This is a genomic window from Gardnerella phocaeensis (assembly GCF_048545075.1).
In the GTDB taxonomy this organism is placed as follows: Bacteria; Actinomycetota; Actinomycetes; order Actinomycetales; family Bifidobacteriaceae; genus Bifidobacterium; species Bifidobacterium vaginale_J.
In genome coordinates, this window is the sequence record NZ_JBKQXS010000002.1 from 75,795 (window position 1) to 133,465 (window position 57,671).

Below are 57,671 nucleotides of genomic sequence, written 5' to 3' on the forward strand. Positions count from 1 at the left end.
CGTAACCGGCATAACGCGTTGCGCGCGCTTATTATTTGCTGCCATAATGCTCCTTAAACCAACCAACTCTTAACAATCATAATATTGCATTCGAATATGCGTGCGTGTTTGCTACTCTTCGAAAATTTTCTCTGCTTCTCGTAACGTTCGCTTTGCCGAAGCAGACCACAGTTGACCAATTATGCTAGCTCTTTGAACATAATACTTATTGCGAAAAGCTCGCAAAGTTAGCATAAACAAAGCCAATATCACAAATTCTGCGCACAACATTGCCCACGCTCCTGCAACACCTTTTATCCATGGAAACACGCCAAAAGATACTTCATCGCACCAACACGCGCACTTTTGCATAAAGCTTGTTCCAATTGATGAAGCTCTCGCGAAAATAAGCGATAATCCATCGTTAAAGCTCGCACAAACTAGCGAAATTAAGCCGCACACTGTTGCCCAATCCATAAGAGGTGCAACTATTAGATTAGCTGGCACAGACATAAAAGACACTTCCGGTTGCATAAGAATTTGCACTGGCATAGTCCAAAATTGTGCAGAAAGCGTTATAGCTAGCGCAGAAGCAACACAAGATGGCATATATTTTGCAAACGTTTTAGAAATCGGCACTCCCATAACAACAATTCCCAAAGTTGCTGCGGAAGAAAGAGCAAAAGCATAATCCCAAGCGTACGAAGGGTTTACTAGCAGCACGACTATAACAGTCCAACTTAAAGCACTAGCTGACTGGTATGGGCGTTTGCAACACCATGCAACTGCGGATATTATTCCCATAATTAACGCTCGAAGCACAGATGCAGAAGGGTAAACTATTGCAGCCAAAGCAATTTGAAACATCATTTGTATTAAAGATGTAGACCAACGAGGCAACAGTAATCGTGCGCAAAACTTGCGAATAATCATACTAAGTAGCAAAAAGTGTCCACCTGAAACTGCCATAACGTGCATGATTCCAGCATGTTGAAAATGTTGACGCGTCATATTCGCATAAGTTTCATCGACCGGCTCAAACGAACTTACATCCTCTACTGGCACATATTCTTGCCCAAGCATGCCAACAGTTACTCCAGGGACCAACATTCTGCCTTGCATATCGAGCTTATTTGTTACGTCATAAAACGATTTCCACAAATTACTAACAGCTTTATGCCAAAAGTCTGAGTCTTGTAAAACATGCAAGTTTCGTTGAGTTTTTTCTACGTGCAATTCAGGCTTACTACTATCAAATCTAGAAGATTTCACGCTAACCGGAACGCTTAGGCTCGAACCATAGCTAAGTTGCTTGCATATTGGCGAATACGCATACAGTCGCGCTTGAACGTAACTTTTTTGCGCATCAAACTTATGCACTTGAACATTCGCTTGGCAATCTCCTTTAAAACTTCTAGACGAGCGCACAGGAGTAACTACTGTAAATTCTGCAAAATGCGCGCTCTCGGCATTATTTCCTTGAGAATACAGTGCTTTAGTAGGATTATTGCCGCGTATTTCTCGCATAATAACGTCACCAGATATCACATATTGAGTTATGTACGAAAGCATGCACGCAGCTACAAAAACGTTTATTATTACTAAAACTGTTCTGCGCCATATAAAAAACTTAAATTTTTTGCAAAATATAAAAATCGAAACTATAGTTGCATTGAATAAAACTATTGAAATGCAATAAATTATAGTAAAATCGTATAAGAATTTTCCAATTAAGCACCCAGCCCAGCACGCTGCAGCGACAGGAATCATACGAAAGTCACGACTTCCAGAAACGTTTTCTACTTTTTCTACGTTTTCTACTATCTCTACGTTTTCTCGCATAATTCACCTATTTGACGTCAACATTCCCACGGAATTTATTCAAGGTTTTAGGCCCGATTCCTTTAATTTGCATCAAATCTTCTAAACTGCGAAAATAACCAACTCTTTTACGCTGAGCAATAATGCGCGCAGCAGTTTTGGGACCGATTCCTTTTAAGGTTTGTAGCTGATCAAGCGTTGCAGTGTTTATATTGATTCTTCCAGTGTTACTTTGGTTAGAAGTAGTATCTTCGTTGATTCTGTCGCTTTTATTGCTACTGTCGCTTTTATTGCTTCCGCTGTCGCCTTTACTGCCGTTGTTGCCTTTACTTACATCACCTCCGTCGCTTCCGCTGTTTCCGTCGCTTTCATTACTTTCATTACTTACACTTTTTTCTTCATCATCATTTTTATTCTTATCTTTTACATTATTAAAAGAAGGCTTTTCGCGACTAGTATCGTCGTTTTCTATTGCAAACGCGCCTGCTTTTTCGTTCTGAACTCGTTGATATGTTAAAGATTGAGAAATGAGCATTGTCAGGCTTGCGCAAAGAGCCGCAACTAGTATCAGCATTAAAGCAAGCGTATGCACAGGCTTCATGTGAAATCTAGGAGAAGTTTTGCTACTTATAATTTCTTCATCAAAAGAATTACAAGCTTTTTCGCAATAGTCGTCACTAAAATTTTTATCAAAATTGCTGTTAGAAAATTCTTCTAAAGACGTTGCAATTCGTCTCCGAGGCAAATCAGACGCAGGCTTATTAAACCTAAAATTATGCGCATAATTCTGCCCAAAATTCTGCTCAAAGTCTTCCATAAATCCCCCAACTCTTAAAGTTCTTAACTTAACTATTGGGCAACTTATAGCACTTCGCAACAAAAATCCGCGCCTGTGGTTAAAACCCTTAACATTCTCAACAGCCCAAGAACACTAGCATCAATGCTGCCGCGCACACCACACCAAACAAAAAACCACAAACTACCACGCAGCTTAATTAAGCGACTTTAGTGTACGAATACCAACGTGGTGAGATTTGAGATTTTTCGCACTGAGCGCGGCGAACGTCAGAGCCGCAGGCTGCTGATTCGCCAAGCGAAGAAGAAAAATCGAAAAATCTCTGCGATAAAACGAGGTTATTAACGATTGGTAAGCAGAGTTTGGGGGATTTCTCTACGAGCACTAAAAGAGGACTGAGAAGCTACATTCTTTAAAGAAAGGCGAACACACTAAACTCTTTTAGCAGCCAGAGCGCACGAAGGACGGGACGTGCGAGGAGAGAAATCCCCCAAAACTCGCGCCACATTGAGGAGGATTCCGAGAAACTCATAGACGATACGCAAAAACCTCGAAAAAAAATGCTGTGAAGCGCGAAAAATCGCGCAACACAGCATTAATTAAACAGCATCAATTAAGCCGACTTTTACCTCTCGTCAGGCACAATAGACACAATCTTCGGAGCCTTCACAATCACCTTGCGCGGAGCCTTACCGCCCAAGCGATCGGCAACAGCTTCTAGCGCAAGCTTTTCAAGCTCAGAAGCGTCAATATTTGGATCAACTTCAAGCTTTGCACGAACCTTGCCCTTTATTTGCACAACGGCAGTAACAGTATCCTCACCAACGTAGCGAGCATCTGCAACAGGCCAATCTGCGTGAGCAATAGACTTATCATGCCCAAGCTTGCTCCACATTTCTTCGCAAATATGCGGAGCAATTGGAGACAACATAAGAACCAGCGGCTCAACAGCTGCGCGAGGCACGTGAGGAAGAGAAGTCAAGTGGTTGTTAAGCACAATCAGCTTAGCAATTGCAGTATTTGGACGCATTGCTTCCATTTCCACAGTCACTTCTGCAATTGTGTTGTTAAGAATCTTCAGCGTCTTATCATCCAAAGCGTCGTCGGTTACTACGCAAGCTCCGGTTTCTTCGTTAACAACGTTACGCCACAAGCGCTGCAAGAATCGCATTCCACCAACAACGTTACGCGTATTCCACGGACGAGATTCAGAAAGCGGACCCATGCTCATTTCGTACAAGCGGAACGTATCTGCACCGTAGTTTTCATACATGTAGTCTGGTGTCACAATATTCTTTAAGCTCTTGCCCATTTTGCCGAACTCGCGGTTCACGCTCTCGCCATGCCACGTAAAGGTTGGCTCACCAGCACCGTTTGAAGCACCTTCTTCAACCTCGTCAGCAGGAACGTACTGTCCACGCTCATCCGTGTAAGCGTAAGCCTGAATCATGCCTTGGTTAAACAGGCGATGGAATGGCTCAGCAGAATCCACGTAACCCAAGTCGTAAAGCGCCTTATGCCAGAATCTGGAGTAAAGCAAGTGCAAAACTGCGTGCTCTACACCGCCAACATAAAGGTCAACGCCGCCAGAAACATGCTCTTTGCCTGGACGGTTTGTGCCCATCCAGTAGTCGTATTCATCGCTGTCAACCATATGCTCAGCATCGTTTGGATCCAAGTAGCGCATGTAATACCAGCAAGAACCAGCCCAGTTTGGCATAGTGTTGGTGTCGCGATAGTAGGTTTTTACGCCTTCGCCAAGGTCGAGCTGAACTTTTACCCAATCTTCGTTTCGACTCAAAGGTGCTTCAGGCTCAGAATTTGCGTCGTCTGGAGCGTAAGTTTTTGGCTGATAGTCAGGAACATCCGGCAATGCAATTGGAAGCTCGCTATCTGGCACTAAGTGAGCAACACCGTCCTCATCGTAAACGATTGGGAATGGCTCACCCCAGTAGCGCTGGCGAGAGAACAGCCAGTCGCGAAGTCGGTAAGAAACTCTACCTTTTCCTACGCCTGCAGCTTCAAGCCAAGTCGTCACCTTTTTAATAGCTTCGTCTACGCGCAAACCGTTAATAGACAAAGCATCGCCAAGCTTATGCGTATGCTCTACTGCTGAATTAATAACAATTCCGTCGTGAGAAACAAATGGAGCTTTACCTTCGTAATCCGCCAACTTTTCTTCGGAATCAGGCAAAGGCTCAACAGTGTAAATTACTGGCAAACCGAATGCTTTTGCGAAATCGTAATCGCGCTGGTCGCCGCCAGGAACTGCCATAATTGCGCCTGTGCCGTAGCCCATAAGCACGTAGTCTGCAGCAAACAGTGGAAGCTTTGCCCCAGTTACAGGATTAATTGCATAAAGACCCGTAAACAAGCCGGTTTTTACCCCTGCGTCTTCCGTGCGATCTTTAGCAGTCTTCGCGCGAGCTTGAGCTTGATACTCTGCCAAGCCTTCTTTAAGACTTGCATAACCGCCCTTCCAGCTTTCTGGAACGTCCGCACACCAAGCTTCTGGAACATGCTCAAGAATTGGGTGATCAACAGAAACAACTGCAAAAGTTGTGCCAAAAAGCGTGTCTGGACGAGTAGTGTACACTTCCAAATCGCGAGTTTCGCCGTCAGCACATGGCACTTCAAAATGCACGGATGCGCCGTGAGATTCGCCGATCCAGTTGCGCTGCATAAGCTTAACTTTTTCAGGCCAATCAATAGTATTCAAATCTTCTACCAAGCGGTGTCCGTAAGCGGTAATTCGCATGGACCACTGGCGAAGGTTGCGCTGGAATACTGGGAAGTTTCCGCGCTCAGACTTACCTTCTGCAGTAACTTCCTCGTTTGCGAGTACGGTTCCCAAGCCTGGGCACCAATTTACAGGAGATTTAGAAATATAAGCAATGCGGAAATCATTCAACACATCTGCTTGCTCTACTTTATTAAGCTCTTCCCACTTTTTGCCTGCAAAACCAGGAATTTCGCGCTTGCCACTCTTAAACTCATCAACAAGTTCAGCAATCGGACGAGCAGAACCCTTTCCGCCGTCTTTGCGCACAAAATCAGTGTCATACCAAGCGTCATAAAGCTTCGAGAAAATCCATTGCGTCCAACGCACATAATTCGTGTCAATAGTCGCAAAAGACCTACGATCGTCAAAGCTCAAGCCCATGCGGTGCAACTGCCTGCGCATATTAGCAATATTCGCCTCAGTGGTGATGCGCGGATGCTGACCAGTTTGAACAGCATACTGTTCTGCTGGCAAACCAAAAGCGTCATAACCCATTGCGTGAAGCACGTTTTCGCCCTTCATGCGATGGTAGCGGCTTACAACATCCGTTGCCAAGTATCCAAGAGGATGTCCAACGTGCAAGCCTTTGCCGGAAGGATACGGGAACATGTCCATTGCAAAGAAAGAAGGACGACCGTCAGCATTCCTGCCTTCGCCATCCTTCAAATTGCCCTTAACATTAGCAGCCCAGAATGTGCCCTGCTCGTCCCAGGTTTTTTGCCAGCGCTGCTCAATATCTTGTGCGAGCTGCGCGTTATAACGAAAAGCTGGCTCAGCAATAGTAGCTTTGTTGTCAGCTGTTGCATACTGTTGATCGTTGTCGTTCATACCCTAGGACTATAGCGTCTAATATCGTCATTACGCAACACTTTTTACAAGTTTTGTTAAGAAAAATATGCTTTTTACGAAAGTTTTACTGTTTAATGCAATAAATTTACGCAAACAAGCTTTTTCATAAAATCAATTATTACAATAGTAAACAAATTATTATTAAATAACTTTTTGATACAAGAGGTTAAGAATTGAAAGTACCGAAGAATACACTACTACTTATTGCTTGTTTAGTTTGGGCAGCAGCAGGCTTTAATATTCTCAATATTGGGTTGCTAGCATACCAAAATTATTTGCAACCACTTAATTATGCTTTGTCTATTCTTGTTTTTGGCATATTCCAATTCCTAATTTTTGGCAAGCTTGTAAAAAAGCATACTCAAAGAATTAACGGCTATGTTGAAGAAAAGCAGTTTTTCCTAAAATTCTTTGACGTAAAGTCCTTCATAATTATGGCTTTTATGATGACAGGCGGAATTGCTTTGCGCGCAACTAACGCAGCTCCAGAACAGTTTATTGCAGTGTTCTACACAGGCTTAGGAACTGCACTCTTTTTAGCAGGATTACTTTTTGGTTATCAATTTGCAAAAACGCTCTGCCCTGCACTTAAACACAAAGCATCTGATTGTGCTAATACTTCAGTAAAATAGTGAGTTTGGGAATAATTTAATTTATTAATAAATATTTTATTAAGTATGTAGCGCATGTTTCGTATGCGCTACTACATTAAGAAGGCTTCTATGAACAACGCTGTATATAAGAAAAGTAGATTATACGCTCCTGAGCGTTTCTTTGAATGCGAAGGTAAGGGCTTAAAATGGCTTTCTGAAGCTCATAAATATGGCGGCCCTAGAGTGGCTGAAGTATTTGATTGGGGAAACGGTTACCTTAATATTGAGCGCATTGACACTCACTCAGCAACACCAATTGCTGCATTTGAGTTTGGTGCAGCGCTTGCCCATATGCACGATTACGGTGCAAAATATTTTGGTGAAGCACCAGCAGACTACGATGGCAAATGCTATTTTGGACCTTTAAGCGATCCAGTTGAAATGCCAACTGGCACTTGGAGTAACGTTATTGACTATCTTGCGGACGGACGATTGCGTCCTATGGTTGAGCTTGGTATTGCTCGCGGAGAGCTTACTAAAGGCGATTTAGATCTTACAAACGAAGTTATTGATGCGCTGCCTGATTTATTAGGAAAAGCTGCAGAAGATAAGCCTGCTCGAGTTCACGGAGACTTGTGGAGTGGAAACGTGTTATGGACTAAAAGTTCAGACGGCGAACACACTGAAGCTGTTCTAATCGACCCTGCAGCACATGGTGGGCACCGCGAAGAAGACTTAGCAATGCTTCATCTATTTGGAATCAGCTATTTTAAGCAGATTTTAGACGGCTATCAGTCTGTTCACCCACTTAAAGCAGGTTTTGAGCAGCGCATGATTATTTGGCAGCTCTACCCTATTGCAGGACATTGCGTGTTCTTTGGTGGAGGTTACGTGAGCGAATACCGTAATATGTGCGAAAGTCTTATAAAAAGTTCTATAAGATAATTTTGCTCACTAAAATAGCAACGTAAGTATTTAGCACACAGCTATATACAATGTTAGAAGATAGTTACAAGTAGAACACATATAGACAGCAACAGATAGACCACGAAACGAGAGGTCACTACTATGATTCGTTTGTGCAACAGAACTATGCATCGTTCTTTAGTTATGCTGGCAGCATTAGTTACGATGCTTTTTGTTGTTAGCTCGTGCGCAAGTTCAACAAAAACTTCTTTAAAATCTGAAAATAAAGAACAGGCGAGTCACGGTAACGTTATTGTTTTTACTCCAGCAGATGGATTATCAATAACACGCAATAAACCTTTAAGCACGTGGGACATATTGGTTCCAGAATTAATAAAATCGTTAAAAGATAAGGGATTTGACGATAATTCTATTACTACTAAAACTTCTTCTAGCCTTTCAGAACAAAGCCGCGATGTTCAAGATTATGTAGTAAATTTGCTAAGCTCATTGAACAATGCAAAACAGAATAATTCAGGAAAGCACAATTCTGTTTCTGAAAATTCAAAAATCAAAAAACAATTAAGCAAAACGACAATTGTTATAGCTCCATGGACTAGCAAAAACGGCAATAATAACTATGGAGATTATGCAACATTACCTGCATCTAATTCTGAAAATACGCAAAAATCAGATACTCAAGGCTTAAATTTACAAAATAACGACAATTCTCAATCATCCAAAGATGAGCTTAATGCAGAAAAACGATTGGCATCATCACTTAGCCTAGCAAAAAAGGCAGGAATCCACGTTGTTATGCTCTCACGGAGTGTTAGCGGTTTCAAACCTGATGTGATGTTCCATTTATCTGACGCAAGAACCATTGGCGAAATTCAAGCAACGACTCTGGTACAAAAAATAGCTCTAGATCGTGCAACTAAAGAAAATCCACGCTATATTGAAGTTCTTTTGCCATGCCACAATCAAAAAAATATTAATGCAAACAATCACAACCAACAAAATGGCAGCGACGAAACAAGCGAGGATGATGACTCTAAAAACAATACACATGCAAATAGCGAAACAGAATTCAATGATGATTTTGCTGAAGAAGCATTCGATGGAATTTGGAAAGTTTTGAGACCATATTTTGCTTCTGGAACATTAATAAGTACTTCTGGAAGATTGAATGTGAATAGTAGCGAAAAAGACTGGACAAATGTTGCTTTCGACGCAGATGCAGCTGACTCTGTGAAAAATGAGTTAACAAAACGAATTACGAGAAGCACGAGTCTTTTTACGCATTCAAGGCATCGCGTTGATGGAATTATTGCGCTCGATGATCAAATTGCTTTACAAGCTGTACAAGCACTAAACGATCTTGGTTATGAAGGAAGCGCAGCAGACATAAACCCATCTTTCAATTTGCCGGACGTTATTGGAAACTTTATAGGAAAACGAGATCTTAATAAAAGACCAGTTCCTGCTCCAAAAGATTCTGCAAAGAAATCCGAAAAAGAATTAAAACAAAAGCAGAAAAAAGATGAGGAAGAAGAATCAGAAGCAAAGAAATGGCCAGTAATAACTGGTTATGGCGCGTACAAAAATATTATGCCAAACATTGTGAACGGAAAGCAATGGATGACATCTATAGAAAATCATAAGAAGATTGTTCAGGATCTTACTGCTACTTGTTATTCTTTAAACAAAAACGGTAAGCTTGACAAAAAAATCGCTACAGTGCAAACAAAAATTGAGCATGGGGAAACTGTCCCTACTGTTAATGAGCAACTAGTGGCAGTAAGCGCAACAAATCTGAAGTCGCTTTTAATTGACCCAGGCTACATATCATTAGCAGACGCAGGCTTGTAAATACAATTTTTGAATACGAGTTACGTAACGCAAGTTGCGTAATACAAGTTGCGTTACGCGAGTTGCGTTACGCAAACTATGTAACGCAAACTATATTCCAAGACTTTACACGAAGCTAACGTTTGCGCGGAGCATAAATAACGTGTTCGATAAGGTCGTTATAACGCTCTACAACAACTTGACGACGCGCCTTTAAACTTGGAGTAATCAAACCGTTTGCTTGAGTAAACTCATCTGGAACTATTTCGAACTTGCGAATAGATTCAGCTCTAGAAACTAGCTCATTTGCTTTGCTAACAGCACGCTCAACTTCTGCTCGCACAATACCGTTACGTGAAGCCTCTTTTAAAGATCGCACAGGACATGCACCACGCGAAGAAAGCCAAGTATTTACTTCTGATAAATCGAGCGCAATAATTGCTGAAACGAACGGCTTCCTGTCTCCAATAACAACAGCTTGAGAAATAATAGGCGAAGACATTAATGAAGCTTCTAACGCATTTGGAGATAAGTTCTTACCGCCAGCAGTAATAATAAGATCTTTCTTTCTGCCTGTAATACGCACAAAACCGTCATCGTCTAAAGAACCAAAGTCGCCCGTATGCAACCAGCCGTTTACAATTTGTTGTTTGGTAAGCTCAGGATTATTATGGTAGCCTTTGCACACTGCAGGACTCTTAATACACAATTCGCCATCGTCAGCAATAGCAACAGATACACCCTTTACAGGCAAACCAACGGTACCAATGCGATAACCTGTTGTAGGATTCACCATAGAAGGAGCACAAGTTTCTGTCATTCCATAGCCTTCGAGAAGAGGCAAGCCGATTCCATTGAAGAAATGCGCAATCGACAAATCTAAAGGAGCACCACCCGAAATAGCGTATGAAACAGAGCCTCCAAATACGTGCAACAGTGGAGCATACACTAATTTTTTACATATTGAATGGCTAAGAGCAAGCATTGGAGGAACCATTGAACTAGACTGCTGAGCGCGAGACCATTCGCGAGCAACCTTAGATGCATAAGCAAAAATAAAACCTTTTACTCCCCTGCCTGCTTTTTGAGAAGCAGCATTGTAAATCTTCTCAAAAATGCGTGGAACACCAAGAATAAATGTTGGTTTAAAAGTTTGAAAATCAGACAATACAGTTTTCAAATTACTAGTCAAACCAAGAGTTATATTTCCAGCGAAGCAGAACAATTGCATAAACCTAGCAAAAACGTGCGCAAGAGGCAAGAACAGCAAAAGACGAGGGCTGCCTTTTAGAGCAATATCTGGCATAGAAATAACACCTGATTTAGCAATAAAAACAAAATTGCTATGAGTCAGCTCAATTCCTTTTGGCTCGCCAGTTGAACCTGAAGTGTACACAATTGTTGCTATGTCACTTCCATTAACAGCATGCACTCGCTCATAAAATTCAGCATCAGTTACTGCTTTACCGTATTCAATGCACGCGTCGATAGCACCACGATTCATTACATATACGTCGTGAAGAGTAGGACATTCTTCCTGAACAGCTTCTACTTTTGGCAACATTTCAGGAGACTCCACAAATATTGAACATACTTGAGAATCTTGAACAATATGTTGTATTTGCAACGAAGAGCTTGTTTCGTAAATCGGCACTGTCAATGCGCCTATAGACATAATAGCCATATCCAGAACTGTCCACTGCCATGAAGTGTGAGCAATAATTGACACAGCGTCACCAGGCATTACTCCTCTAGCAATAAAGCCTTTAGCAACAGCTATTACCTTATCTTTAAATTCTTCAGCAGTATATGACTTCCAAACGCCGTCAGCTCCAACGTATTCAACCAAAGAGCCATTAGGATTGCGCTCTGCTCGCTCTTCTAGCAGTGAGAAAACATTAACATCTATATCAATAGACTCATCAAGTGGACGAGAATATTCTTGCATATTAGCTCCTCTATCTGCTGAATTGACGTATATCTTTACTATACGCGATTTGCAAGCCTTCGCATATGCGAATATCTACAAGATTGTAATAAATTTTGTTCATTTATCTACAAATATCTACGATACAAATATATTATTTTTCTTATTCCACAGGCTTAAGCACAATGCGGCGCTTAACAGTCATTCCTTCAGGATTAGCATATGTGCGATTTTTGCGCTTTAAACCCCACTGCACACAAGTTGTACCGCAATGGTCCGAACCTCCTTCGACATGTGCAAAATTCTGACCTCTTTTCACAAAAACACCAACGCTAAACTTTGTTACAGCAGGCTCAAAAGTAGAAGTTAGTTCACCATGCCTAATAGTCACAACTGATTTACCAGCGACCTTACCAGCAAAACTAATAACGCCATCTGCAGGCGCAAATAAAGGAGTTCCTGTGCTTGCAGCTAAATCTACGCCGCGATGCCCAGCCATCCAGGGTTTAGGCGGAGGATTAAAAGCTTTTACAATTCTCGCAGGTTTTACAGGCCATTGCATAGCTGACTTGCATGTTTTTTCGCTATAATCACCTTTAGAAAGAGCACACTTGTGGCAACATGACACAGCAGATTTTGCAACATAATATTTAAGACGATGATTATTTTGCGAAATTTCGGATTGTAAAAACAGTGCATCTAATAAAATAACTGAGATTATAAAAATCCCCAAGCAGGCAGCTATTTTGTAATATAATTCATAATTTTTGCGAATACACATATATTCCCCATCCATATTTTTATAAAATGACTTTTATAAAAGTTTTGCAGCTAATTTGCGAAAATCATAAGCTTTTAAAGCATTGTGGATAAAACATATGCTTATAATCACTATTTCGACACGCCAAAACACGCCATATTTGCATCTTTGAAAATTACGTGTAATATAAATGTCTTGTGCACAGCGCTTAGTTGAGCACAAGATATTCCTGCGTAGCTCAGTTGGCAGAGCGTTCGACTGTTAATCGAATGGTCGCTGGTTCAAGCCCAGCCGCAGGAGCCATAAAGCCACTGGTTATCCAGTGGCTTTTTGCGTTAAATATCACGACTTGCATTCACAAGAAAAATCTTAATTGTTTAGCACTAATTAGCGTGGCTAACATAAACACTTTGGCGTATTATATAAACAAGTTGCGTATTCAAATGCGCTAATGTTGAGTAGCAATAGATAACAGAGGATAAACATGAATCAACATAGCTCCGATAATGTTGAAACGAACCAAAAGAAAAAGCTCATTATTCTCATAGCGGGAATTGTTGTACTAGCTTTAGCTCTTGGCATAGTTGGCACACTTTGGTACATGAAACAAACTGAACGCACTAAAGCAGCTCGCAGACAGTGCGAAATAAAAGTTGCACAAGTTTCTAAAGCAAACACTGTGTGGAAAAGTTTAATGCATGACAAAGTAATAACGGACCTCACAAAAGGTGACTCTGATAACGCAAAAGAACTTGCTAAAATCATGAGCGAAAAAGTTCCTGATAAAGTATCTTGCACAGCAGATTCACCTGAAGAACTTGGTTCCAAAAGCGCAGAAGCTTTAGCTGCTTCTGAGTGGTATGCAGTTAAAGCAAAAAGAGTGCGCGAATTAGCTGTTACGCTACTAGACGAAAATAGCAAAAAAGATAAAGACAAAGACAAGCAAGACGAAGAAACAAAGAAGCAAGAGATAAATGAATCGACTGGAATTGTAATTCAGCGTTCAAATATTGTCCCACCAAAGCCAAATCCAACGCCAACGCAGACGAAGAATACACAAAACACTAAGAAACAGAATACTGAAACAAAGCCTAAAACAAACCCCGAAACAAAGTCTGAAACAAAGCCTAAAACAAATAGCAATACAGAAAATACACAGTGCAAAAAAAATTGCACTCAACACGAAGAAAAGACCAACGGAGAAGGTGAGGGAAGCGAAAAATCAGGCAAAAAAGGCAGCGGAGACGGAGATGGCGACGGAAACCATAAAGGAAATAGTGGTCAAGAAGATCCGAATAATAATGGTAAAAAAAATGGTGAAGATTCCACTAAAAAACCACGTGTAGACATCACAGATCATAGCAACACTACACAGCCATAAAAAATAATTCCTCTGTTATCTGACTCAATAATAAAAGCTCCCAGCAATACGCTGGGAGCTTTTATATTATCTAAATCTACATCGTAAACGATGTTGAACTTTATAAATTATTCGTTCACTTTGTTTACTCGAACATGAGTTAAATCGACTTCTTCAAGAGGAATTACTCGAGTGTGATTCTTAATCTTGTAACCAATGTATAGAACGATAAATAGCGGCACAGACATGTACGTGATTCCAATAGCCTGCCAGTTAAGAGTTGCAAATGAGTGCAAATCCTGACCAACAATAACAAGAATGCATAGGAAGAACGCAACAATAGGACCAAACGGATACCACTTTGCTCTGTAGACTAATTCATCTAAGGAATGACCTTGAGCCAAGTACGCTTTACGGAAGCGATAATGAGCTGCAGCAATACCAGCCCAAGCAATAAAACCAGTCAAACCACTTGCAGCAACCAGGAACATGTATATTTGATCGCCAAAAATACTCATAAAGAAAGTAAATAGCGCGACTACAAATGTAGCAATCAACGCAGGAACAGGAATACCACGAAGACTTACTTTGCCAAATACTTTTGGAGCATTATCTTCTTTTGCGAGCGAATAAAGCATTCTCGTTGAAGCATACATGCCGGAATTTGCTGCAGAAATAACAGAAGTCAAAATCACTGCATTCATAACTGCTGCTGCAGCAGCAAGACCTGCACGCTGGAACACAAGAGTGAATGGGCTAATAGCAATATCAGTTACGTCAGAACCAAGTAAGTTCTTGTCAGTATAAGGAATAATGCAAGCAATAACGAAAATAGCAAGAATGTAGAAGAGAAGAATGCGCCAGAACACTTGCTTTACAGCCTTTGGAATACTCTTTTCTGGAGTTGCAGACTCGCCTGCAGTAATACCAATAAGCTCAGTTCCCTGGAAAGAGAAGCCTGCAATAGCGAATGCACACAACACTGCAGGAACACCGCCTGCAAATGGAGCGTCCTTATGAGTGAAGTTTTGCAAGAATGGCGCTTTGCCGCCAACAACGCCAACAATCGTAAGCGAACCGATAACAAGGAATACGATTACTGCCAACACTTTAATAATCGAAAGCCAGTACTCGGTTTCTCCAAAGCACTTAACTGTAAGCACATTGATAAGCAAAATAAGCATAAGAACCGACAGTGAGAAAATCCATATTGGCACTGTTGGGAACCAATATTGCAAAACTATTGCTGCAGTACTAACGTCCACTGCAACCGTAATAGCCCAGTTAAACCAATAGTTCCAGCCCATTGCAAAACCAAGTGCAGGATCAATAAAACGTCCAGAATATGATGCAAATGAACCGCTAATAGGCATAAATGTTGCCATTTCGCCAAGGGAAGTCATAAGGAAGTAAACCATAATGCCAATTGCACCATAAGCGAGCAAAGCGCCGCCAGGACCAGCCATATGGATTGTTGCACCACTAGCAACGAATAAGCCTGTTCCAATGCTGCCACCTAAAGCAATCATGGAAATATGGCGAGTTTTTAATCCTCTATGGACATCGTTATTTTGATGAGTATTCTGCTGAGTATTCTGTGCAGCAGTAGATGATAATGAACTACTCATTTTTCCTCCTTTCATGACAATCAGAGGCAAAACAAGCAAGCAAAAGCAAGCGTGTCGATAGCTCTCCGCAGCGGATGCCAAATCACTGCGACAGTCCTTGGTATATTAAGCCAAGTCCCAGCTCACTACTTTTGGGATTAAGCAGTAAACTTCGGCGCTCTCCCCTTTTGTAAACAATCAACGCTTTCCCTAGCTCATGCTTACTACTCTTGTCGAGCGCGACCTCTGGTCGATGTTGTTCATTATTAGTACGACTTGCAGACAAACTGTAAAAAATACGGCGTGGCGCATAAAAAACGAAAAATAATAGCAAAAAACGCCACCTCAAAAGGAGTGTTCAGTAAGGGATTAAAAAAGAAAACCGACTGAAAGCCTTTAAGCGGGAACATAAGAAAGCCTACCTAGTGCGCATTGCACGAAGTAGGCTTTCCTTGTTTTGGTAATTACAGTGGTATTTGCCAAGCCACCTTACTTAAGACATTTTGCCTAAAAATTATTCAAATGGGACTTGCTATACTCCAAATACTGAGCAATATATACACACAAGCAATGCTTGAGGAAGTGTATGAGCTTTGTAAGAACAGCAATTTCAAATAACCTATTAATATCATCTAATAGCTGAAATTATAGAATCAGTGCTCCACTTAACTATTACATCAGCAGCATTTTTTACAACACTTGAAGTTCTTTCAGCAGCATATGGTTCAACAGCTATAATCTTTTTTCCCATTTCTTGTGCTAGCTCAATTTCAATGTTGATCCATTTACTGTACGTTGAATAAACTCCTGCCAATATAAGAACACAACTGGCATGTTGCATCTGGTTTCTAATTGCTTCCTTTAACTGATGATCATTTCTTGCATTATGAATTGGATCGTCCTTGGGGACAGAATAGTTTTTATAAGTAAAATACGGATTGCTGTCCAATAAGTTAACTAAGCCATCGTAAGCATCTGAATAAGACCAAGAATGACTGATAAATAGGTTGTAAATCATAATCCTCCTTGTATAAAAATTTTAATGATTATCATAAACACAATGGCAAGTACATATATGCAGATGAATGTTATTGGCAGTACTTTTTCTAAAAAAGTACCATCCTTGTATTTCTTGACTTTCTGTAATTTTTCCCACTCCTCTCTAAATGGATGTGCAGGCAATTGACTCTCAAGACTATCAATCACTTTAAATTTTTCTCGATTTAGTAACTTGTAATTATTGATAAATGATAGCCACACGCCACAAAACGCAATCCCTGATAATAAGATGAATATAGACTTAATATTCCATGATATTGATATTGCCGCAATAATAGCTAAATTCAGTGTTATAAAAATATTATTCATCGAATCACGCCTCTGGCTAACAGAGTTTGCCATTTCTACACATGTTCGCCATTGAGCTAATATAATTTCACTTTTGTTGCTGTCATGATTCATATCATCCATTGTGTTATTCACTCCTTTCTATGTGTAAACATATGCGTATTGAGGTGGTCATTTTGCTTTCGCTTCAGCATATCTATCTTTGCCCCACCAATTTGGCAGGAGCTCCTTCAATGTGACAGTCTTCCGCTGTTCAAAGTCCTCCATAATCTCCATTTTTTCATTTTCTTCATTCAATTGATAAAAGAACTCTCTACACGCTCCACAAGGCATACCGCTTCCCTCTCCATAAGGTGCCTTGTCGCGGAATGCGATAAAGCGCTTCGCCTTCGTCTGTCCGCTATTCACATACATATTAAGAGCGGCCACGCGTTCTGCGCACAAATTAAGAACACCACTGCAGCTCTCAATGCAGAAACCCGTGAAAATTTCTCCGTTTTCAGCTTCTATTGCACATACAACATGATGTGCGTAAATGAATGGAGAAACTTCCTCCGGATGAAATTGTGGCTTCGCCTTTTCATACATCGTATCCCAAATATCCATATATTCCTTTTCTCCTAAAATACCTGAATTTATCGCATAGGCCTTCCTATTTGCATATACTACAGTTTCATCATGGATTAAGAGAATGGGTAGTATATCTGCACCTTTTAACGATAGAAATATCGAAAAAGGCTGTAATGTGTTTTATGCCGTTTTACATTGTAAATTAAATATAATTTTACTTATTGCCTTTAGCTCTATTATGCGTTTTACAAAGCATTTGGCAATTTGACTCGTCTGTCGCACCGCCTTTACTCCAAGCTGTTACATGGTCCGCGTCCATCTCGCTCAATTTATAGATACGTTTGGAATTGTTGTCACTACACAAAGCACAAAGCGGACAATTCGATATATCTTTTTCTTTAGCAACTTCCGTTTGACGAGCATATACTTGCTTTTTTGTTTTCTCGTCAAATACTCGTATGTTAAGAAGAGTTTTGTTAGATTCTCCGCCAAGTACATACTCGATAACACCACGTTTATTTTGAACTTGAGAATCTTCCATGAGTGCAGATACTCGTTCTGCAATCTGTGCTTTACTATAGGCATTTTTATGATACGTAGAGTACAGCCTGCCCCATTCTTGGCCGCACATTTCATTTCCTGTATAGTCAAATATTGAATCTATCCAATCTATTACAGTATCAAAGTGGTTTTTCAACTGTTTAATATCTGCATCGTTTCTATGTTGAGCCATATAATCGTCGATGTTTCCATCACTCACCCAGTCGAGAGCTGTTTCAAGAATTGCTTGACGTTTAGGATCGCCTTTCACATACGTTTGCCACATATTCATCTTAGAATTAGAAGTATTAGAAAATTCTTCCTTAGCAAGCGTTACAAAACTACCATGATAAGCTGCATTTCTTAGTTCTTGTTTTACTAGTGGAACTCCAGCAATGTTAATAGTTTCAAACCATGCTTCAATTTCTGAAGGCGTTCCTTCACACACATAAATGGTAAGCTTAGTATTACTAATTAAATCTTGCTCATCCTGCGCAAGGCTGTTGAAATATTTTGGTTTGCCATCACGGTCAACAGCAAAAGGCCACGATTGATTAACAAAACGTGCGAATGATGTAATACGCTGTTGCCCATCTAGCACTTCATACATGCCGTCATTATTCTTCACAAAGTAAATTAAACCAAGCGGATAACCTTTGAGCAGAGAATCAACAACAGCAACATCTTTCTTACCGTCACCATAAATATAATTTCTTTGATACTCAGGCTGAATAATAAGCTTACCGTCTAAACCGAATAGACCCTTATCTTCGTTTTTATCGTAAATAAAGCCTTTGCAAATATCTCCAACTGTCCAATCAGTTACAAGTGTTGTTTTCATAATTGGTTACCTCTGTTTTCATTCTTAACTAAAGTTTGACAATACTCTCTTTGGTTTTATCCATATGCGAGCATATACTAATTTTTTCTCAATACTGGCTCTTTGATTGCCACTCATTTGCCACTTTAATGGGCAGAACAATTCTACAGGTTCTATTTGTGGATGATTGTTATTCTCGCGTAAGTAGGATGCCCATTTATCTTTCCTTCTGCGTTCTTTATCATCCCTGGAATCGACGTTGTACAAGGATTCGAAAGTACGGTTGTACTCTCTCTCGCTCTCTCTTGTGAAGACTAGGTCTTTGCCGTCTTCACCTTTTCTAAACGCTACGATATCGAACTGATCTGGGTTATATTTGTCCATAAACGTAATAGGAACACCCATCACACCAGATATCCAGTGCATTTGGTTAGTTGAAACACCCATAGAGAGCAATGCTTGTGTCATTTCTTCCTCCGTATGACCAAACGCGAGTACAAGCGCTGTACTCTCTCTCTCTCTCACGTAGAACCGTCCTGTGCCTGTTTTCCCATCGGGCAATGGTTCTGGTTTCGCAAGATCAAAATCAGCACCTATAACTTCGTATTGGTTCGGATTCCATTTATCAAGAAATGTAATAGGTACTCCCATAGCCGCTTCATAATCTGATGGAATACATTCTGTAAACGGAACTTCAATCGCGTCATAATTGTCGTAATGAGGGTACTCGAGTTTGCAGTAATCTTTTTCAAGCTTTTTCTTCAGTTTTTTGTTGAATTTAAGATTATGCTCCATTGTGTCAAGTATTAGGTTCTCGTGACGCTTTCCGTGGTCAATATTGGTGAACCATCTTACGCCTTTAACTCTAATAAATTTCTTTCCATTTTCATCTACGCCACAACCTGCAGCATTAAGAGGATAATCGTCAGGTACATTAAATTTTCTATCTCCTGAATGTATGGAATAGCCGAGCCATACTTTATTGTCACTCAATAAAGGAAACACCTCTTTATATGTGATTGCATTCATGTTCCCTATAATTACAAACTGCTTATTGGCTTCTAAAATCCATGCTAAAAATTCTCTAAACAGTGAAAAAGGTGGGTTGGTAATAATAATATCTGCCTCGTCACGAAGCTTCTTTACTTCACTGCTTCTAAAATCGCCATCACCTTCAAGATATCCAGTAAATTCAATGTCGTCAGTATCAACTGTTCCATTACCATCTGTGTCACGAGTTAGAGTGAAAAGTTTACCGTGTGTATCATGCTGCTGTTGGTTATACAAGGGCGACATGAGTTCAAATATTGTAGGCTGTTTATTTGCTGCTCCTTGTGCGTAGGAGGTTGAAATAAGTTTTTTTATACCAAGTCTTGTGAAATTTGACGCAAAATATTTGGTGAAGTTTGACCATTCTGGATCATCACAGGGTAGAAGAATAGTTTTATCTTTGAATACTTTAGGGTTATATTCAATATAGGCATTCATCTCGGCTTCTATATCGTTATATTGAGTATAGAACTCGTCATTTTTTGCGTTTCTAGCAGCGCCTAAGCTTGAATTATCAGCCATTACTTTTCATCCTCCGCTATAAATTCCAAAATATCGTCGGGCGTGCAGTGTAAAGCCTTGCAGATGCCTTCCACTTTTTCTAGTGATATATATTGCCCAGTGCGTAGTTTCGTAATAATGTTGGCGGAAATATTGCTCATTCTCATTAAGTCCTGATTGGAAATATCTTCCTCAATCATGCGATGTAATAGTTTTTTATAACTAACAGCCATAATTCCCTCCTTATTTTCTTAATTTATGCTATCACGATTCTGTGAGTATACCAACGATATAAAGAACTAATAGCACCAGAATATAGCAGATTAAAAAAGTCTCCTTTGCTATTCATTCAAGGCAAATTCCTAATGAATGCTTAGGAGATTTTTATTGTCAAAAATTTTTTCTAAAACTGTCAGATTACATCCTCTTTCGTGGCTACCAAGTAGAAGACCAAAAAACTTTTTAAGACAGGTTAAAAAGTCGGCTTTTTCTTTTGCCTGTGATGTAGAAGGGATAAGCCTTCTAGAAAAGGAGGATCAAATATGGATCTAGAGAAACTGCCAAAAGCACTAAAGAACAAGAATATCTTTTGTTCATGGAAGTACGAGCAGCAAGAAAACGGTAGGCTCACTAAGCCGCCTTATAACCCCATAACGGGAAAGAAAGCAGCTACAGACAACTTAAGCGATTTTACCTCGCTTGATGCTGCCATGAAAGTAAAAGACCAATACGACGGAATTGGGATAAAGCTTGTTGATAATCTCTTAGGTATCGATTTAGATCACTGCATCGATAATGACATCATTAAAGACTGGGCAAAAGAGATTATTTCCCGTTTCAAGCACGCTTATATCGAATACAGCCCAAGTAAGCATGGTTTTCATATCCTGCTTCTGTTTAATGGCGCATACGATAAAACAGCTTATTACATCAAGCATGGGGATATTGAGGTTTACAGCGCTCTAGCTACGAATCGCTATCTAACGGTTACGGGCGATGTGTATCAAGAAGGCGAGCTTTTAGAAGACGATGAAGCCATCATGTGGCTTTTAGACACGCACATGAAGCGAAACATAAACACTCATGAAAAAGAAAATAACGCGTGTGCAAGGTCATATTTAAGCGATACAGCTGTTATTGAAAAAGCTGGTAACGCTGTAAATGGAGCTAAATTTATAGAACTTTGGCATGGTGACATTTCGACTTACCCTTCTCATAGCGAAGCGGATGCAGCGCTTGTGTCTATTCTTGCCTTTTACTGTGGCGGCAACAAGGAGCAAATAGACCGACTTTTTCGTAAGTCTGCTTTATTCCGTCCTAAGTGGGATGAACACCGTGGCGCGGATACTTATGGCGATACAACCATTCAGAAAGCTGTTTCTAAATGTCATACGTTCTATGAGCCTTTCCATAATGCAAGTGCTGAGGAAGACTTTGATGATCTCTTATCTAGATTACAGGAACTAAAGCCTGATGAAAATATCCGATATCGCAACGGTGATTTAGGTAATGGCAGATTGTTTGCTGATATTTTCCAAAACATTCTGCACTATGTACCAGAGCGCAAGATGTGGTTCATCTTCGATGGTGTACGTTGGACTTGCGATATTGGAACGCTTAAAACGATGGAACTATGCAAGGATTTAGCTCTTTCTCTTATACGTTATGCTGGTGCCATTAAAGACGAAAGAACCCGTTCCATGCTTGTTGAGTATTGGAACAAATGGAGCAGCCGTCGTAACCGTGAGATTTATATCAAGGAAGCTCAAAGCGTTTACCCCATTTCGATGGAAGCGTTCGATAAGAACATTTATCTATTTAACTGCCAAAACGGAACTTTAGACCTTCAGCACGGTGTATTTCGCAAGCACTTAGCAACAGATCTTATTACCAAAGTATCACCTGTGTTTTATGACCCGAAGGCAAGAAGTGAACGTTTTCGCCGGTTCGTCGATGAAATTATGAGCGGAGATTGCGAGAAAGCCTTGTATCTGCAAAAGTCATTAGGCTATGCGTTAAGCGGTGATACACGCTATGAGTGCATGTTCTTTCTTTTTGGAGAAAGCACAAGAAACGGTAAAGGCACACTCATGGAAAGCGTTCTGTCTGTGATGGGCGATTACGGAAAAGCGGTACGCGCGGAAACCATTGCTCTAAAGAAGAACCCTAATAGTTCACAGCCGACCGAGGATGTAGCACGCCTTGCCGGTGTTCGCTTTGCCAATATATCTGAGCCGAGCCGAGGACTATTCCTTAATTCAGCACAAGTTAAATACATGACAGGAAGTGATACCTTAAACGCTCGATTCCTGCATGAGAACAGCTTTGACTTTAAACCACAGTTCAAACTGTACGTGAACACCAATTATCTACCCGTCATCAGCGATATGACAGTGTTTAGTAGCGACCGCATGCAGATTATTCCCTTTAACAGGCATTTCGAAGCGTGGGAACAGGATAAAACCTTAAAGGCGGAGTTTTCTAAAAAAGAGGTGCAAAGCGCCATTTTAAACTGGCTTCTTGAAGGCTTTACCCACCTCCGAGATGAAGGCTTTAAGCCGCCTAATAGCGTTCTTGATGCCATTTTTAGTTATGCCCACGACAGTGACAAAATGGCACAGTTTGCTGAAGATGTACTCGTTAAAGACCAAAGCTCTGAGATTCGAACGGCAGTTGTATACGACCACTACAAGAAGTGGTGCATTGATAACGGCTGTTTTTCTGAGAACAGCAGAAACTTCAATCAGGAATTAAGAAAATTTGCCGAGGTTGTAAGAAAGCGTCCCAATACAGGCGGAGAAAAAACCACGCTTCTTAAAGGCTACAGGCTTAAAAGTGAGTTTAGCGATTTTTTAAGTGGCAACTAGTGGCAGTTAATAACCTATATCCCCATATAACCCTATAAGGCAATAACGAAATTTAACTGCCACATCATGCCACGTTTAAGGAGGTGGTGCCTATGATTGCGTAATTCGTATCGCAAACCTGTGTTGAACATGAAGAAGAAATACTATCATGCACAAATCAAAATACTGAAATGATTTCAGCTTTTTGACAACATTGAAGAAAGAAAACCTGCCTAGATACTGTGCTGTTGGAAATTTATTCGCATACTACTTTCTGAACCTAACCCCCTAGGGGGGGTCAAATCTCTAAAGAGTACCCCTTCGGGAACGGGCGCAGGGTCTTGCGTGCAAAAACAGCGAATTCAAAAGGGTAAATGGGCAAAATCAAGCAAATTACTGCATCAATTGCAGAAAACAGTAATGAAAGGAACTAACAATTATGATTAACAGAGATATTGAAAAAGAAATGAAACTAGCAAGTCAGGACTACCACAGCACGTTTTGGAACGTATTGCGCAATGCAAATGGTAATGCGAATAATATTGAAAAAAAGCTGCGCCACCATTATACGGATGCCTATGATTTGCCGACTTCTTCTCTAGCAAAACTCGAAGCAAAGCTTGCAAACAAAAGTAATCTTAGAAAACTGTGTACAGTGGTAAAAGCACACTCGCAAGCAAGTAAATTGTTCATCTATGAAGCCTCACCGTTCACCAAATGGATGAAAGATTATGACACAAGCATCATGACGTATATGCCTATTAAAGATGGCTTTAAGCGTATTGATGTAACGGAGTATACCCTAGTTAACCTCATTCGTTTGGGTACGGATTTTGCAGCTGACCTTGACTTTGATATCGAAGAGTTCATAACAAGCGAACTGACAAAGCAATTTACATTGAGTGAGTCGGAAGCTTTTATAAATGGTGATGGAATAACTAAACCGACAGGAATTTTATCAGATACATCAGGTGCTGAGGTTGCTGTGCAAGCAAAAGAGATTTCCGCAGATGCCATCAAACGTTTATTCTTCTCGCTAGATAGTAAGTATCGAGAAAATGCCACGTGGCTTATGAATGATGAAACTGCTCTTTATCTTCAAACCTTAAAGGACACTACCGGATCATACATCCTATCTGATTTTGATGGCAACTTAATGGGCAGACCTGTGGTCATTGACAATGCCATGCCTTCTTCTCAAAAGGGAGCAAAAGTTATCGCTTTTGGTGATTTTTCCAACTATTGGATTATCGAACGCCATAACCCAACCATCAAGGTTCTAAACGAAATATTTTCTCTTATGGACCAGATAGGTTACCTCTCTTTTGAGTATTTGGATGGAAAACTGGTACATCCTGAAGCAATTAAACTATTGCAACTTTCTTAAACAAAGAGGTCAAAATGCATGGATGAACAAATTAGGGATACACCGGTAAAAACCGAAGTGTTAAGAATCGGAAATACTGAATTTACGGTTCACTCTCTTGAAAGCAAGAGTGCTCAGAAAGGTGTCAAAGACCTAATCAAGCACCTTATTTTAAGCAATTTAAACCATGTAATAGAAGCTAAATAACTTGATAAATTCTGAGTTATACGGGAATATATACTGACCGCTTGAAGGCTGTCGGAAAGGAGGAAAACAGATGAATAAACTAAATAGACAGCCTTCTTATACTCTAGATAATGTAGGCAAGATAACGGCACTTTACTGCCGTTTATCCAGAGACGATGAATTACAAGGTGACAGCAATTCCATCATCAATCAAAAGAGCATGCTGAAAAAGTATGCCGAGGATAATCATTTCAACAATCTTATGTTCTTTGTAGATGATGGCTACTCGGGTACTAATTTCCAGCGACCTGATTGGCTTAAATTAACTGCTCTCATTGACGAAGGAAAGATTGGAACCATTATCGTCAAGGACATGTCACGCTTGGGTAGAGATTATCTGCAAGTTGGTATGTATACAGAGATGGTATTCCCTAACGCTGATATTCGCTTTATTGCAATAAATAACGGCGTAGATAGCAATAATCAGTCAGACAACGACATGACACCTTTCATCAACATTTTCAATGAGTTTTATGCTAAAGACACAAGCAGAAAAATAAAAGCTGTGTTTAAAGCAAAAGGACAAAGTGGGAAGCCGCTCTGCATCAATCCTCCTTACGGATATCTTAAGGATCCTGAAGATAAAAATCATTGGATTGTAGATGAAGAAGCTGCCAGTGTAGTGCGTGAAATCTTTAGACTCTGTGTTAATGGATATGGTACTAGCCAGATTGCAAATGAGTTAATCAAAAGGAATATTCCAACACCTTCTGAGCATTTTCTCTCTCTTGGAATTAAAATTCCTTCCGCGAAACCGGAGATTAATGGAATATGGCATCAAAAAACTATCTCTAATATGCTTGAAAAGCAAGAATATCTTGGACATACGGTCAATTTCAAAACAAGAAGGAAATCGTACAAGTGCAAGAAAACATTATTGAATCCTAAAGAAGACTGGCTAATTTTCAAAAACACACACGAAGCAATTATTGACCAGGAAACTTTTGATATTGTTCAACGTATAAGAGATGGTAGACGAGTGCGTGCCAATCTTGGAGAAATGCCAGTGTTATCGGGAACGCTATTTTGTGCGGATTGTGGTAACAAGCTTTATCAGGTTCGAGGAAAAGATTGGAGTCACGATAAAGAATACTTTGTCTGTGCTACCTATCGTAAGCAAAAAGGCAAATGTTCATCACATCAAATTAGAAATATTCAGATTGAAGCAATACTGCTTCACGAGCTACGAATGATTACTTCATTTGCCAAACAGCACGAAGAAGAGTTCGTGGGACTTGTGATGAAGAAAAGCGAGAAAGAACTAACCCAAAAGTTAAAGTCCTCTAATAGGGAACTAGAGCAAGCAAAAGCAAGAATTAGCAAACTTGACACAATTGTTCAGCATCTCTATGAAGACAACCTAGACGGTAAAATTTCTGATGAACGATTTAAGAGCATGTCTAAGTCCTACGACAAGGAACAAGCTGAACTGAAAAGCAAGATTGAATCCCTTGAAGCCTTTATTTCTAAAGCGCAAGAGGAATGTCTCAACGTGGATTCTTTCTTGAAATTAGTACGACAATACACAGATATACAAGAACTTAATGCAGAGATCATTCGAACCTTTGTAGATAAGATTTATGTTGAAAAATCTGAAAAGGTAGCAGGTACAAGAACCAAGAAACAAACCATATGGATACAGTGGAATTACATAGGTGCAGTTGATATTCCACTCCATAAGTAAAATCGGCGTAGCCGGTAGTAATACCGATTACGCCGATAATTTTTTAGGAATTAAATCCCTAAGTGAACGCACCCAAAGAGGTGACGTTTAAAATTTGTGGAGCTAGGGGGATTCGAACCCCCGACCCCCTCCATGCCATGGAGATGCGCTACCAGCTGCGCCATAGCCCCGTTTTTATTTATGCCGTTCAAACGAACCTTTGATAGAATACAACAAATAGCCGCTCTATCCAAATGCGGCGTGTCGAATTCAACTTACAAATTCCAAAAATTATGCAAATTCTACCAACAATTTAGTCGCCAATTTGAAAACCAACTCAAGAACCAATTCGAAAACTAATTACCACTGGCACTTCCAGATTGATCACCATTACCAGGAGAAGTTACATTGTTTGAAGAGCCAGCAGATCCCGAAGATCCCGAAGACCCGGCAGATCCAGCACCTGCATCAGAACTATCAGTACCCGACCCACTATTACCGCTAGCAGCATCACCTGAATTCGTTCCTGAATCATTATTAGTGTCACTACCTAAATCATCATTGGAATGACCACTTGTTGAGCCATCTGCATTTTCATTGCTATGCTCATCATTTTCGTCTTCATTAGCATTTTTACTATCAGAATCATCATGAGATTTCTTATGGTCTTGATTAGTATTCGTGTTAAGACGTTGCTTAGGTTGCGGCTGATTTTGCTGCTGCTCATGACTAATTTCTTCAGGCTTATTAATATTGTCTGTACCTTTTCCTTGTGTAAACAAAAGAACAGCACCTGCAGTAACGATAACAGCTATAAGAGCACTTATAACAGCAACAACAATTGTTGTACTATGATCGTTTCTGTTTTTGTAAGGCACAGAAGAGTAACCGTAATTTTCACTAACAACCTTAGATAACGGCACCGGCTCTGGAATTGTGCCTTCCGACAGCTCCATGTCTTCTTCATGCTGTTCACGTAATTTCGACAATTCCAAAATACGCGTATTTTCTAATTCTGGATTACTAACTTGCGAGCTAACAGTGCGTCCAGATCTTGCGTTTTGAACAGTCATATTTCTGTCATCTGCAGGATCAGTATTAAATTGCAACGGATTTGATGAATATTGCATATGAATATCATCTCCAATTCTTTTAGAATCAACATTCTCTAAATCATTTGAACGCACGCTAGAATATGACGCATTACTAAAATTAGGCTGTTCTGTAGAAGTATTCTGATTCGTTTCCGAAAGTTTACGCGATGAAGCGTGAATGACATTTTGATACAACTGCGAGGCTACTGCAGAAACAATAGAACCAATAGCTACGCCAACAACTGAACCAGCAATACCAATTTTAGAAGCAAGTAAAAACGAAGTCACTGCAGCGAGCGATCCAGCTAATACTTGCGTAAACGATATGCCTTTGAAGAAATTCTTCACTTATGCACCTTAACTATTTATGCGAATATAATGCCAAAACGCATGGCAAATATGCAAACTCAAATACCAACATCATTACAACAATGATGGTATCACTCTACGCAAAAATTGCACAGTATTGCCAGAGCATTCTTACAACAAAATCACAAGTCTTATATACATAAAACTTAGCTACACAAACTTAGATACCTAAGACTTAGCAACCTCAAAATCTCTATCTTTATAAGAAATCTCACAATTGGCTTTTTTATCACAATAATGCTCGCCTAAGCTTGCAGTAATAATTGCAGCAAATATTAAAGCAAATCCCACAAAAGCCATGCTAGAAACATGCTCATGAAAAAGAACAGTAGAGAATAAAAGTGTGAACAAACTTTCAGTGCACATAATCACTGAAGCGTTTGCAGTAGAAAGATTCACCAAACTATAGTTTTGCATAATTTGCGCAACTACTGTTACTACCACTGTAAGGTAGAACATGTTAGCAAAAATAGAGAAATGATCAGCAGCGTTAAAGTTTGGCAAAGGCTCATAAATAAGCGCACCAGCTACAAAAAGTACGCCTGAAACAACAAATTGCCCAAAAGTTAACGTAACTGGATTATATTTACGAGAATAATACGCAAGGAACGTAAGATTAAAAGCAAAAACTACAGCACATAATAAAGTAAGGAAATCTCCATAAGACAATGTGAGCACAAGCATTCCAGGCTTTAATGCCACAAAGCCCACTCCAGCAACGCACATAACTGCAGCTACTAATCCTAAAAGAGTTGGCTTTTTCTTGACGATTAACCAAGCAGAAAATGGCGTAATTACGCAATATGCTGCTGTCAAAAACGCACTACGACCTGGATCAATTGAACGTAATCCTTCAGTTTGCAAAACTAAAGTAGCATAATACGTAATTCCAGTTAGCAAAGAAGGAACAATAAGCTTTTTTGTAAAAGTTTTACGAAGCGTACCGAAAAAAATAACAGCCATAATTGCGCAAGCACCAACCATACGAACGCCCATAAGCCATTGCACAGGAAACACTTCAAGAGCATATTTTGAAGAAACATAGCTGCCACCCCAAATAGCAGCACAAATCAACAGCATAATCTGAGCAATATGAACACTTTTGCCTTGAGGCATGCCCGATTTATCCGAAAGCGGTTCAGCTATAGATTTAGCTGTTTCATATTTCACCTTCATAATGTTTCCCCTTCAACTACAAAAGTTAATTCTTTAAAATTTTTCTTTTATAAAGCGTTTTAGCTTATAAAATAGACAGAATAGCCATAAAATCGTGAAAAGTACAACTTTCTGGCGTTCCTCCGTAAAATTTCCGATATACGCTTCAGAAAACAGTAGCAATCAAGCATTTAGCTGTATAAATTTCACCCACTCAAGCATTGAAAAATTGGGTGATTTATATCACAACTTACAACTTTTTTATACTACGCACTCGTATACGCTTCTAAATCAGCGTAATGTAGAAATGTAGGCTTATAAAATGCGTACGAAGAAAGTGCGCAATCTTGTTAGGAAAGGAATACTATGGCAACTCTTAGCGCAGATATGAAAGAATTTATTGAGAATAATTTGGCTTGGATTGCAACAGTGAGCAAAGATGGCGAGCTTGATTTAGGACCAAAAATGTCTATGTTCGTACTCGACGACAACCACCTTGCATACCACGAGCGCACTGCAGGTCAGCATTATAAGAACTTGCAAGATGGCAGCCAGCTGGTTGTAGCAGTTGCTAATTTGGCAGAAAAGAAGGGCTATCGCTTCCGCGGAACCGTTACCCTTCACACTGATGACGCGATTTACGAAGAGCAGGTGCGTGTAGCTGAAGAAAAAGGCACAAAGAAGCCAGCTGCAGTTCCAGTTATGGAAATCAAGGAGATTCAGGACTTGACTTCTGGAGCTACTGCCGGCAAAACAATCGCAAAAGATTAATTCGTCGTCATTCAGTCGTGTGGATATTTGTGTGGTAGAGATTTGAGATTTTTCGCACTGAGCGCGGACGCTCGCGCGGTTAACGCGCTCGCTACGAAACTCGCGTTGGAAGTCCACTGGACTTCCAACTTTAGCGAGTTTCCGCTCCGAGTTGCTTTCGCGCGCGCTTTGACCGAGCTTGAAATCAATGGGATTTCAAGCTCCTTCAAAGCGTGATTTGGCATGTGAAGCACGGTGTGCTTCACATGCCAAATCAGCCGAACGGCTATGCCGTGAGGAATGAGCGCGAAAGCAGGTCGTCGCGCAAAACGCCGAATTAGTACGTTTAGAGTAGGCGTCATACAATATCGAGTGGCGTTCGTCCTCAACGGCGAAGATGAACACCACTCAATTCTTTACTTGATTATTTAGTTGTCACTAATTTACTTGCTTTCTTTACGCAATGCTTGCAGTCTAGCGTTCATTTCTTTCGCTTTCTTCTTCTCGAAGTAATAAATTATTGCAGCAATAGGAATCGGTAAAATAACAGTGAACGCAATCCATCCGCAAATCACCGCTGGCTCATCTTTGAACGAAATCCATCCAACAATCACCGATACAATAAATTGAATAGCAATTGGCGGAACTAGCGCAAAAACGAATTTTGCGAGATTTGACATACGTTCATTCGACCAAAAAATAGCGAACACTCCATATCCTATGCCTATAACAAACGCTGCTACAGCATAAGATGCAATTCTGTTTCCAACCGCGCTATGCGCTAACAGACTTGATATAAAAGACATTACTGTAAAAATAGTGCACCCTATGCCAATGCCTTTAACAATGTTTTGTAACATTGTTTTACCAAAAGTTGTAACTTGCTTTTCCATAATAATTGTTTCCTTTTTAAGTATTAAAATCTTGTATTAAAAAATTAGTATTAAAATTTTTGATAGTTTTATATTTGACTACATTCTAGCTACATTCGTTATTACTATAACTACATCCCTAAGCGCTTTTTGAACCCAGCTAAGCATCTGCGACTAATCCACTCAACGCTTCCATCGTCCATTTTTACGCTCATACTTCCACCAAATCCTGGATCGACTCGAACAATGCGATTCAAGTTCACGATTGCGGATTTAGATATGCGCACAAACGACGCGAATTGCGGATTGTCAAAATCCATTAGGCGCTTGTAAGACACGCATTCGCCTTTATCACCGTGAATGATTACGCGCGAATTTTCAACGCAAATCATAATCACATCTGGCTCGTGCATAACAATAATCGAATCGTTAATATAACCGTATATGAATGGATTATTGTTGCTCAACTTATCTGAAGTATTAATTTCAGTATTATTTTCAGCACTTCTTACATTTGCATCATTGGAATCAATGCTTTGTAGCTGAGCGATAATGTGCTTAAGCTCATCGTCAATATTGTGAATTGACAACTGAACTGACTGCTCTTCCTCAGGCGGAACGATAGCAATAGTTACTTTCATCAAGCCTCCTTTCCGTACACTACTGTTAGCGTTTGTTAGCTTTTTGTTTTGTAATTTTGACTATACGGCACTGTAAATAGTCTGTCTTTACAAAATCGCTAAACGGTAGCTTTCGGTAATTAAGCGGTAAAGGAGAGATTACGCAGCACCCCAAATGCGAATAAGACGCTGGCTTGTAGGGTCAGCTGCAGGGCCTTGATCATAAGCATCCAAACGCCAATGAATCGAACCATCCGCATTAAGACTTGGAATTAAGCGCGCCCAGCGACCATTTCCCATGCCGCCAATCGTCTTGTAAGAAGGATCTACTTTATCTAATCCAAGCAGCTTATGGACAGTTTGCGAAAGGCAAGAGCCATGCGAAAATACTAGCAAATCACGGTCTGAACCGGTTTTGCGAGTCCAATCTTCTACTACTGCAGCAGCACGCTCTCCTACTTCCTGCTTATCTTCAGCACCATGACGAAGCTCTCCGCCTTTACCTTCAACCCAAGCTTTGAAATCTTCCGGCCACTGTTCGCTAATCTGCTGGCGATTCAAACCTTCCCACTCGCCAAAGAAACGCTCGCGCACACCATTTTCAACATGCACATGAAGCCCAAGCTTATCTGCAAAAGCGTGAGCCGTTTGCTGCGCGCGAATAAGCGGAGAAACAATCGCCATAAAACTAGCATCCGCTTCTTCCGGTGTAATACGCACATGCTCAGCGCTGTTCGGATCCTTTGGATCTTCTAAGTCAGAAGCGCCAAAAAGCACACGCAAAGCTTTTCCAGAACGAGTTACCTGATCCATTCCAGACTCATCCAAAGCAATATCAATCATGCCTTGCAAACGGAACTGTGCATTATACGGAGTTTGACCGTGGCGAATAAGCATAACAGAGCGAGCAATTCCTTCGTGCGCACTATTAATGGAATTATTTACGTTACTCGCAACATTTTCTACGAAATCAACCATGGTTTGTACCGTACTTTCTTCTTATTATTCAGTTTTGTTAGAATCTTCAGTTTTGCTAGCATCTTCAGTTTCGCTAGCATGTTCTGGCAGTTGCAAATCGATTGCCGGGCAATCATTCCACAAACGTTCCAAGCGGTAGAATGCTCGTGCTTCCTCATGCATTACATGAACCACAAAATCGCCAAAATCAAGCAAAATCCACTGTGCTAATTCCAAGCCTTCACGAGATAAAGCCTTGCGCTTATTATCTTTCAAGTACAAGTCTTTTTCGATTTCTTCTGCAACAGCCAATACTTGACGCTCATTTGAAGCAGAAACAACTAACATAGCATCCGTAATACCAAGCAAATCGCTTACATCAAAAGCCTGCTCGTTCGTTGCTTTCAAACGGTCTGCAGCAGCGGCAGCAATACGAATTGCACTAATTGAGCTTTCTAAAGCTGTCATAACGTTACTACTCCTTAATTCTCCGACAAACGCTTTTTAGCGTTCCCAAGCTGGCTTCCAATTTTCGACTACATGCTGAGTATTTTCCGAATACACCATAGAATCAGCCGGAACATCGTGACGTACCACCGATCCAGCGCCGGTAGTAACATCATCTCCCACAGTAACCGGTGCTACAAACAGGTTTCCTGCACCAACGTGAGCACCAGAACCAATCGTAGTATGATTCTTATGCACTCCGTCATAATTTGCAGTAATCGTACCGCCACCAATATTCGTATGCTCACCCAAATCAGCATCGCCAATATAGCTTAAATGAGGTACTTTAGTGCCATTTCCAATATGAGCTTTCTTCATTTCTACGAAAGCTCCTGCCTTACTTTCCTCACCAAGTACGTTTCCTGCACGCAAATACGTCCAAGGACCAATGTTTGCAGCTCTACAAATATGCGATTCCTGTACGCGCGAACGCTCAACCACAGCATCCTCATCAATTTGCGCATCAATAAGAGTCGTGTAAGGGCCAACTACTGCACCACTTGCAACAGTAGTACAACCTTGAAGGAAGCATCCAGGAAGCACGGTAACATCTTGTGCGAGCGTAACACTATCTTCAATCCAAGTAGTATCAGGGTCGAGAATAGTTACGCCTTCAAGCATCCATTTTTCGCACACGCGCTTATTATGTGCTTTTGCGAGAGCCGCTAATTGCACACGGTTATTTACGCCTTCTACAGTAAGCGGATCTGGAGCAGACATTGCGCCAACATGACCAAACTTTCGAGCATGTTCCAAAGCATCAGTCAAATAGAACTCACCTTGAGCATTTTGAGAGTTAAGATCTGCAATTGCGTCACATAATACATTCGCATCGAATACATATACAGAAGTGTTCACTTCATGAATAGCAAGCTCTCCAGCATTTGCATCCTTATGCTCAACAATACGCAAAACGTCACCGTTTGCTTCGCGCACAATACGACCGTAGCCAGTCGCATCGCTTAAAACTGCTGTAAGAACTGTTGCTACATTGTTGTTATTATTGTGAAAATCAACTAAAGATTGCAAAGTTTGCGTATCAAGTAGCGGCATATCGCTTGCTGCAATCAGCACAGCTCCTTTTAATGCTTCACCAGTTTCGTTTTTAGCAATTTCGTTAAGATCTTTAATAGCACATTGCACTGCTCTGCCGGTTCCAGGAGTTTCGTCCTGGTTTACAATATGCACATTTTCGTTATAGCTAACAGCAGCAGCAGCTACGCGTTCGGCTTGAGCATGCACAACTACAGCTAGCTTTTTAGGATTTACGCCATTCATGGCATCCATAACACGATTGAGAAATGTTTTACCAGCAAATGGATGTAGTACTTTTGGAGTTTCTGAACGCATACGCGTCCCATCGCCTGCTGCCAAAATTATTGCCGCAGTTACATCATGCTTTTCCACGCATACGCTCCTTATACTATTTCAATAAATTTCGCTGTATTTAATTCTATTACTTATTAGCAGCGTTCAAAACAAAAAACGCCACCCGATTTAACGAGTAGCGCTTTAAGCAAGCTCCCTCACCTGGATTCGAACCAAGACAAAGGGTTCCAAAGACCCGTGTGCTGCCATTACACCATGAGGGAACGGCGGAAAAACCGCCAAGTCACTATTATGCCATAATATCAAAAAACGTCAAATTGGCGTGCCGAAAAGCAAACCGAACGAAATCAATACTTAAGCAAATAAGAATCCTTGTCCGTGATGCTCAGGATAAGTGTCGAAAAGCTTAGCAACTGATCCATCTTCAAACACTGCTTTAATAGCGCTTGCAAGAAGCGGAGCAATTGAAAGAACAGTCAAACCATCCCAACGCTTCTCTTCTGGAATAGGCACAGTATCAGTCAAAACAACTTCTCTAGCACCACAAGACTTCAAACGCTCGACTGCAGGACCAGAAAGCACGCCGTGAGTTGCAACAACTGTAACAGACTTAGCTCCAGCTTCCTTCAACACTTTGCAAGCTCCTGCAATAGTTCCTGCAGTATCGATCAAGTCGTCAACCATAACGCAATCGCGTCCAGCAACATCACCAACAACGCGATTTGCAACCGTCTTATTAGGGCAAGTGATATCGCGAGTTTTGTGCACAAAAGCCAAAGGACCGCCGCCTAAGCGTTGAGCCCACTGTTCTGCTACGCGAATACGACCAGCATCAGGAGACACAACAGTCACATTAGCAAGATCGTCGCGGAAACGATCACGTACGTAATCAACCAAAACTGGCATAGCAATCAAGTGATCAACAGGACCGTCGAAGAATCCTTGAGACTGAGCTGCATGCAAATCGACGCTCATAATGCGATCAGCGCCAGCAGTCTTTAGCAAGTCAAACATCAAGCGGCAAGAAATAGGTTCACGGCCGCGATGCTTTTTATCTTGTCGAGAATAACCAAGCAACGGGCATACTGCAGTAATTGAACGAGCAGAAGCCCTCTTCAAAGCGTCAATCATAATTAACTGTTCCATAATGGACTTGTTAACAGGATCGCTGTGGCTTTGAATAACGAATACATCTGTACCACGCACAGATTGCGTATAGCGAACATACATTTCGCCGTTAGCAAAATCGTATGCCGTAGTTTCAAGTACATCAATTCCAAGCTGATCAGCTACATCACGAGCAAGCTTCGGATGTGCGCGACCGGTAACGAGAACAAGGTTTTTATCTGGCTTTCCTTCAAGGACGATGCTCACCATATCTCCAAACATTAGTTCGCTTTAATTCGCGAAATGAACATAATCAATACTAACTTTTTGCACAGACGATAAACGACAAGCCTACAAAATCAATCATTACGCACGATATAAACCATGCTTAACTATGTATTGAACTACTCCATCTGGAACTAAATACCACACCGGTTCACCATGTTCAGCTCGACGACGAACATCAGTAGAAGAAATAGACAACGCTGGAATCTCTAAAATATCAACCGGCAAATGCGTAGAATCACAATGAACCATATCGTCACGATTCGCTGCAATACCAGTATCATTCGTATGCATTTGGCGAGGCAATAACGGAGAATTAGAATCTGCCAACTTTTCTGGTCTCGAATAGCCAGGACGAGTAACGGCCACAAATCGAGCCAAATTCCACATTTCGCGCGCATTTTTCCATTGCATTATTTCAGCAATAGCGTCAGCCCCAGTAATAAAGAAAAGTTCCGCATCAGGATGTTGAGCGCGTATATCTCGCAAAGTATCGATAGTATAAGTAACTCCAGGGCGATCAATATCAACCCTAGAAACAGTGAACTTTGGATTTGAAGCTGTTGCAATAACAGTCATTAAATAACGATCTTCTGCATTCGTAACTTTTTTATCAAGCTTAAAAACAGGCCTACCAGTAGGAACGAAAATAACTTCGTCAAGATCATAAACCCAAGCAACTTCCGATGCCGCAACCAAGTGGCCATTGTGTATTGGATCGAATGTGCCGCCCATAATTCCAATGCGCTGACGTTCATGCACATTGCCACGAGCAGAAGTACGTTTATGAACTGAATTCACAACCACAGGAGGAGCCGCTTCTTTACCAGTAAACGCGCCATGAAATAGGTCAGACATGCGACGTTCTGCATCTTCGTGAATTTCAGGACTCATTCGCTTCAGATTCCTTGTCTTCCACTTGAGTTTCATTCACTAATCCAGATGCAACATTTGCGCTATCCGGATTAATATTGCCCATTTCTTCATCCCACTCATCTTTTACAACACGCTGGATTTCGGCAAAAGTTGGAAGAGGGAAATCTGGTTGATACGCACCACGAATTTTCGCTACAGATTCCGAAATTTTAGCAAGCATGGATGTCATGCCATCAATATCATGATCACGTTCTAATTCGCTAAACTTAATAATATTCTTTTCCATATTGCGAACATTTTCAAGAACATTATTAAACGAAGCTTCATCAGGAATAGTCACATCATTCGAATCAGAATCTGGCCAGCCCATTAACACTGCGTCAGCATACTCAAGCGATGAACGTTGCGATGCAGAAGCAATACCATCTTCAATTTGCACCAAAAAAACATATCGCACAATGGACAAACGTTCAGCAGCAATATCAAGCGCTTCTAAAGGAGTTAAACAAGAAGTTTTCTCATCCATATTTACCATATTCTTACAATACCTCACTTTATGCACTTTATGCTCTTATTTGCCCATCTCCGTAGCCGATCCATTTGGTTGTTGTCATTTCAAGCAAACCCATAGGGCCTCTTGCATGCAATTTTTGCGTAGAAATACCAAGTTCTGCACCAAAACCAAACTCGCCGCCATCCGTAAAGCGCGTTGAAGCATTGACCATAACTACAGCGGAATCAACACTTGCAATAAAACTTTGAATAGTTGAGTAATCTTCAGCAATAATGGTTTCAGTATGACCAGTAGAATATTTCGCAATATGAGAAGCTGCATCAGCATAATCATCTACAACTTTCACACCCATATTCAGCGACAAATATTCTCGCTTCCAATCTTCCTCAGTGGCATGCTCAAGCTGCAATCCTTGAATATTAGCGGATTGCAAAATATCGTAAGATTTATCGTCTGCATGCAAAATTACATTATGTTCAGCTAAAGCAGCAGCGATTTTTGGCAAAAATTCTTGCGCAACATCGCTATGTACCAATAATTTTTCAGCAGCATTGCACACGCCTACTCGTTGCGTTTTTGCATTAATAATAATCGGTATAGCTTTTTTAATATCAGCGCTTTTATCTACATAAATATGTACGTTTCCAGCTCCAGTTTCAATAACAGGAACCGTAGATTCTTGAACAACTGCTGCAATAAGATTTGCGCTACCTCTAGGCACAAGCACATCAATATGACCATGAGCATGCATCATTGACGTAGCTCCGTCTCTTCCTAAATCGTCAACAGACTGAATCAAATCAGCACTAAAGTTAGAATCTTTAAGAACCGATTGTATAACTTCAATACTCGCCTGATTTGTATGAAGAGCCGCGCTTCCGCCTCGCAAAATCGCAGCATTTCCAGATTTAATGCACAAAGCAGCTACGTCAATAGTTACGTTTGGACGAGCTTCGTAAATCATTCCCATAACGCCCATTGGAACTCGAATTTGAGAAAGTTTAATTCCATTAGGAAGAGTGTACCCGCGAACTACTTGACCTACAGGATCTTGCAATTGCGCGATTTTTCGCACGCTTTTTGCAGAAGCTTTGATTCGCTCCTCATCAAATTTAAGTCGATCGAGCTTTCCAGCATCCATTCCCTTAGCTTCAGCTTCTTTAAGATCCTTTTTGTTAGCCTCAGCAATATTTGAAGCTGCAAACTCTAAAGCATCTGCCATTTTTTCAAGAAGAGCATTTTTTGCGCGAGTGTCTGCATGAGCAAAATTACGCCACGCTTTTCGTGCACAATCCGCACGAGCATTCACTAAATCATCAACAGACAACGTTTCCCCCTGTAGATTATTTGCATAATCATCAATTAATTAATAGTAAAACAAAAATATTTATACATATGAGATTAGCACACGCCCATTCGCCCAGCGCTTCAGGTACCATAATTTGATATAAGTTGTGTAAATAATTTACATAAATAATCTATGTAAATAAAAAATATTTTTTATAAACAAACGGTTACGGAGTCATTATGGCATCAGATGCATCTATTTTCCATAGCACTCGTTCGATTAAGCCAACATTCACATCAAAAGAAGCAATACGTAAGGGAATCGCTGAAGATGGCGGATTATTTGTAGCTGATAGCCTTGGTAACGAGCGTTACGATATTTCTAAATTGCAAGGCAAATCGTATCAAGAAATTGCGCAAGATATTTTACAACTATTACTGCCAGATTATACTTCAGAAGAGCTTTCTTCTTGCATTAAACTGGCATACGGCAATCAGTGGTCTAATAACGCTATTACTCCACTCCAGCAGCTTGGAAACACTAGCGATTTTGTGATGGAACTTTTCCATGGTCCTACTTGCGCGTTTAAAGACGTTGCTTTGCAAATGTTGCCACAATTAATGTCTCGCACTAAAACTCAACACGAGAACGAATCTGACATTGAAAAAAACGTTATGATTCTAACTGCAACTTCTGGAGATACCGGTAAAGCTGCTTTGGCTGGTTTTGCTGATGTTCCAGGCACTTCTATGGTTACTTTTTATCCAGAAGGAAAAGTTAGCCGCGTTCAAGAATTGCAAATGACTACGCAGGTGGGCGAAAATGTGAAAGTTTGCGCAGTTCGCGGTAATTTTGACGATGCTCAAACAGGTGTTAAACAGATTTTCACAAATAATGAGCTCAACAAAAATATTGAAGAAGATGCGAATACAGTATTGTCTTCAGCTAACTCAATTAACGTTGGTCGTCTTGTGCCACAAGTTGTTTACTATTTTGCAGCATACAAGCAGCTTGTTGAACGCGAAGTTATAAAACTTGGCGATGAAGTGGAATTTTGCGTCCCTACAGGCAATTTTGGCGATATTCTCGCAGGATATTATGCAAAAATGCTTGGTCTTCCAGTAAAGCATCTTATTGTTGCTAGCAATAGCAACAACGTGCTTTTTGATTTTTTGGTAAGCGGCACTTACAACCGTCAGCGCACTTTCCATCACACTGTTGCTCCTTCTATGGATATTTTAGTTTCTTCTAATTTGGAACGAATGCTTTATTACATGTGCGATAAAGACACTCGTTTAATACAAATGCTTATGAACGACTTACAACAGTGGGGTGCTTTTGAGATTCCAGAAAATGTGCTTGCAAAGATTCGCTCACTGTTTGGTTGCGGTTGGGCAAATGAGGATCAAATTCGCGAAGCTATTTATGACTGCTGGAACAAGTACAAGTATGTGATCGATCCACATACTGCTTGCGGATTCTTCGTTATGCAACATATTCCACACGACGAAAACGTGCCGAGAGTATTGCTAAGCACTGCAAGCCCGTATAAATTCCCTCGTGTTGTTGCTGAATCTTTGAATATTGAGCATGTGCAAGATATGGATGATTTCAAATGCATGGATGCGCTTAGTGAAGCTACAGGAACTAAAGCTCCAAGCATGCTTAGGGATCTTGAGCATAAATCTCCACGCTTTAATGATGTTATTAATGTTGAAGATATGCCTGAGTATGTTTTAGCTCAAGCGCATAATTTCGCAAAATAATCATAAAGTTTTAAGCGAAAGAGGCTGGTTTACTTGTATAAGCCAGCCTCTTTTACTATTCATTCGTTATTACTTTCGAATAAAGCTGCATACACTTCGTTAATAACGTTTAAATCATGACCTTTTCTTGCAGCTGCTGCAAAAAATCTTCGTCTTCGAACTAAAGGCTCAAGATTTCTCGTGCGCGAAGCCGTTTTGCGACCGAGTTCCCAAGCTGCTTCAGTGAATACTCCAGAATTTTGAGCAGAAGCTACGTTTTGTGAAATAGCAGCAGGATCAACATTTTTACGCTGCAATTCCATTCGAGTAGCTCTAGCACCAAGAAGCCTCACTGCGCAAGAGCGAATCACCATTTGAGCGTATTGATTGTCATCGAGAAGATGCAATTCAAGCAAACGACGAATAACCGCGTCAACCGCAACCTCCGTGTAGCCTTTTTCTTTAAGTCTTTTGCGCATGTCCATCACAGAGCGAGGAGCATAATCTAAAAGCCTTAAAGCAGCTTCCCTACAATCATCTTCACTACTATTGCAAAGTTCGTCGCTTAAATCACTTACTTTAGCGTTTTTTACATACGGCATGTTTTTTGTATTATTTTTTGCGCTTAAAAGTACTGACTTATGCGATATTTTTTTGCGAGTATACGGCTTTACGCTATTACTTTCGACATCTTCTTCAGCACGCTCTACTGGATGATCGCGAAGAAAACTCTCTACACTAATAGGCATATTGCATTCGCTTTACACTGTAATCTTATTATTACTTCGATTCGGATGACTTTTGTGCAGAATTTTTAGCTACAGAATCATCATCGAATTGATCTAGTTCAGAATCTTCAGCGAATTGATCTTCAGGATGCATTAAACCTAACGAAGCTTTGACTTTTTCGCTAATTTCTTCAGTAATAGCTGGATTATCTTTCAAGAACTTACGGACGTTTTCGCGACCTTGTCCAAGCTGCTCACCGTCATAAGTAAACCAAGAACCAGATTTCTTAATAACTTCAGCTTGCAGTCCCATATCGATAACAGAACCTTCAGTCGAGATGCCTTCTCCGTAAAGAACATCAAACTCAGCAGTTTTGAAAGGCGGAGCCATTTTATTCTTGACAATCTTAACTTTAGTTCGGTTGCCAACAGCTTCTTCGCCCTCTTTAATAGTAGAAACTCTGCGAATATCCATGCGCACAGACGCATAGAACTTCAAAGCTTTACCACCAGTGGTAGTTTCAGGGTTACCAAAGAATACGCCAATTTTTTCACGAAGCTGATTAATAAAAATAGCAGTAGTGCCAGCTTGTGAAAGAGCACCAGTCATCTTACGCAACGCCTGACTCATTAAGCGAGCTTGTAAGCCCACATGGCTATCTCCCATATCTCCATCGATTTCAGCTTTAGGAACCAATGCCGCTACAGAATCAACAACAATAACGTCTAACGCACCAGAACGAATAAGCATATCAGCAATTTCCAATGCCTGCTCACCATTATCTGGCTGAGAAACAATAAGAGCATCCGTGTCTACTCCAAGCTTTCTAGCATAGACAGGATCCAACGCATGCTCAGCATCAATAAATGCCGCTACCCCACCATTTTTTTGAGCATTTGCAACAATATGCAAAGCAAGAGTTGTTTTACCAGAAGACTCAGGACCGTAGACTTCAACTATTCGCCCTCTAGGAACACCGCCAATCCCCAAAGCAGTGTCCAACGCTAATGAACCAGTAGGAATAACTTCTACATCTTGCATAGGTCTATCACCTAAGCGCATTGCAGAACCTTTTCCATATTGTCGTTCAACATTGGCTAAAGCAGTTTCCAACGCTGCTTGGCGACGCGGATCTGTTTTATCCGCATCAATAAGGCGATTAATATTGCCTTTACTTTTTGTTTGCGCCATGTATGCTACTCCTTTCGCATGCCGTTATGTATCGAACGACCTTAGTTCCATACTAGATTCAAGTGCAAGCATTTTTATGCAATGTGGATAAAACATTTAACCCAAGCACTTAAACGCTTAACTCAGCTTAAATCATCTCGACAAACACAAGTATACTACATATGCGAACATTTGTTCGATAGCGCGTGTCTTGATTACAACTCAACTATTTACAATCTTCGACATAAGCAATCAAATCATTAGAAATTCTCAACAACTGAAATACAGCAGATTCGCGAACTTCTTGACGACTGCCAGATAATTGCAATTCAAAAACAAAAGCAGCACTTGATCGCGCAATTTTAGCCACGCTTTGACTTTCGATTTGAGCAAAATCATAATCATAGACGTTACTCACGCATCCATCTTCAAGTTCTTTATGAGCCGCATTTTTAACAGAATCCATAACAGCATTAACTTTAGGCAAAAATATTCCAACATAAACTAAACCTGCTGGTTTATTACCATCAGGACCAGGACCTGCAACACCAGTTGTAGACAAGCCAATAATAGGAAAATCTGTATAACACTCACAATCTTCCGCATACGCCCATCCACTGCCACGATATATTTGAGCAGCTCCAATCGCCATTTGAAAAGCAACATCTTGGCAAACAGCGCCTTCAGATTGTAAAAGATTAGAATTTACGCCAAGAATTTTGGATTTAGCATGAATATCATAAGTGACAGCAGAGCCACAAAAAACTCGCGATGCGCCAGGAACAGAAACAAAAGCATCAGCCAAAAGCCCGCCAGTTAACGACTCTGCTGAAGCAATATGCATTCCTTTAATAAAACTTTTTTCCAATAGATTCGCAGCTAAAGGAACTGTATTAAAACTTGAAGAATTATTCATAATACGCTCGATATGATTGTAGCTTACGATTTTCCACAACATAAACCCTTTAGGGATAATCTATGAAAAACCGTAAGCTACAAACAAGAAGTTTACTTATTGATTTTATTTACTTCACAGGAGGCAAAGGCACTGAATTTTTTTCATCATCAACTTGAGATTCGCTATCTGAAGAACTTTCAAAGAAAGCACTATAGACATACAAAACTGCAGAGTAGAAAGCGAAGCCCAAAGAAATACCGAGCAAACCGAAAGCCACTGCATAGTAGGAAACTATCCAAGAAGGCAATGAACTAGCATGAATAGTTGCAACAAGAGGTGCAATAATCATTGCAATACCAATCGATTGCGTAAGAGTCTTATACTTTCCTGCAGAAGATGCAGCAATCACTCTTCCACGAACATTAACAACATAAATTCGCACAAGAGTAATAGCAATTTCGCGAATCATGAACAAGATGGTTATCCACCAATAAATTTCGCCAAAAACAGAAGAAATAATAAGTGCAGCTAGAATAAGGATCTTATCCGCAATTGGATCAAGCAACTTACCTAATTCTGTAACCTTATGATATTTACGAGCCATCCACCCGTCGAGCTTATCTGTAGAAGCAGCTACAACAAACAGCACAAACGCAGCCCAACGCAACGAAACTGAACCGAAACCCCATGTGCCTGCTTTCAAATATAAAACAATAAAAACAATAGAAAGCAAAATACGGATATAAGTCACAATATTTGGAGCATAATTCCAGCCAGCAAAAAATGATGACTTAGCTTTTTTCTTCATACGCATAACCTTCATTCTACTGCAAAGTAAAAACTTCTAGCACATCACACAACTTGGTGTTGCACATAACAATACAATATCTTATAACGAATCTGACTCGCCACGAATAAAAGCCAAAACTTTTGGCAAATCTTCCGGCTGAACCAAAACTTCGCGAGCTTTAGAACCTTCAGAAGGTCCCACAACGCCTCGAGATTCAAGCAAATCCATCAATCGACCTGCCTTTGCAAAGCCAACGCGCAACTTACGCTGAAGCATTGAAGTAGAGCCAAATTGCGAGCTGACAACAAGCTCAGCAGCCTGCAGCAACTCGTCCATATCGTCGCCAATATCGCTAGTTTTAAGCTTGCTTTGAGCTTGAGCATCCGCCTTTTGAGCCATTTGCTCAATATCTTCACGATACTTTGGCTTGCGCTGAGTGCGCACGTACTCCACAGCCTTGCGAATTTCAGATTCACTCACCCACGATCCCTGCACACGCTGAGGTTTTGCAGCACCCATTGGAAGGAACAAAGCGTCGCCTTGACCAATCAAAGTTTCTGCGCCAACAGTATCGAGAATAACCCTTGAATCAGTAGCAGACGAAGTAGCAAAAGCCAATCGAGAAGGAATATTCGCCTTAATCAAGCCTGTTACAACGTCAACAGACGGGCGCTGAGTAGCGAGAACCAAATGCACTCCTGCAGCTCGAGCAAGCTGAGTAATGCGCTGAATAGAACTTTCAACATCGTTCTTAGCAACCATCATTAAATCAGCCATCTCGTCCACAACCACAAGCAAATACGGGTATGGAGCAACTTTTCGCTCAGATCCAGCCGGTGCGTGAACTTTTCCTTCACGAACAGCCTTGTTGAAATCTTTAACATGACGGAAACCGAAGAATTGCAAGTCGTCGTAGCGAGCATCCATCTCTTTAACAACCCACTCAAGAGCCTGCGCAGCCTTCTTAGGATCCGTAATAATAGGCGTAAGCAAATGCGGAATGCCAGCGTACGCAGAAAGCTCCACGCGCTTAGGATCGACCATAATCATGCGAACTTGCTCAGGAGTTGCTCTCATAATAATCGAAGTAAGCATTGAGTTAATGAAACTCGACTTACCAGAACCAGTAGCACCAGCGACAAGCAAATGCGGCATTTTATCGAGAGCTGCCGTTACAAAATGACCTTCAACATCTTTTCCAACGCCTGTAAGCATAGGATTAGGGTCACTCATAGCTTTTTGCGAGCGCAGAACATCTCCCAAATGCACAATTTCGCGGTCGACGTTTGGAATTTCAATACCAATAGCAGACTTTCCTGGAATTGGCGACAAAATACGCACATCTGTACTAGCTACAGCATATGCAATATTTTTTTGCAAATTCGTAACTTTTTCAACTTTCACACCAGGACCAAGCTCAACCTCGTACTGCGTAACAGATGGACCTCTAAGGAATCCGATAACGTGAGCGTCGACGTCAAATTGCTCAAAAGTAGAAGTTAGCGCACGAATAACGTTATCGTTTGCTGGAGTTCTAGCAGCATGAGGCTTGCCATAAGCTAAAAGATTCAAATCAGGGAGCTTGTAAGGTTCAGAAGAAGAATCAAAAGAAGGCTCATTATTATTGCTAGCACCATTTTCGCTGCCGGCATCATTTTCATCATCTGAATCTTCTTGATCTCTGCGATATTGATCCATACGTTCAGCTGGAATACTTGACCATGGATCGCTTGCAGGTAAAGAGGAATCACTCATAGGAGCTTTTGGCAATATTTCTTCAGGAACAAGCTTTGATGAAGATGAAACACTTCTAGGTGTAACTTGACTCGAATTATTATCGGCATTTTCAAATTGAGAATTATTTGCAGCATTATTATCTGAAGAGCTGCTCACAGTTCTTGCTTTACGAGGTTCAACTCTTTCAAGATTATCTACACTATTACCGTGAGAAGCAGCATGTGAAAATGCATCATCTCCGGCGTATTCGTCAAGCAATTCTCCATTATTATTACTGTTTTTACGCTTAAAGAATGATTTAAACAGTTTCAACACAGAAGACATTTGAGAAGATCCGCTATTATTTTTAGACGATTCTTCATTGTGAGTTGGCACGCCATCTGCAAATTCCAAAGAATTGCTTTTGCTTTCAGAATTATCTTCTTCAGAGTTTCCTAAATCTTCAGAAGACTTTTTACTGTTATATTTAGCAAAAATAGTAGCAACACTTTGAGCTATATCAGTTACATGAAGGCGAGTAATCATTAATATCGAAAAAATAGCAGCTACTACAAAAATAATAATTGCAAAAATACGAGAAAGACCCCACGATAGCGGAGATCCAAGCACAAAACCTAACAACCCACCTGACTTTTGCACAGTGTCTAAATTAAACGCTTTTCCGCGAGGTGCAGAAGAAATATCAAGAATTGAGCAAACAGACAACAATAGAATAATAAATCCGCTAATAACACGAGGATTACCAGAGCCAGCTCCACTGTTACGCATCAACCTAAAAGCGACAACGCTTAACCACACAGGCAGAACAACGCTCATAATTCCAAGCAAACTAGAAGACACAAAATGGAGACCTACTCCAATAAATCCACTAACTCTAAACCATTCTGATGCGCAGAACAAAATCGCAAGAACAAGCATAACGAAGCACAAACCGTCCCTGCGATATGCCTCATCGTATTCTCCAACACCAAAAAGCGAGCGCACTAACTTTCCTAAAGTTCTAGGCACAAACAGGAGAATTGTCTCCCACAATGGTTCACTAGGTGAAGCCTTACCAGCCATAAATACTCCTTCTGTGCATTACTTCATTGCGCACGCACAATTTAAGTCGGGAAACACCCTAACCATATCAGTTTACCCTATGTGCTGTTCGGCTTGAAGGGTTACAAAACTAACAAAAAACGGCTGGTCAATTACCAGCCGTTTAAGTGGGGTGGCTAACGCGGCTTGAACGCGCGACCTTCTGAACCACAATCAGATGCTCTACCGACTGAGCTATAGCCACCATGTGCGCGAAACGAATCGAATCACACAACAAAGGGATACTATACACGATTTTCTAGATTTACGCTAGCACAACACACCTCGGCGCGTCGTAGTAACAACATAAATTATTCGACAATGGCAAATGCAACAATGGGTGTATGAGTTTTTCTGAGCAAAATCAGCGCATTTTTGGCGTAACCGAAAACAGCAACAACACGACGGCACTTCTTCTTGGCTCAGGCGAGCTTGGCAAGGAAATTGCAATTGAGCTTATGCGATTAGGCGTGCGAGTATGCGCTGCCGATAGCTACAAAAACGCTCCTGCAATGCAAATAGCTCACGAATATCATGTGCTAGATATGTCGAATCCGCAAGAATTACAAGAACTTATTTCAAATGTGAATCCTGATATTATCATTCCTGAAGTTGAAGCTATTGCTACTGAAGTTTTGAAAGATGCAGCGAATAATAATATCCAGGTTGTCCCTAGCTCAGATATCGCCGCGATTGCAATGGATCGCGAGCGTTTGCGTAGGATTGCGCACGAAGATTTAGGGCTGCCTACTACACCGTATTGTTTCGCTTCATCTTATGAAGAGTTAGAGGATGGAGCTAAAAAAGTTGGATATCCTTGTGTAGTTAAGCCTGTTATGAGTTCTTCTGGTCACGGCCAGTCAATAGTTCGTAGTTCTGAAAATTTGCTTGCAGCTTGGAATGAAGCTCAGCATGGAAGGCGTGCGGCAGCTGGTCATGAAAACGAGTGTTCACGCGTTATTGTTGAAGCTTTAGCTCCGCTTGATTATGAGCTTACAGTACTTACAATAAGCTCTTGCGCAGGAATTACTACTTGTGAGCCGATTGCTCAGCGTCAGCAAGACGGAGATTATAGAGAATCTTGGCAACCTGCAAATATTCCTGAATCGATCCGCACTAATGCGAAAGATATTGCAAAGCGTGCTGTAGAAGGTTTGACTGATATTGCGCAAGAATCTGGCGAAACAGGTTGGGGCGTTTATGGAGTCGAACTATTTGTATTAAAAGATGGCTCACTGTTATTTAATGAGCTTTCACCTCGCCCACACGATACTGGCATGGTAACTATGATTTCACAGCACTACAGCGAATTTGCATTACACGCACTGGCTATTTTGGGAGTCCCAATTACAGCTAACTATACTGAGCTTTCTTTGAAAAATAATGAAGTTGCAGCAAGTCACGCCATTGTTATTAAAGCGGAAGGATCTGTTGGTTTTACGAATATTGCTCAAGCTTTGCAATCTGGCGAAAATCATCGATGCAACTTGCGTATTTTTGCTAAGCCTTCTGTACATGGTCACAGACGAATGGCAGTTTCTTTAGCTACTGGATTAACGCAGGAAGAAGCTAGAGAAAATGCGACACGCATCGCTATGTCGCTAAAAACTACACAAACCAATGCTTAGATACATTGAAAATTAAGGCATAAGAGTTAAAAAAGATAATAATTTACAGTATGCGCGAAGGGAAATTTTGTAGGTAACAATTGTTACGCTAATCGTGCTGGCAAAGGTCAGGTAAACCTACAAATATTGTTGGTTTGCGCCTACAACTATGAATGCACATAAGAGAGGGCATATCATGGAAAAACTTGAGAAGTTGTACGAAGGCAAAGCCAAAAAACTGTATGCTACCGATGACACCAATGTGCTATGGGTTGAATACATGAACCAGGCAACAGCTGGTAACGGTCTGAAGAAAGCTCAGATTGCAGGTAAAGGCAGTTTAAATAACCGGATTACTTCTTTACTATTCCATTTACTTGAGGCGCGCGGTGTAAAAAGCCACTTCCTCGGACGAATTTCCGATACTGAACAACTTGTAAAGCGTATGCGCATGTTCCCGCTGGAAATTATTATGCGAAATACTGCTGCAGGTTCTTTTGCAAAACGTTATAACGTTAAAGAAGGAACACCTTTAAAGAAGCCATTGTTGGAGTTCTGCGTAAAGTCCGACGAGCTTGGCGATCCATTTATTAATCCAGAAGGCGTTGTCGCTCTTGGATTAGCAACAGATGAAGAAATGGCGGAAGTAACTCGTCAAGCTCATGCTGTTAACAATGCTCTGTTGGATATTTTCTCCAAGATTGATGTTCAGCTTGTTGACTTCAAGATTGAAGAGGGCGTGGACGCGCAAGGTAATATTCTTCTCGCTGACGAAATAACTCCAGATACTTGCAGACTTTGGGATAAGCGCAATGCTGGTACAGATGGAGTAAGTCATTTGGACAAGGACTTGTTCAGACGCGACTTAGGCGACATCATTCCTGCTTATGAAGAGATTCACGATAGGCTTGCATCTTTAGCTCAAAGCGAAGGTTTGGATGTTTCTGTGCGCAAACCTGACGATTGCGTAGAACGATAATGATTGTTGTGGCTCGTACCTTTAGGGGTGCGAGCCACATGCATTCTTAATATGATTTTGAATAATTTAATATTTATAATTTAAAACCAATACAACAATAAACACTGCATTCATACCGCACATTCAACAAGGTAGGTTTCTCGTGGTATTTCGCGTATATGTGGAAAAACGCACTGGTTTTGACGTTCAAGCGCAACAGCTTTTACATGAGCTTAGGGAGATTCTTGGCATAAGCGCGATTACTTCCGCAAGAATTATTAACCGTTATGATGTTGAAGGTATCAGCAAAGATTTATTCGATAATGCTGTGCAAACAGTATTGAGCGAACCTCCAGTTGATAATACTTACGATTACTTGCCTATTGAAACCGACGAGCACGTGTTTGCTGTTGAGTTTTTGCCTGGTCAATTCGATCAGCGTGCGCAATCTGCTAGCGAATGCATTCAACTTATTAGTCAAGGCGAGCGCCCAACTGTGCGCACTGCTAGAGTAATAGCTTTAAAAGGTGATCTTGACGAAAAAGCATTAAACGATATTAAACACTACGTTATTAATCCTGTTGAAGCGAGAGAAGCTTCACTTGATGAGGTAAAAAGTTTACAGCGAGAAACAGTTGTGCCATCCGATGTAGAAGTGATTAACTCATTTAACGATTTAGACGAGGCTGGATTACAAGACTTTATTAATACTCGCGGTTTGGCAATGGATTTGGCTGACGCAAAGTTCTGCCAGAAGTATTTCCGTGAAGAACATAGAAATCCTACTATTACAGAAATTCGCGTTATTGATACGTACTGGTCCGACCACTGCCGTCACACGACTTTTGGCACAGAGCTTACAGATATTTCTATTGACGATAGCACTGTTCAAGAAGCATTTAGCCGTTATCTTGATTTGCGAAAAGAACTAAATCGCGAAAATAAGCCTGTTTGCCTTATGGATATGGCAACTATTGGTGCAAAATACTTAAAGCATACTGGCGAGCTTAAAAATTTGGACGAGTCAGAAGAAATCAACGCTTGCACAGTAAAAGTTAAAGTGGATGTAAACGGTCACGACGAAGATTGGCTGTTCCTGTTTAAAAACGAAACGCACAATCATCCTACAGAGATTGAGCCTTTCGGTGGAGCTGCAACTTGCATTGGTGGATGCATTCGCGATCCTCTTTCTGGACGCTCCTACGTGTATCAAGCAATGCGCGTAACTGGTGCTGCAGATCCACGCACACCTATTAGCGAAACTTTAAACGGTAAGCTTCCGCAGCGAAAAATCGTAACTTCTGCTGCAGCAGGATACTCTTCTTACGGAAATCAGATTGGTTTAGCTACTGGCGAAGTACACGAGTTATACCACCCTGGTTATGTTGCAAAACGTATGGAGGTTGGTGCGGTTGTTGCAGCTACCCCAGCCGACCATGTGCGCAGAGAAACTCCAGCTCCTGGAGATGTGATTATTCTTCTTGGCGGACGCACTGGTCGTGACGGAATTGGCGGCGCAACTGGCGCTTCTAAAGCTCAAGATGTTGAAAGTATTGAAGAGTGCGGAGCTGAAGTTCAAAAAGGTAATGCTCCTATTGAGCGCAAGTTGCAGCGACTTTTCCGACGCAAAGATGCTTGCCAACTTATTAAGCGTTGCAACGATTTTGGCGCTGGCGGCGTTTCTGTTGCCACTGGCGAAATTGCCGACGGCTTAACTATTAATCTCGACAAAGTTTCTAAAAAGTACGAAGGTCTCGACGGCACTGAGCTTGCTATTTCTGAATCTCAAGAGCGCATGGCTGTCGACGTTGCGTCAAGTGATGCTGAAGAATTTTTGAAGTATGCTCGTGAAGAAAATCTTGAAGCAGAAATAATAGCGACTGTTACTGAAGAAGCGCGAATGCGAATGACTTGGCGTGGAAAAACCATTGTTGACTTAAGCCGCGCATTCTTGGCTTCTAATGGCGCTCCAAAACAGCAGATATTGCATATTGAAAGTGGAGAATCTTACGAAACTCCATGGCAAAATCAGTCAGATTTGCCGTTAGAAAAGCGCATGCATAACTTAGTTTCGGATATTAATATTGCTTCAAATAAAGGCTTAGCTGAACGATTTGATTCTACTATTGGTGCTGCTACTGTGCTTATGCCTTTTGGCGGTCGTCGTCAGCTTACTCCTGCTCAAGCTATGGTTGCTAAATTCCCAGTATTTGGCGAAACAAACACAGCTTCCGCAATGGCTTGGGGCTTTAATCCGTATTTAATGGAGAAAAACCAATTCACTGGTGCCTATGTTGCTGTTGTTGAATCATTGGCAAAGCTGGCAGCTAGCGGTTTCACACGCGAACGTGCTTATTTGAGTTTGCAAGAATATTTTGGCAAGCCTCACGATATTCCAGAGCGTTGGGGAAAGCCAGCTGCAGCAGTTCTTGGCGCTTTAAGTGCACAGATTGATTTTGGCGTTGGTGCTATTGGCGGCAAAGATTCTATGAGCGGAAGTTTTGAGAATCTGGATGTGCCACCAACTTTGATTTCGTTTGCGGTTTCTACTGGAGACGCACGTTTAACTGTTTCACCTGAATTTAAGGGTGTAAATCATAAAGTTATACGTATTGCTCCGAAGTATAAATCCGACGAAATTACTCCAGAAAAAGAAAGCTTCCTGAAAACACTAGAGATTGTAGAAAATATTACGAAAAACAAGCAAGCTCTTGCTATATCTACTCCTGGCTACGGTGCTAGCGCAGAAAGCTTATTCAAAATGACGCTTGGAAATCATATTGGTCTTAAATTATTCAATAATTTAAGCGACGATGATTTATTTAAGCCAGCATATGGAAGCTTCTACGTTGAACTTAAAGAAGGCGCTGAAGTTTCATCTTTAGCGAATACAAGCTTGGTTGACGTTGAGCTTGTTGGCGAAACAACTGAAAATTACGTAATTACTTCATCAAATGGCGAAGAAATTGATTTAAGTGATTTGCAAAAGGTTTGGGAAAGCGAACTTTCTTCAATCTTTCCGTATAAAAAGCCTGGCGAGATTGTAGAAACTATTAATAACAAAACTAATGTTCCTACTACAAACCGCATGCACACAGGCAAACTAAAGCCGCTTTCTCATCCGCGCGTAATTATTCCAGTTTTCCCTGGAAATAATTGCGAATACGATACTCAAGCTGCTTTTGAAAAAGCTGGAGCAGACGCTCATACGCTTATTATTAATAATTTAAGCGCAAAAGATATTGCACAATCAGCTGAACAATTGGTTGAAGAGATTAAAAAGAGTCAAATTGTAATGATTCCAGGAGGCTTCTCTGGAGGCGATGAGCCAGACGGTTCTGCAAAATTCATTACAGCATTCTTTAGGAATCCAGCAGTAACAGACGCAGTTCGTGATTTGCTCAATAATCGCGACGGTTTAATGCTTGGAATTTGCAACGGCTTCCAAGCGCTTATTAAGCTTGGTCTCGTGCCTTTTGGTGACATTATCCCAATAGATTCCGAATGCCCAACTCTTACCTACAACACTATTGGCAGACACCAAAGTAGGATTGTTCGCACTAGGGTTGCTTCAAATCTTTCACCATGGTTAGCAAATACGCAAGTTGGAGACATGCATACTGTTGCAATTTCTCATGGAGAAGGTCGCTTTATTGCTACTAACGAAGTTATGGAAAAGCTTATTAAAAACGGTCAAATAGCTACACAATATGTGGACAGCAATGGCGTACCAAGCATGAGCTTAAACGTAAATCCTAACGGCTCAATGATGTCAGTAGAAGGTATTACAAGCCCAGACGGTAGAGTTTTTGGAAAAATGGGACATTGCGAGCGCGCAGGTCGTGACTTGTATGTCAATATTCCTGATTTCCACGAGCAACCATTGTTTGAAGCTGGCGTTGAATATTTCACTGCATGAGCTTTAGTTTACAGTTGCAAAACTTGTATCAAAATAACTACAAATTCGACGATTACAATCATCGATTATTAGGGGGTATGAATGTCTGCAGAACTTGAAGATATTCACGAAGAATGCGGCGTATTTGGTGTGTGGGGTCATCAAGATGCAGCTAGGCTGACATATTTTGGACTTCATGCGCTACAGCATCGAGGACAAGAAGGTGCCGGCATTGTATCTAACGACAATGGCAAATTGCATGGGTATCGCGGATTGGGATTGCTAACTCAAGTATTTAGCAATGAACAAGTTATGGATCGTCTTACTGGAAACCGAGCTATCGGTCACGTGCGATATGCTACTGCCGGTTCTGGAAGCGTTGATAACATTCAGCCTTTCCTGTTCCGTTTCCACGATGGAGACGTAGCTCTTGCACATAACGGAAATTTGACGAATTGCACTAGCCTACGTAATTCTTTGGAAGATAAAGGCTCAATATTCCACTCAAATTCTGATACTGAAATATTGATGCATTTAATTCGCCACTCAAGTAAAGCAACTTTTATGGATCGCCTAAAAGAAGCTTTACAAACTGTTCATGGCGGTTTTGCTTACTTATTGCTTACTCAAGATGCACTAATTGGAGCAACTGATCCAAATGGTTTCCGCCCTCTTTCGCTTGGTCGTATGAAGAACGGCGCGTACGTGCTTGCTTCTGAAACTTGTGCGCTTGATATTGTGCGAGCAGAGTTCATTCGTGATATTGAGCCTGGAGAAATCATTGTTATTAATGACGATGGCTACACTATTGAGCAATATACAAAGCACGTGCAGCATGCAGTATGCTCAATGGAATTTATTTATTTCGCTCGCCCAGATTCTAATATTTACGGTATTAATGTTCATTCTGTGCGAAAGCGCATGGGTGCGCGTTTAGCTAAAGAATCTCCTGTTGAAGCAGATATGGTTATTGGAGTGCCTAATTCTTCACTTTCTGCTGCTGCAGGATACGCTGAAACAAGCGGAATTCCAAACGAAATGGGATTGATTAAAAACCAGTATGTTGCACGCACTTTTATTCAGCCAACGCAAGAATTACGCGAGCAAGGCGTTCGTATGAAACTTTCTGCTGTTCGCGGAGTGGTTGCAGGAAAGCGAGTTATCGTTATTGACGATTCGATTGTTCGCGGAACTACTTCTAAACGCATTGTGCAATTGCTTCGAGAAGCTGGCGCTAAAGAAGTGCATATGCGTATTTCTTCTCCTCCGCTTAAATATCCTTGCTTCTACGGTATCGATATTCAAACCACGAAGGAACTTATTGCAGCAAAGCATTCAGTCGAAGAAATTCGCGAGTATATCGATGCAGATTCCTTAGCATTTTTGTCTTTAGATGGATTAGTCGAGTCGATTGGATTAAAAAAGCCTGCGCCTTATGGCGGTTTGTGCGTTGCTTACTTTAATGGCGACTACCCTACTGCACTAGACGATTACGGCGAAGAATTCTTGGCTTCACTTACTCCTGAAGAACGCGAACATTTGCAAGAAGTAAGGAAACATAGTAAATATTCGCACGAAAATCTTATATAACTTAATAATTTAATTATTTATTAATTAAATTGTTCATTGCAATTTATAAATAAAACTTAAGAAAATACTTATAACATTGTTACGAAAGGAACAAATATGCCACACGCATATGAAGAAGCTGGCGTAAGCGTAGAAGCAGGATACGAAGTAGTACGTCGTATTAAATCTCATGTAAATCGCACAAAGCGCCCAGGCATTGTAGGTGGCATTGGCGGATTTGGCGGCTTATTTGATTTGGCATCTCTTGGTTACAAAGAGCCAGTGCTGATTTCTGGCACGGATGGCGTTGGAACCAAGCTTGTGATTGCAAAAATGATGAATAAGCATGACACTATTGGCATTGATTGCGTTGCAATGTGCGTAAACGATATTGCAGCTCAAGGTGCCGAGCCGCTTTTCTTCCTCGATTACATTGCGTGCGGAAAAAACAATCCTGAAATACTTGAGCAAGTAGTTTCAGGCGTTGCAGATGGTTGCGTGCAATCAGAAGCAGGTTTAATTGGCGGAGAAACTGCTGAAATGCCTGGAATGTACGACGAAGACGAGTACGATCTTGCAGGTTTTGCAGTAGGCGTTGCAGAACGTTCGAATATTGTTGACGGATCCACTATTACTGCCGGCGACGTGCTTATTGGACTTCCTTCTTCAGGAGTTCATTCAAACGGATTCTCTCTTGTTCGCAAAGCTTTGTTTGAAGAAGCAGGTTTTAGTGTAGATACGAAGTTGGATGAGCTTAATGGCAAAACACTTGGCGAAGTTCTTCTTGAACCTACTCGAATCTACGTAAAAGCTTTGAAGCCACTTTTTGCTGAGCATCTTATTAAGGGAGTTGCTCATATTACAGGCGGCGGATTTATTGAAAATGTTCCGCGCATGTACGCAGACGATTTAGCTGCAAAAATTGACACTACTAGCTGGAGCATTCCACCTATTTTTGATGTTATTGAAAAAGCTGGAAAAGTTGCTCACGCTGAAATGTTCAACGTTTTTAATATGGGCATTGGCATGGTTTTGGCAGTTGATGAAAGCAAAGCAAACGAGGCAATGCGCATACTAAACGAGCATAACGAAACAGCTTATATTATTGGCAAAATGGCTAAGCGCGAAAACGCTGCAGTTGAGTTGTTGTAAGCTGCAAAACCGCAAAACCGAAAAATATAAAGCTGCAAAACAGTAGATAGCAAAATCTTAAAGCAATAAAGGATTAAAAATGAAAGTTTTAGTAGTTGGTTCTGGCGCTCGCGAACACGCTATTGCACACGCGCTACTTAAAGGAGAAAGCGTTGAAGAAGTAACTGTTGCTCCTGGAAATCCTGGTATTGCAGCAGATGGCATTCAAACTGCAAACATAAGTCAATCAGATCATGACGCTCTTATTAAGTTCGTTAAAGACAATAACTACGATTTTGCGTTCATTGGTCCTGAAGTTCCACTTATGAATGGCATTGTTGACGATTTTGAAGCGCATGGAATTGCCGCTTTTGGTCCAAACAAAGCCGCAGCTCAAATCGAAGGCTCTAAAGATTTCGCAAAAAAGCTTATGGCTCGTCACAACGTTCCAACTGCCTCCTACAAAACATTTGACGCTTTGGAACCGGCACGCGCATACGTTCTTGAGCATGGTGCTCCAATTGTTATTAAAGCGGACGGTTTAGCTGCTGGAAAAGGCGTTACTGTTGCTATGGATGAGCAAACAGCAGTTGAAGCTTTGGAAGACATTTTTGTCGATCACCGTTTTGGTCAAGCTGGAGCAAAAGTTGTTATTGAAGAATTTTTGCAAGGTCAAGAGTTTTCGCTTATGAGTTTCGTAAGCGGAACTGATTTTTGGGTTATGCCTATTTCTCAAGACCACAAGCGTGCTTATGACGGCGATAAAGGACCAAATACTGGCGGCATGGGAGCTTATAGCCCTGTTCCACAAATTAGCGACGAAACAGTTAGGCGCGCTATCGACGAAATTGTGCGCCCAACTGTTGAAGGACTAGCTAAAGAAGGTACGCCTTTTACTGGCGTGCTTTATGCTGGCTTAATTGATACAGCAACAGGTCCTAAAGTTATTGAGTTTAATGCTCGTTTTGGAGACCCAGAAACAGAAGTTGTACTTCCTCGCCTTACTTCAGATTTTGGTGCAGCTATATGGAATATTTTGCAGCATAAAAATCCTACTTTTACTTGGAAAGATAGCGGTATTACGCTCGGCGTAATCATTGCTAGCGAAGGCTACCCTGGCACTTTAGTTACTGGAACTCAACTTCCTCAAATTCCTGTTGACGAAAATCAAGGTCAGCACGTGTATTATGCAGGAGTAAAAAGCGATGAAGAAAGCGGAAAACTTCTTACTTCTTCAGGCAGAGTAGCTCTTGTGCAAGTGCATGGAAACGACGTAAAAGACGCTCAAAACAACGTTTACAGCATATTAGATAAGCTCAATCTTCCGCACATGTTCTTTAGGCATGATATTGCAGAAAAAGCTTTAAAATAGTTTGTTAATTAAAATTAGTTTTAATTGACAAATTGCAAATCAATAAGCCCCTCGCTATTTGAAACATAATATGTATCAAATATAAACGAGGGGCATTTTAATTATCAAACTAGCTTTTAGCGCGGTAATTTCAGAAAATCAGTATTACGCAAATAATGCTTTCCAGCAGTAATGTCGTATTGTATTAAGCGATAGTCATGAAGAAGTTGGCGTGACTTCTTATCCATCTTAGACAAAATCATAGGATTACCATCGTTATCCAAGTAAATTGATTGTCCTTCAGGAATTCTATCCCATCCTTGAATAGTATTTACAACAGGAGGCTCCATGGCACTCACATGCTCATGCAAACGAGTTAAGAAAGCAAGATACGGAGAAACTTTAGCGTTCATATGTAGAGCAGCTTGAGAAATAAAGAAGTTAGGAGAAGAATACTTATTAGTACGATCTACATCTTTATTTGTATTAGAATTCTCTACATTTTTGTTTGAAGATTTTTTCTCACTACGCTCTTTACGTTCCAAAGCAACTTTATTTGACCAAATAAAATAATCAGTCAAATGCAAAGACAATGAATTCTTTTCATCCGAACTTGCAGTGCCGTAAATTCCTGGCAAATGGTCACCATAAAACATAACAGTAATAGGCTTATTTAGCTTATCTAAACTATTCAAAAACTCTTGTGTCGCCTCATCAGTGTGTTGCACACCCTTAGCGTACGTTTCAATAGAAGTTTTTTCATCATCACCAAGATCAGCAGCACCATCTTTAGAAGACGCTTCAAATTCATTATTCGCATACCAATCCCTATAAGGCATGTGGTTTTGCATAGTAACAATTTGTACGAACCTAGATTGCTTATGCTCTTTAATCTTTTCTAACGCACTCTTATATGCTGATGCGTCAGAAACATACGGTGATTTATCTATAACATCACGGTGAGCAATAACATCAGGTCCTTGCAATGCGTAGAACTTACTAAAGCCAAACTTTTTGTAATTAGTAGCGCGCAAATACATGCTCGGTTCATACGGGTGGAAAGCTATAGACTTAATAGAATTACCAGAATCATCCCAATATTGAT

Annotated in this window: 45 protein-coding genes, 4 tRNA genes, 1 pseudogene and 1 riboswitch (2 of these 51 cut by a window edge); of the genes and pseudogenes, 17 read left to right on the forward strand and 33 right to left on the reverse strand. The window is 40.8% G+C overall.

The window, feature by feature from the left end; translation table 11 throughout:
• The 4 genes from holA to leuS all read right to left on the reverse strand — a co-directional run.
• Positions 1 to 45 carry the 5' end (the start) of a DNA polymerase III subunit delta gene (gene holA, locus ACJV2T_RS03145; protein WP_419399119.1) on the reverse strand. Its footprint begins 984 nt before the window's first position, so the window shows 45 of its 1,029 coding nt (coding positions 1-45); its start codon is at positions 43 to 45; its stop codon lies off the left edge, out of view.
• 66 nt (positions 46 to 111) lie between these two features.
• A complete protein-coding gene (locus tag ACJV2T_RS03150) occupies positions 112 to 1,749 on the reverse strand; it encodes a ComEC/Rec2 family competence protein (RefSeq protein ID WP_419399256.1) in 1,638 nt (545 codons plus the stop codon).
• 79 nt (positions 1,750 to 1,828) lie between these two features.
• On the reverse strand, positions 1,829 to 2,617 hold the full coding sequence (locus ACJV2T_RS03155; RefSeq protein WP_419399120.1) for a ComEA family DNA-binding protein: 789 nt from the start codon (positions 2,615 to 2,617) through the stop codon (positions 1,829 to 1,831).
• 604 nt (positions 2,618 to 3,221) lie between these two features.
• On the reverse strand, positions 3,222 to 6,206 hold the full coding sequence (gene leuS / locus ACJV2T_RS03160; protein WP_419399121.1) for a leucine--tRNA ligase: 2,985 nt from the start codon (positions 6,204 to 6,206) through the stop codon (positions 3,222 to 3,224).
• Positions 6,207 to 6,400: 194 nt separating this feature from the next.
• Between leuS and ACJV2T_RS03165 the strand changes: the two genes are divergently transcribed.
• The 3 genes from ACJV2T_RS03165 (at position 6,401) to ACJV2T_RS03175 (ending at position 9,598) form a co-directional block, all read left to right on the forward strand.
• On the forward strand, positions 6,401 to 6,859 hold the full coding sequence (locus ACJV2T_RS03165; RefSeq protein WP_415688050.1) for a hypothetical protein: 459 nt from the start codon (positions 6,401 to 6,403) through the stop codon (positions 6,857 to 6,859).
• Between the two features lie 90 nt (positions 6,860 to 6,949).
• On the forward strand, positions 6,950 to 7,765 hold the full coding sequence (locus ACJV2T_RS03170) for a fructosamine kinase family protein (protein ID WP_415689662.1): 816 nt from the start codon (positions 6,950 to 6,952) through the stop codon (positions 7,763 to 7,765).
• Between the two features lie 123 nt (positions 7,766 to 7,888).
• Positions 7,889 to 9,598, forward strand: a complete 1,710-nt coding sequence (locus ACJV2T_RS03175; RefSeq protein WP_419399122.1) for a substrate-binding domain-containing protein — start codon at positions 7,889 to 7,891, stop codon at positions 9,596 to 9,598.
• A gap of 115 nt (positions 9,599 to 9,713) precedes the next feature.
• Here the strand turns inward: ACJV2T_RS03175 and ACJV2T_RS03180 are convergent, their stop codons facing one another.
• Positions 9,714 to 11,525 (reverse strand): AMP-dependent synthetase/ligase, encoded by a 1,812-nt coding sequence (locus tag ACJV2T_RS03180; protein WP_419399123.1) that lies wholly within the window; start codon positions 11,523 to 11,525, stop codon positions 9,714 to 9,716.
• A gap of 142 nt (positions 11,526 to 11,667) precedes the next feature.
• Positions 11,668 to 12,285, reverse strand: coding sequence for a M23 family metallopeptidase (locus ACJV2T_RS03185; RefSeq protein ID WP_415683818.1), 618 nt, complete (start codon positions 12,283 to 12,285; stop codon positions 11,668 to 11,670).
• A gap of 206 nt (positions 12,286 to 12,491) precedes the next feature.
• On the opposite strand from ACJV2T_RS03185, the gene ACJV2T_RS03190 reads away from it, so the two are divergent.
• Together ACJV2T_RS03190 and ACJV2T_RS03195 are read left to right on the forward strand one after the other, a co-directional pair.
• A tRNA-Asn gene (locus ACJV2T_RS03190) sits at positions 12,492 to 12,567 on the forward strand.
• A gap of 181 nt (positions 12,568 to 12,748) precedes the next feature.
• Complete coding sequence (locus ACJV2T_RS03195) at positions 12,749 to 13,645, forward strand: ATPase (RefSeq protein WP_419399124.1); 897 nt, start codon at positions 12,749 to 12,751, stop codon at positions 13,643 to 13,645.
• Positions 13,646 to 13,752: 107 nt separating this feature from the next.
• Here the strand turns inward: ACJV2T_RS03195 and ACJV2T_RS03200 are convergent, their stop codons facing one another.
• The 7 genes from ACJV2T_RS03200 to ACJV2T_RS03230 all read right to left on the reverse strand — a co-directional run bounded on the left by ACJV2T_RS03200 (position 13,753) and on the right by ACJV2T_RS03230 (position 20,292).
• Positions 13,753 to 15,153 (reverse strand): amino acid permease, encoded by a 1,401-nt coding sequence (locus ACJV2T_RS03200; protein WP_419399257.1) that lies wholly within the window; start codon positions 15,151 to 15,153, stop codon positions 13,753 to 13,755.
• A 149-nt stretch (positions 15,154 to 15,302) separates the two neighbouring features.
• Positions 15,303 to 15,489: riboswitch (Lysine riboswitch) on the reverse strand.
• 370 nt (positions 15,490 to 15,859) lie between these two features.
• The gene (locus ACJV2T_RS03205) at positions 15,860 to 16,249 is read right to left on the reverse strand and encodes a TIR domain-containing protein (protein WP_419399125.1); all 390 of its coding nucleotides are present in this window, start codon (positions 16,247 to 16,249) and stop codon (positions 15,860 to 15,862) included.
• A complete protein-coding gene (locus ACJV2T_RS03210; RefSeq protein WP_419399126.1) occupies positions 16,246 to 16,701 on the reverse strand; it encodes a RipA family octameric membrane protein in 456 nt (151 codons plus the stop codon). The genes ACJV2T_RS03205 and ACJV2T_RS03210 overlap by 4 nt, the downstream gene beginning before the upstream one ends.
• Positions 16,702 to 16,749: 48 nt before the next feature.
• Entirely contained in the window at positions 16,750 to 17,184 is a 435-nt protein-coding gene (locus tag ACJV2T_RS03215) for a cytidine deaminase family protein (protein ID WP_419399127.1), read from the reverse strand.
• Positions 17,185 to 17,362: 178 nt separating this feature from the next.
• On the reverse strand, positions 17,363 to 18,529 hold the full coding sequence (locus ACJV2T_RS03220; protein WP_419399128.1) for an HNH endonuclease family protein: 1,167 nt from the start codon (positions 18,527 to 18,529) through the stop codon (positions 17,363 to 17,365).
• A 24-nt stretch (positions 18,530 to 18,553) separates the two neighbouring features.
• Positions 18,554 to 20,080: an adenine-specific methyltransferase EcoRI family protein gene (locus ACJV2T_RS03225; RefSeq protein ID WP_419399129.1), complete on the reverse strand. Its 1,527-nt coding sequence runs from the start codon at positions 20,078 to 20,080 to the stop codon at positions 18,554 to 18,556.
• On the reverse strand, positions 20,080 to 20,292 hold the full coding sequence (locus ACJV2T_RS03230; protein WP_419399130.1) for a helix-turn-helix domain-containing protein: 213 nt from the start codon (positions 20,290 to 20,292) through the stop codon (positions 20,080 to 20,082). Before ACJV2T_RS03230 ends, ACJV2T_RS03225 begins: the two co-directional genes overlap by 1 nt.
• 309 nt (positions 20,293 to 20,601) lie before the next feature.
• Here ACJV2T_RS03230 and ACJV2T_RS03235 point away from each other — a divergent pair, with 309 nt between their 5' ends.
• The 4 genes from ACJV2T_RS03235 to ACJV2T_RS03250 all read left to right on the forward strand — a co-directional run bounded on the left by ACJV2T_RS03235 (position 20,602) and on the right by ACJV2T_RS03250 (position 26,201).
• Entirely contained in the window at positions 20,602 to 22,926 is a 2,325-nt protein-coding gene (locus ACJV2T_RS03235) for a phage/plasmid primase, P4 family (protein WP_419399131.1), read from the forward strand.
• Positions 22,927 to 23,344: 418 nt separating this feature from the next.
• A complete protein-coding gene (locus tag ACJV2T_RS03240) occupies positions 23,345 to 24,292 on the forward strand; it encodes a phage major capsid protein (RefSeq protein WP_419399132.1) in 948 nt (315 codons plus the stop codon).
• Between the two features lie 18 nt (positions 24,293 to 24,310).
• Positions 24,311 to 24,478: a hypothetical protein gene (locus tag ACJV2T_RS03245; RefSeq protein WP_194251715.1), complete on the forward strand. Its 168-nt coding sequence runs from the start codon at positions 24,311 to 24,313 to the stop codon at positions 24,476 to 24,478.
• Positions 24,479 to 24,548: 70 nt separating this feature from the next.
• A complete protein-coding gene (locus ACJV2T_RS03250; RefSeq protein WP_419399133.1) occupies positions 24,549 to 26,201 on the forward strand; it encodes a recombinase family protein in 1,653 nt (550 codons plus the stop codon).
• A gap of 97 nt (positions 26,202 to 26,298) precedes the next feature.
• Here the strand turns inward: ACJV2T_RS03250 and ACJV2T_RS03255 are convergent.
• The 3 genes from ACJV2T_RS03255 to ACJV2T_RS03265 all read right to left on the reverse strand — a co-directional run bounded on the left by ACJV2T_RS03255 (position 26,299) and on the right by ACJV2T_RS03265 (position 28,759).
• Positions 26,299 to 26,371 (reverse strand) — tRNA-Ala (locus tag ACJV2T_RS03255).
• Between the two features lie 165 nt (positions 26,372 to 26,536).
• The gene (locus ACJV2T_RS03260; RefSeq protein ID WP_419399134.1) at positions 26,537 to 27,622 is read right to left on the reverse strand and encodes an ATPase; all 1,086 of its coding nucleotides are present in this window, start codon (positions 27,620 to 27,622) and stop codon (positions 26,537 to 26,539) included.
• A gap of 189 nt (positions 27,623 to 27,811) precedes the next feature.
• Positions 27,812 to 28,759, reverse strand: coding sequence for a DMT family transporter (locus ACJV2T_RS03265; RefSeq protein ID WP_415687010.1), 948 nt, complete (start codon positions 28,757 to 28,759; stop codon positions 27,812 to 27,814).
• A 405-nt stretch (positions 28,760 to 29,164) separates the two neighbouring features.
• Between ACJV2T_RS03265 and ACJV2T_RS03270 the strand changes: the two genes are divergently transcribed.
• Positions 29,165 to 29,569, forward strand: a complete 405-nt coding sequence (locus tag ACJV2T_RS03270) for a pyridoxamine 5'-phosphate oxidase family protein (RefSeq protein ID WP_415683815.1) — start codon at positions 29,165 to 29,167, stop codon at positions 29,567 to 29,569.
• 422 nt (positions 29,570 to 29,991) lie between these two features.
• Here ACJV2T_RS03270 and ACJV2T_RS03275 read toward each other — a convergent pair whose 3' ends face one another.
• The 10 genes and pseudogenes from ACJV2T_RS03275 to ACJV2T_RS03320 form a co-directional block, all read right to left on the reverse strand.
• Positions 29,992 to 30,441, reverse strand: a complete 450-nt coding sequence (locus ACJV2T_RS03275; protein WP_419399135.1) for a DUF3021 family protein — start codon at positions 30,439 to 30,441, stop codon at positions 29,992 to 29,994.
• Positions 30,442 to 30,551: 110 nt separating this feature from the next.
• On the reverse strand, positions 30,552 to 31,061 hold the full coding sequence (locus tag ACJV2T_RS03280; protein WP_064340409.1) for a LytTR family DNA-binding domain-containing protein: 510 nt from the start codon (positions 31,059 to 31,061) through the stop codon (positions 30,552 to 30,554).
• A gap of 138 nt (positions 31,062 to 31,199) precedes the next feature.
• Positions 31,200 to 32,018: a histidine phosphatase family protein gene (locus ACJV2T_RS03285; protein WP_419399136.1), complete on the reverse strand. Its 819-nt coding sequence runs from the start codon at positions 32,016 to 32,018 to the stop codon at positions 31,200 to 31,202.
• Positions 32,019 to 32,042: 24 nt separating this feature from the next.
• Entirely contained in the window at positions 32,043 to 32,465 is a 423-nt protein-coding gene (gene rsfS / locus ACJV2T_RS03290) for a ribosome silencing factor (protein ID WP_419399137.1), read from the reverse strand.
• A gap of 36 nt (positions 32,466 to 32,501) precedes the next feature.
• Entirely contained in the window at positions 32,502 to 33,911 is a 1,410-nt protein-coding gene (gene glmU / locus ACJV2T_RS03295; protein ID WP_419399138.1) for a bifunctional UDP-N-acetylglucosamine diphosphorylase/glucosamine-1-phosphate N-acetyltransferase GlmU, read from the reverse strand.
• A gap of 114 nt (positions 33,912 to 34,025) precedes the next feature.
• Positions 34,026 to 34,096: transfer RNA gene (locus tag ACJV2T_RS03300), tRNA-Gln, on the reverse strand.
• 91 nt (positions 34,097 to 34,187) lie between these two features.
• A complete protein-coding gene (locus tag ACJV2T_RS03305; RefSeq protein WP_415689643.1) occupies positions 34,188 to 35,210 on the reverse strand; it encodes a ribose-phosphate diphosphokinase in 1,023 nt (340 codons plus the stop codon).
• Between the two features lie 96 nt (positions 35,211 to 35,306).
• A pseudogene (gene nadD, locus ACJV2T_RS03310) lies at positions 35,307 to 36,092 on the reverse strand (nicotinate-nucleotide adenylyltransferase); the annotation flags it as partial.
• Positions 36,093 to 36,108: 16 nt separating this feature from the next.
• Positions 36,109 to 36,636, reverse strand: coding sequence for a phosphoribosylglycinamide synthetase (locus ACJV2T_RS03315; protein ID WP_415683809.1), 528 nt, complete (start codon positions 36,634 to 36,636; stop codon positions 36,109 to 36,111).
• Positions 36,637 to 36,664: 28 nt separating this feature from the next.
• A complete protein-coding gene (locus tag ACJV2T_RS03320; RefSeq protein ID WP_419399139.1) occupies positions 36,665 to 37,942 on the reverse strand; it encodes a glutamate-5-semialdehyde dehydrogenase in 1,278 nt (425 codons plus the stop codon).
• A gap of 200 nt (positions 37,943 to 38,142) precedes the next feature.
• Here ACJV2T_RS03320 and thrC point away from each other — a divergent pair, with 200 nt between their 5' ends.
• Positions 38,143 to 39,669: a threonine synthase gene (thrC, locus tag ACJV2T_RS03325; protein WP_419399140.1), complete on the forward strand. Its 1,527-nt coding sequence runs from the start codon at positions 38,143 to 38,145 to the stop codon at positions 39,667 to 39,669.
• 59 nt (positions 39,670 to 39,728) lie between these two features.
• Here thrC and ACJV2T_RS03330 read toward each other — a convergent pair whose 3' ends face one another.
• From ACJV2T_RS03330 to ACJV2T_RS03355, 6 genes are all read right to left on the reverse strand, one after another.
• Positions 39,729 to 40,397 carry a regulatory protein RecX gene (locus tag ACJV2T_RS03330; protein ID WP_415683807.1) on the reverse strand — a complete coding sequence of 223 codons (669 nt, stop codon included), beginning with the start codon at positions 40,395 to 40,397 and terminating at the stop codon, positions 39,729 to 39,731.
• Positions 40,398 to 40,428: 31 nt separating this feature from the next.
• Complete coding sequence (gene recA, locus ACJV2T_RS03335) at positions 40,429 to 41,568, reverse strand: recombinase RecA (protein ID WP_119526350.1); 1,140 nt, start codon at positions 41,566 to 41,568, stop codon at positions 40,429 to 40,431.
• Positions 41,569 to 41,773: 205 nt separating this feature from the next.
• On the reverse strand, positions 41,774 to 42,463 hold the full coding sequence (locus ACJV2T_RS03340) for a CinA family protein (RefSeq protein WP_419399141.1): 690 nt from the start codon (positions 42,461 to 42,463) through the stop codon (positions 41,774 to 41,776).
• 109 nt (positions 42,464 to 42,572) lie between these two features.
• Positions 42,573 to 43,253: a CDP-diacylglycerol--glycerol-3-phosphate 3-phosphatidyltransferase gene (pgsA, locus tag ACJV2T_RS03345; protein WP_415683844.1), complete on the reverse strand. Its 681-nt coding sequence runs from the start codon at positions 43,251 to 43,253 to the stop codon at positions 42,573 to 42,575.
• An 81-nt stretch (positions 43,254 to 43,334) separates the two neighbouring features.
• Positions 43,335 to 46,034, reverse strand: a complete 2,700-nt coding sequence (locus tag ACJV2T_RS03350; protein WP_419399142.1) for a DNA translocase FtsK — start codon at positions 46,032 to 46,034, stop codon at positions 43,335 to 43,337.
• Between the two features lie 147 nt (positions 46,035 to 46,181).
• A tRNA-His gene (locus ACJV2T_RS03355) sits at positions 46,182 to 46,257 on the reverse strand.
• Between the two features lie 139 nt (positions 46,258 to 46,396).
• On the opposite strand from ACJV2T_RS03355, the gene purT reads away from it, so the two are divergent.
• The 6 genes from purT (at position 46,397) to purD (ending at position 56,587) form a co-directional block, all read left to right on the forward strand.
• Positions 46,397 to 47,680, forward strand: a complete 1,284-nt coding sequence (gene purT, locus ACJV2T_RS03360; protein WP_419399143.1) for a formate-dependent phosphoribosylglycinamide formyltransferase — start codon at positions 46,397 to 46,399, stop codon at positions 47,678 to 47,680.
• 175 nt (positions 47,681 to 47,855) lie between these two features.
• Positions 47,856 to 48,638 carry a phosphoribosylaminoimidazolesuccinocarboxamide synthase gene (gene purC, locus ACJV2T_RS03365; protein ID WP_419399144.1) on the forward strand — a complete coding sequence of 261 codons (783 nt, stop codon included), beginning with the start codon at positions 47,856 to 47,858 and terminating at the stop codon, positions 48,636 to 48,638.
• Between the two features lie 142 nt (positions 48,639 to 48,780).
• The gene (locus ACJV2T_RS03370; RefSeq protein WP_419399145.1) at positions 48,781 to 52,536 is read left to right on the forward strand and encodes a phosphoribosylformylglycinamidine synthase; all 3,756 of its coding nucleotides are present in this window, start codon (positions 48,781 to 48,783) and stop codon (positions 52,534 to 52,536) included.
• An 81-nt stretch (positions 52,537 to 52,617) separates the two neighbouring features.
• Complete coding sequence (purF, locus tag ACJV2T_RS03375; RefSeq protein WP_004105975.1) at positions 52,618 to 54,105, forward strand: amidophosphoribosyltransferase; 1,488 nt, start codon at positions 52,618 to 52,620, stop codon at positions 54,103 to 54,105.
• 96 nt (positions 54,106 to 54,201) lie between these two features.
• Positions 54,202 to 55,236: a phosphoribosylformylglycinamidine cyclo-ligase gene (purM, locus tag ACJV2T_RS03380; RefSeq protein ID WP_419399146.1), complete on the forward strand. Its 1,035-nt coding sequence runs from the start codon at positions 54,202 to 54,204 to the stop codon at positions 55,234 to 55,236.
• A 79-nt stretch (positions 55,237 to 55,315) separates the two neighbouring features.
• Positions 55,316 to 56,587 (forward strand): phosphoribosylamine--glycine ligase, encoded by a 1,272-nt coding sequence (gene purD / locus ACJV2T_RS03385; protein WP_419399147.1) that lies wholly within the window; start codon positions 55,316 to 55,318, stop codon positions 56,585 to 56,587.
• 116 nt (positions 56,588 to 56,703) lie between these two features.
• On the opposite strand, the gene ACJV2T_RS03390 is transcribed toward purD, so the two are convergent.
• Positions 56,704 to 57,671, reverse strand: the end of a protein-coding gene (locus ACJV2T_RS03390) for an LTA synthase family protein (RefSeq protein WP_419399148.1). Its footprint extends 1,102 nt past the window's final position; only the last 968 of its 2,070 coding nucleotides appear in the window; the start codon falls outside the window, past its right edge — the gene reads right to left on this strand; it ends in the stop codon at positions 56,704 to 56,706.

Coding starts and splice junctions, on each gene's coding strand:
- ACJV2T_RS03150 (WP_419399256.1), bottom strand. CDS start 1,749: ATGATTCCTGTCGCTGCAGCGTGCTGGGCTGGGTGCTTAATTGGAAAA.
- ACJV2T_RS03155 (WP_419399120.1), bottom strand. CDS start 2,617: ATGGAAGACTTTGAGCAGAATTTTGGGCAGAATTATGCGCATAATTTT.
- leuS (WP_419399121.1), bottom strand. CDS start 6,206: ATGAACGACAACGATCAACAGTATGCAACAGCTGACAACAAAGCTACT.
- ACJV2T_RS03170 (WP_415689662.1), top strand. CDS start 6,950: ATGAACAACGCTGTATATAAGAAAAGTAGATTATACGCTCCTGAGCGT.
- ACJV2T_RS03175 (WP_419399122.1), top strand. CDS start 7,889: ATGATTCGTTTGTGCAACAGAACTATGCATCGTTCTTTAGTTATGCTG.
- ACJV2T_RS03180 (WP_419399123.1), bottom strand. CDS start 11,525: ATGCAAGAATATTCTCGTCCACTTGATGAGTCTATTGATATAGATGTT.
- ACJV2T_RS03185 (WP_415683818.1), bottom strand. CDS start 12,285: ATGTGTATTCGCAAAAATTATGAATTATATTACAAAATAGCTGCCTGC.
- ACJV2T_RS03195 (WP_419399124.1), top strand. CDS start 12,749: ATGAATCAACATAGCTCCGATAATGTTGAAACGAACCAAAAGAAAAAG.
- ACJV2T_RS03200 (WP_419399257.1), bottom strand. CDS start 15,153: ATGATTGCTTTAGGTGGCAGCATTGGAACAGGCTTATTCGTTGCTAGT.
- ACJV2T_RS03205 (WP_419399125.1), bottom strand. CDS start 16,249: ATGATTTACAACCTATTTATCAGTCATTCTTGGTCTTATTCAGATGCT.
- ACJV2T_RS03210 (WP_419399126.1), bottom strand. CDS start 16,701: ATGGATGATATGAATCATGACAGCAACAAAAGTGAAATTATATTAGCT.
- ACJV2T_RS03215 (WP_419399127.1), bottom strand. CDS start 17,184: ATGGATATTTGGGATACGATGTATGAAAAGGCGAAGCCACAATTTCAT.
- ACJV2T_RS03220 (WP_419399128.1), bottom strand. CDS start 18,529: ATGAAAACAACACTTGTAACTGATTGGACAGTTGGAGATATTTGCAAA.
- ACJV2T_RS03225 (WP_419399129.1), bottom strand. CDS start 20,080: ATGGCTGATAATTCAAGCTTAGGCGCTGCTAGAAACGCAAAAAATGAC.
- ACJV2T_RS03230 (WP_419399130.1), bottom strand. CDS start 20,292: ATGGCTGTTAGTTATAAAAAACTATTACATCGCATGATTGAGGAAGAT.
- ACJV2T_RS03235 (WP_419399131.1), top strand. CDS start 20,602: ATGGATCTAGAGAAACTGCCAAAAGCACTAAAGAACAAGAATATCTTT.
- ACJV2T_RS03240 (WP_419399132.1), top strand. CDS start 23,345: ATGATTAACAGAGATATTGAAAAAGAAATGAAACTAGCAAGTCAGGAC.
- ACJV2T_RS03245 (WP_194251715.1), top strand. CDS start 24,311: ATGGATGAACAAATTAGGGATACACCGGTAAAAACCGAAGTGTTAAGA.
- ACJV2T_RS03250 (WP_419399133.1), top strand. CDS start 24,549: ATGAATAAACTAAATAGACAGCCTTCTTATACTCTAGATAATGTAGGC.
- ACJV2T_RS03265 (WP_415687010.1), bottom strand. CDS start 28,759: ATGCCTCAAGGCAAAAGTGTTCATATTGCTCAGATTATGCTGTTGATT.
- ACJV2T_RS03270 (WP_415683815.1), top strand. CDS start 29,165: ATGGCAACTCTTAGCGCAGATATGAAAGAATTTATTGAGAATAATTTG.
- ACJV2T_RS03275 (WP_419399135.1), bottom strand. CDS start 30,441: ATGGAAAAGCAAGTTACAACTTTTGGTAAAACAATGTTACAAAACATT.
- ACJV2T_RS03280 (WP_064340409.1), bottom strand. CDS start 31,061: ATGAAAGTAACTATTGCTATCGTTCCGCCTGAGGAAGAGCAGTCAGTT.
- ACJV2T_RS03285 (WP_419399136.1), bottom strand. CDS start 32,018: ATGGTTGATTTCGTAGAAAATGTTGCGAGTAACGTAAATAATTCCATT.
- rsfS (WP_419399137.1), bottom strand. CDS start 32,465: ATGACAGCTTTAGAAAGCTCAATTAGTGCAATTCGTATTGCTGCCGCT.
- ACJV2T_RS03305 (WP_415689643.1), bottom strand. CDS start 35,210: ATGGTGAGCATCGTCCTTGAAGGAAAGCCAGATAAAAACCTTGTTCTC.
- ACJV2T_RS03315 (WP_415683809.1), bottom strand. CDS start 36,636: ATGGTAAATATGGATGAGAAAACTTCTTGTTTAACTCCTTTAGAAGCG.
- thrC (WP_419399140.1), top strand. CDS start 38,143: ATGGCATCAGATGCATCTATTTTCCATAGCACTCGTTCGATTAAGCCA.
- ACJV2T_RS03330 (WP_415683807.1), bottom strand. CDS start 40,397: ATGCCTATTAGTGTAGAGAGTTTTCTTCGCGATCATCCAGTAGAGCGT.
- recA (WP_119526350.1), bottom strand. CDS start 41,568: ATGGCGCAAACAAAAAGTAAAGGCAATATTAATCGCCTTATTGATGCG.
- ACJV2T_RS03340 (WP_419399141.1), bottom strand. CDS start 42,463: ATGAATAATTCTTCAAGTTTTAATACAGTTCCTTTAGCTGCGAATCTA.
- pgsA (WP_415683844.1), bottom strand. CDS start 43,253: ATGAAGAAAAAAGCTAAGTCATCATTTTTTGCTGGCTGGAATTATGCT.
- ACJV2T_RS03350 (WP_419399142.1), bottom strand. CDS start 46,034: ATGGCTGGTAAGGCTTCACCTAGTGAACCATTGTGGGAGACAATTCTC.
- purT (WP_419399143.1), top strand. CDS start 46,397: ATGAGTTTTTCTGAGCAAAATCAGCGCATTTTTGGCGTAACCGAAAAC.
- purC (WP_419399144.1), top strand. CDS start 47,856: ATGGAAAAACTTGAGAAGTTGTACGAAGGCAAAGCCAAAAAACTGTAT.
- purF (WP_004105975.1), top strand. CDS start 52,618: ATGTCTGCAGAACTTGAAGATATTCACGAAGAATGCGGCGTATTTGGT.
- purM (WP_419399146.1), top strand. CDS start 54,202: ATGCCACACGCATATGAAGAAGCTGGCGTAAGCGTAGAAGCAGGATAC.
- purD (WP_419399147.1), top strand. CDS start 55,316: ATGAAAGTTTTAGTAGTTGGTTCTGGCGCTCGCGAACACGCTATTGCA.